The sequence below is a fragment of the Bradyrhizobium sp. SZCCHNS1050 genome, from assembly GCF_032484785.1.
GTDB lineage: Bacteria > Pseudomonadota > Alphaproteobacteria > Rhizobiales > Xanthobacteraceae > Bradyrhizobium.
Map to the genome: position 1 here is coordinate 3,046,263 of NZ_JAUETR010000001.1, position 55,946 is coordinate 3,102,208.

Consider the following 55,946-nt stretch of genomic DNA (forward strand, 5'->3'; position numbering starts at 1 on the left):
GGGGCGACGCTGTCCATGGATGCAACCGGATATCGAACAAGGCCTGTGCTGTCACGAAACTTCCAATGCAACAATCGATCCATGCTGTCATCGGTGCTCACGGGATGATGATCGTTCTGAACGGCGCCGTCGAAAGGAAAAGCAATTCTCGCGCGCCCCTGGCATAACTCATTGAAACAACAGCAATGTTTCTTGAGGGTTGGAGGGGTGACGATGGGTGGATTGTCGAGGCGCGGATTTGCTGCGGTTGCGGCCGTGGTTCTACTGGGATGCGGCGCTGCACGCGCGGCCGAACCGGTGAAGGAGATCCGCTTGGATTGGGCGACCTACAATCCGGTGTCGCTGGTGCTGAAGCAGAAAGGACTTCTGGAGAAGGAGTTCGCCAAGGACGGCATCAGCATCGTCTGGGTGCAGTCGGCCGGCTCCAACAAGGCGCTCGAATTCCTCAACGCCGGCTCGCTCGATTTCGGCTCGACCGCCGGCTCCGCCGCGCTGGTCGCCCGGATCAACGGCAACCCGATCAAGTCGGTCTACGTCTATTCGCGGCCCGAATGGACCGCGCTGGTCAAGGGCAAGGATTCCAAGATTGCCTCCGTGGCCGACCTCAAGGGCAAGCGGGTCGCGGTGACCCGCGGCACCGATCCGCACATCTTCCTGGTGCGCGCGCTGCTGTCGGCGGGCCTCACCGACAAGGACATCACGCCGGTATTGCTGCAGCACGCCGACGGCAAGGCGGCGCTGATCCGCGGCGACGTCGACGCCTGGGCCGGGCTCGATCCGATGATGGCGCAGGCCGAGGTCGAGGAGGGCGCCAGGCTGTTCTACCGCAAGGCCGACGCCAACACCTGGGGCATCCTGAACGTGCGCGAGCAGTTCCTGAAGGATAATCCGGAGATCGTCCGCCGCGTGCTCGCCACCTACGAGGTCGCGCGCAAGGACGCGCTGGCCAACTACGACGACCTCAAGAAGACCTTCATCGCCGTCACGAAGCTGCCTGAGACGGTGGTCGACAAGCAGCTCAAGGAGCGCACCGAGCTGACCCATAGCCGCATCGGCGCACCCCAGCGCGAGTCGATTCTGGCTGCGGGCCTGGCGCTGCAGCAGGCCGGTGTCGTCGATGCCAAGGTGGATGTGAAGGCCACGCTGGACGCCCTGATCGACGACCAGGTCCCGTTGCCGACGAATTAGGACTTGCACGGCTCGGGCAATAGGCCGCTGCGCCAAATCGCCTATGCCAAGAGCCGGCGATCAAAAACCGGTGTCGTCCCGGACAAGCTCGCCAACGCGATGGCGTTGGCGGGCGCAGATCCGGCAGACTTTCCAGACACAGGGACCCATACTCCGTGACGCCTGTTGTTGACCACGCTTGAGCGGCATCTCGCTCCACAACGACCGCCGCGGCGTATGGGTCCCTGTGTCTGGAAAGTCTGCCATGATGATGGTGGGCGGGAAGCCGTTGGGTCCTTGGCGCTAGACGCCGTGAGCCGGCTCGGTCTCCCGCCCGTTCCATTTATCAACCTGAACAGTTGCACGAGGCTGCGCCAACAGACCTCGCATCACAGGGACAGGCACCGTGATCGTACCTTTTCGTTGCGTCGGAATCGACGTTTGCAAACCCTATCTCGATATTTTTGATGAAGCCGTGGGGGCGCCGGAGCGCATCGCCAACGGGCCACAGGCCATCACACAGCTGGTGGCGCGTTGGGGATGCGATGTTCTGGTGGTCTTTGAGGCCACGGGTGTCTACGACCTCGAACTGCGCGAGGCCCTGCGTCGGGCGGGCATCCGCTTTGCGCGGATCAACCCGGCTCGAGCTCGCGATTTCGCCCGCGCCAGCGGCCAACTCGCCAAGACCGATCCGATCGACGCGCGAACGCTGGCAGCCTTTGGGCGCGCCATGCAGCCAGCCACCGAGCAGGCCATGACGCCTGCCCAAAGCGCCCTCGCCAGGCTTGCAAAACGGCGGGATCAACTGGTTGCCATGCGCGCCCAGGAAAAGAACCGCCGCAGCGAGGCCGAGGACCGCGCCATGGCCGAACGCATCAGCCGCCTGATCGAGGTCCTCAATGACGAGATCGTCGAGATCGAGGCCGAGATCAACGCGCTCATCAAAGCCGAGCCGGTGCTTGCGGAGCAGGCACAGCTGATGCGCTCCGTGCCCGGTGTGGGACCCGTCGCCTGCATGCAACTCATCACCCAGATGCCGGAACTCGGCCATCTCGGGCCAAAGGAGGTAGCCGCTCTTGCGGGCCTGGCTCCCTTCAATCGCGATAGCGGGGCGTATCGTGGCAAGCGCAAGATCGGCGGCGGCCGGAAGCGTGTCCGCGACGCCCTCTACATGGCCGCCCTCAACGCCGTCCGCCGCGCCGATCGCTTCAAGATCTTTTACAACCGTCTGCGCCAAGCCGGTAAACCCGCCAAGCTCGCCCTCATCGCCGTCGCCAGGAAGCTTCTAACCATCCTGAATGCCATGATGCGCGACCGAAAACCTTATGCGATCACTCCATCAACATAACAGTTGCCGGCGCAAGGCCGGGACGACAGCGAGTTTTGGGGCGCCGTCCCTGGCCTCCATCGCCATCCGCCCCCACGCCTTGCATTCGCACCCGAGCGCTGTTCTCACTATGACCATGACCGTCGAACTCCAGGCCCCCGCCGCGGCGGCCACACCGCAGACCGCCAGCCAGCCATGGCTCACGCGGCTGATGCGCCCGCTGCTCGGCTTGCTGCTGCCGCTGTCGCTCGCACTCGCCTGGGAGCTTGCCGTCCGGGCCGGCTGGTCCAACGGCCGGCTGGTGCCGCCGCCCTCGAAGGTCTTCACCACCATCGCCGAGCTCGCCCGCTCCGGCGAACTCTCCCGCCACATCACGATGACCTTGACCCGCGTCGGCATCGGCTTCGGCCTCGGCGTCGCCGCCGGCACGCTGCTCGGCGGCATCTGCGGCTATTGGGGTTTCGCGCGCCGGCTGGTCGATCCGACGATCCAGGCGCTGCGTGCGATTCCGTCGATCGCCTGGGTGCCGTTGTTCATCTTGTGGCTCGGCATCTTCGAGACCTCCAAGGTGGCGCTGATCGCAGTCGGCGTGTTCTTCCCGGTCTATCTCGGCCTGACCGGTGCCATTCTTTCGGTCGACCGCAAGATCGTCGAGGTCGGCCGCGTTTTCCGCCTGTCCGGACCGGCCATGATCCGCCGCATCCTGCTGCCCGCGGTGCTGCCGGCCTATGTGGTGGCGCTGCGCGTCGGCCTCGGCCTGGGGTGGATGTTCGTCGTTGCCGCCGAGTTCATGGGCGCCTCCGAAGGGCTTGGCTACCTCCTGATCGACGGCCAGCAGCTCGGCAAGCCGGCACAGATCGTGGCGGCCATCGTCATCTTCGCGATCATCGGCAAGGTCACCGACTGGCTCCTGGAGATATCAACCGCGCCGCTGTTGCGCTGGCAGGACAGTTTCGCGCGCCAGAGCGGGGCGGCCTGATGCTGCAGCTCGCATCCGTCACCAAGGTCTATCCCAACGGTGTCCACGCGCTGGAGCGGTTCTCGGCCGGGATCCAGCTCGGCGAGATCATCGCCATCATCGGCGGCTCCGGCTGCGGCAAGTCGACGTTGTTGCGCACCATCGCCGGGCTCGACCGCGCCAGCGCCGGCACCGTGACGCTCGACGGCGAGGCGATCATTGCGCCGCATCCCAAGGTCGGCATCATCTTCCAGGAGCCGCGGCTGCTGCCGTGGCTCACGGTCGCCGACAACATTGGCTTCGGCCTGTCCGAGCTGCCGGCAGCCGAGCGTCGCGACCGTGTCGCCCGCGCGCTGCAACGTGTGGGCCTCGCCGACAAGGCCAAGGTCTGGCCGCGCGAACTGTCCGGCGGCCAGGCGCAACGCGTCGCGATCGCCCGCGCATTGGTGGCGCAGCCGGAGGTGCTCCTGCTCGACGAGCCGTTCTCTGCGCTCGATGCCTTCACCCGCAAGGATCTGCAGGATCATCTGCTCGATCTCTGGGCCGATACGCGCCCGACGCTGGTGCTCGTGACCCACGACGTCGAGGAGGCCGTGGTGCTGGCCGACCGCGTGCTGGTGATGCGGCCGCATCCGGGCCGGCTGTTCGAGGAGATCACCATCAATCTGTCGCGGCCGCGCGACCGCAACGCGCCCTTGTTCGAGCAGTTCAAGCGGCATGTCTTGACCGCGCTGGACCGCTCGCTCGACCGGACGATGCCGGACACGCAGGGCAGGCGTGAGCCCGGCGGCGGCCTGTGGTGGTGACTTTGGCGGCCCGGCCCGGTACATCTCGTCTGAAATAAATCCGGGAGAGAACGACAAATGGATGCTGCCGAGCTGCGCGCCATGCAGGCGCCGATCAAGGAACGCTACAAGGCCGACCCGTCCGCCGCCGTGATCACCTTGAAGGCCAAGGGCGAGGTCGGGCAGGAGGGGCTGACCTGCAAGCTCGAGACCGGGCGCGCGATGGCGGTGGCCGGCCTGCATCCCGGAACTGGCGGCTCGGGGCTCGAGCTGTGCTCCGGCGACATGTTGCTGGAGGCTCTGGTGGCCTGCGCCGGCGTCACCTTGAAATCGGTCGCGACCGCCGTCGAGGTGCCGCTCAAGAGCGGCCACGTGTTCGCCGAAGGCGATCTCGATTTCCGCGGCACGCTCGGCGTCGACAAGGAGGCGCCGGTCGGCTTCCAGGAAATCCGTCTGCGCTTCGAGGTCGACACCGACGCGCCGCAGGACAAGCTCGACCTCCTGCTCAAGCTCACCGAGCGCTATTGCGTGGTCTATCAGACCATCAAGAACGGCCCGAAGGTGTCTGTCAGCTTGAAGCGGGTGTAGTGCGCGGCGGCGCTGCCTCTGAGGAGACAAGCTGTTGAGGCTCGCTCGGTCTGCGCCTCCCCCGCCTGCGGGGGAGGTCGCCTCGCATCGCCGATGCGAGGCGGGTGGGGGACTTCTCTCCACACGGCACACCCCATCATCGCCGCCCGAGCCGCGCCCCCACCCCAGCCCTCCCCCGCAGGCGGGGGAGGGAGCCCACCGCCTGCGCAGCATGAACTGATGTCCCTCGATCCCTCCTTCCTGCTGCTGCTGGCTCTGCGCATGGCGATCGCGGCGTCGTTCGTGGTGTCGGCGTCGATGATCGCCGAGCGCACCGGGCCCGTGATCGGCGCGCTGGTCGCGACGCTGCCGATCTCGGCGGGTCCGACCTACGTGTTCCTGGCGCTGGATCACGATGCCGCGTTCATCGCGCAGGGCGCGCTGACCAGCCTGCCGATCAATGCCGCCACGATCTTCCTCAGTCTCGCTTACGCCGTGCTGGCGCAGCGCCGCAGCGTGCTGGTGGCAAGCGCCACCGCGGTGGCGGTGTGGCTCGGTCTCGCCGCGCTGATCAAGAGCGTGCAATGGACGCTCTTGATGGGCATCGTCGCCAACATCATCACTTTCGCGATCTGCCTGCCGCTGCTGCAGCGCTATCGCCATGCGAAGATGCCGCTGATCACGCGGCGCTGGTACGACGTGCCGCTGCGCGCTTCGCTGGTGGCAACGCTCGTCGCCACCGTCACCTCGGTCTCCGGCTGGGCCGGTCCCAGCGTGTCCGGCATCCTGGCGCTGTTTCCGATCGTCTTCACCTCGATGATGCTGATCCTGCAGCCGCGCATCGGCGGGCCCGCGACGGCGGCCGTGCTGGCCAACGGCGCCTACGGCCTGATCGGCTTCTCGCTCGCGGTGGTCGTGCTGCATCTCGGCAGCCTGCATCTGGGCGCCGTCGCCGGCCTGAGTGGTGCGCTGGCGACCTGCGTCGGCTGGAATCTCGGACTATGGTGGCTGGGGCGACGGAAGGTCGCTGCGGTCCGATAGGTCGCTCCACGTCATTGCGAGCGAAGCGAAGCAATCCAGGGCTGCGGGCGGGACTCTGGATTGCTTCGGCGCAAAGGCGCCTCGCAATGACGGCGGTTGTTGATCGATTGACCTCGCCACACTCGGTGTCATTCCGGGCTCGCGCTTTGCGCGCCCCGGAATGACGGCCAGCTATGACTTCGGCAATTTCGCCTTCAGCGCATACAGCGCGTCCATCGCCTCGCGCGGCGTCATCTCGTCCGGATGCAGCGCTTTCACGGCGGCGATCAGCTCTTCCGCCTCCTTAGACATCGCAGGCTCGGCTGCGGCGCGCGAGGGCACCGCGAACAGCGGCAGATCATCGACCAGCGCGCGGGCGTTCTGGCCGCGGTCGGCGGCCTCCAGTTTCGCCAGCACCGATTTGGCGCGGCTGATCACGGCCGGCGGCAGGCCGGCGAGCTTCGCCACCTGGATGCCGTAGGAGCGGTCGGCGGAGCCGGGCAGCACCTCGTGCAGGAACACGACGTCGCCCTGCCATTCCTTGACCCGCACCGTGGCGTTGAACAGCCGTGGTAGCTTGGCAGCGAGGGCTGTCAGCTCATGGTAATGCGTCGCGAACAGCGTGCGGCACCGGTTGCTCTCGTGCAGATGCTCGATCGCGGCCCAGGCGATGGAGAGGCCGTCGAAGGTCGCGGTGCCGCGCCCGATCTCGTCGAGGATCACCAGCGCGCGCTCGCCGGCCTGGTTGAGGATCGCCGCAGTCTCGACCATCTCGACCATGAAGGTCGAGCGTCCGCGCGCCAGATCATCGGCGGCGCCGACGCGCGAGAACAGCCGGTCGACGATGCCAATGCGGGCGCGGCTCGCCGGCACGAACGAGCCGATTTGGGCGAGCAGGGCAATCAGCGCGTTCTGGCGCAGGAAAGTCGATTTGCCGGCCATGTTCGGACCGGTGAGCAGCCAGAGCTGGCCGCTCTTGTGCCCCGGCGTCGGCGACAGATCACACGAATTGGCAATGAACGGCTGGCCCTCGCGCTTGAGGGCTTGCTCCACCACGGGATGGCGGCCGCCCTCAATGGCGAAGCCGAGCGAGCCGTCGACCTCCGGGCGCACATAATTGTCGTCGACCGCGAGCTTCGCCAGCGCAGTGGCGACATCGAGCATCGCAAAGCCGTGCGCGGCGGCGCGCAGATCGTCGCCGATCGCGAGCGCCTGTGCGCACAGCCGGTCGAAGATCTCGAGCTCGAGATTGAGCGCGCGCTCGCCGGCATTCGCAATCTTGGCCTCGATCTCGCCGAGCTCTGATGTCGTGAAGCGCACCTGGCCCGCCAGCGTCTGGCGGTGGATGAAGGTCGCGTTCAACGGCGCCGACATCAGCTTGTCGCCGTGCTGCGCGGTGACCTCGACGAAATAGCCGAGCACGTTGTTGTGCCGGATCTTCAGCGCCTTCACGCCGGTCTGGTCGGCATAGCGCGCCTGCATCGAGGCGACGACGAGCCGCGAGGCGTCGCGCAGATTGCGTGTCTCGTCGAGCGTCGCATCATAGCCGGATCGGACGAAGCCGCCGTCGCGCTTGATCAGCGGCAGCTGCTCGTCGAGCGCACGGGCGAACTCCTCGGCGAGCGTGCGCGCCGGCCGCGCCAGCGCGGACATGACCGACGCCACCTCCTGCGGCGGCTGGTCGAGCGCCGACAGCCGCGCCAGCGCCTGGTCGGCCGCAACGATACCGTCGCGCAGAGCGGCGAGATCGCGCGGACCGCCGCGGCCGACGGACAGCCGCGCCATAGCACGGGTCATGTCGGGCGCGCCGCGCAGGATCGAGCGGATGTCCTCGCGCGCGGCGCTGTCGGCGACGAAGACGTTGACGGCATCGAGCCGCCGGCCGATCTGCACCGGCTCCGTCAGCGGCGCGGCGAGCCGCTGCGCCAGCAGGCGCGAGCCGGCCGAGGTCACCGTGCAGTCGATCGCGTCGAGCAGCGAGCCGCGGCGCTCGCCGGCGAGCGTGCGCGTCAGTTCGAGGTTGGCGCGCGTCGCCGGATCGATCGCCATCGTGCTGCCGGTCGCCTCGCGCGCCGGCGGCGCCAGCGGCGGGCGCTGCCCCACTTGCGTACGTTCGACATAGGTGACGCAGGCGGCCGCCGCGGTCGCTTCCAAACGCGACAGCACCGCGAGGCCGTCCATGGTGGCGACGGCGAAATAGTCGCACAGCCGCCGTTCGGCGGTGGCCCCGTCGAACACGTCGCGCGTGAGCGGCGTCACCGCGGCGAGCTCGCGCAGCACCGGCTCGAACGCTTCGTCCGAGTACAGCGCGTCGGAGACGATGACTTCGTTGGGATTGATCCGTGCCAAGGTCGCCGTCAGCTCGGCGAACGCGCATTCGGTGACGATGAAGTCCGACGTCGAGATATCGATCCAGGCAAGCCCGAGCCGGTCGCCGCCGGAGGAGCCGCGGCTGCGCGCGATCGACAGCAGATAGTTGTTGGCGCGCGCATCGAGCAGATTGTCTTCCGTCAGCGTGCCCGGCGTGACCACGCGCACCACGCCGCGCTTGACCACGCTCTTGTTGCCGCGCGCCCGCGCCGCCGCCGGATCCTCCATCTGCTCGCAGACGGCGACGCGGATGCCTTGCGCGATCAAGCGATGCAGATAGTCCTCGGAGCGCTCCACCGGCACGCCGCACATCGGGATGTCCTGGCCCAGGTGCTTGCCGCGCTTGGTCAGCACGATGCCGAGCGCTTTCGAGGCGGCTTCCGCATCCTCGAAGAACAGCTCGTAGAAGTCGCCCATCCGGTAGAACAGCATCAGCCCCGGATGCGCTGCCTTGATGTCGAGATACTGCTCCATCATCGGCGTGAGCTTGGCCGGCGCCTCGGCGGGCGCGGCCGCAGGCACTGATTCTTGCGGAACCGGGGCGGAGATGGGCTGCTGGATCGTCATGGCGCGGAAACTAGCCAATTTGCCCGGACGGTCCTACCGCTTTGCAGGCGATGTCCCGGTTTTCCACGATGAGCGGTGCCTGCTGTTGCACCTCCCCCGCTTGCGGGGGAGGTCGTATCGCATCGGAGATGCGATACGGGTGGGGGAAGTCTCTCCTCACGGGGATTCTCGCTTGGGGCGGCCCCCACCCCAACCCTCCCCCGCAAGCGGGGGAGGGGGCGCACCGCTCGCGTTGAGAGAGCGTCGCATACGACAGCGCCGCGCATGCCACCCCGCGCTCCCGTCATTTGACCTGCCCCGTTCGCACTCCTAAAACCGCCGTCAATTCTGACCAGAAACACGAAAGTTCGGGAGAGAGCGATGCGAGACGTGTTCATTTGTGATGCGGTGCGGACTCCGATCGGCCGGTTCGGCGGCGCGCTGGCCAAGGTGCGCACCGACGATCTCGCGGCCACCCCGCTCAAGGCGCTCAAGGCGAAGCATCCCAATCTCGACTGGGCTGCCGTCGACGAGGTGTTCTTCGGCTGCGCCAACCAGGCCGGCGAGGACAACCGCAACGTCGCGCGCATGGCGCTGCTGCTCGCGGGCCTGCCGGATTCAATTCCGGGCCAGACCTTGAACCGTCTCTGCGCCTCCGGTCTCGACGCGGTCGGCGCGGCGGGACGTGCGATCCGCGCCGGCGAGGTCGATCTCGCGATCGCGGGCGGCGTCGAATCCATGACGCGCGCGCCGTTCGTGCAGGGCAAGGCGACGGAGGCGTTCTCGCGCTCGGCCGAGATCTTCGACACCACGATCGGCTGGCGCTTCATCAATCCGCTGATGAAGCAGCAGTATGGCGTCGATTCGATGCCGGAGACCGGCGAGAACGTCGCCGAGGAATTCCAGGTCTCGCGCGCCGAACAGGACGCGTTCGCGATCCGCTCCCAGCAGCGCGCCGGAAAGGCCATCGCCTCGGGCTATTTCGCCGCCGAGATCACGCCGGTCATGGTGCCCGGCGGCAAGGCCGGCCCTGTGACGGTGGACAAGGACGAGCATCCGCGCCCCGAGACCACGCTAGAAGGTCTGGCCAAGCTGAAGCCGATCGTGCGCAATCCGGGCACGGTCACCGCCGGCAATGCGTCGGGCGTCAATGACGGCGCCGCCGCCATGATCCTCGCCTCGGAAGCCGCCGTGAAGAAGCACGGCCTCACGCCGCGCGCGCGCGTTCTCGGCCTCGCCTCGGCCGGCGTGCCGCCCCGCATCATGGGCATCGGCCCGGTGCCGGCGGTGCGCAAGCTGATGGAGCGGCTCGGCCTCAAGATCACCGATTTCGACCTGATCGAACTGAACGAGGCGTTCGCGTCCCAGGGCATCGCCTGCCTGCGCCAGCTCGGCGTCGCCGAGGACGCCGATTTCGTCAACCCGCATGGCGGCGCCATCGCGCTCGGCCATCCCCTGGGCATGAGCGGCGCGCGCATCGCGATGACCGCGGTGCACGGCCTCGAGGTCCGCGGCGGCAAGCGTGCGCTCGCCACGATGTGCGTCGGCGTCGGCCAGGGCGTCGCGCTGGCGGTCGAGACGATCAACTGACGAAGCGCTGAGCGCTTCGTCATTCCGGGCAGCCCGCAGGCTGAACCCGGAATCTGGAGATGAGTCCTGCAATATCGAGATTCCGGGTTCGACGCTGGCGCGTCGCCCCCGGAGTGACGGAGTCCTGACGATGACCATCTCCCGCGAACAGGACGTCACGCCGGCGGTGCTGGCGGTGATGGATCGCACCGAGAACCCGCGGCTGCGCGAGATCATGGTGTCGCTGATCAAGCACCTGCACGGCTTCGTCCGCGATGTCAGGCTTACCGAGGCCGAATTTCGCGAAGCCGCCGCCATCATCGCCGAACTCGGTCAGCGCACCAACGACAGCCACAATGAGGTCGTGCTGATGGCCGGCTCGCTCGGCGTCTCGCCGCTGGTCTGCCTGCTCAACAATGGCGATGGCGGCAACACCGAGACCGCGCAGTCGCTGCTCGGCCCGTTCTGGCGGTTGAACTCGCCGCGCACTGACAATGGCGGCTCGATCGTGCGCTCGGCGACATCAGGCCCGGCGCTGTTCGTGCACGGTCGCGTGGTCGATCCGAACGGCGCGCCGGTCGCCGGCGCCGAGGTCGACGTCTGGCACGCCTCGCCGGTCGGCTACTACGAGAACCAGGATCCCGATCAGGCCGACATGAACCTGCGCGGCAAGCTCGTGACCGATGCCGATGGCCGCTTCTGGTTTCGCTCGGTGATGATGGTCGGCTATCCCATCCCGACCGACGGGGTCGTCGGCCGGCTGCTGAAGGCGCAGGGCCGTCATCCCTATCGCCCGGCGCATCTGCATGCGCTGATCGTCAAGCCGGGATTCAAGGTCCTGATCTCGCAGGTCTACGACCCCAACGACCCGCACATCGACAGCGACGTCCAGTTCGGCGTCACCAAGGCGCTGCTCGGCAACTTCATTCGCCACGACATGCCGCACCCGACCGAGCCCGGCGTCACCACGCCCTGGTATTCGCTCGATCACGTCTACCGGATGGAGATCGGCGACACCGTGCTGCCGCGCGCGCCGATCAAGTAGCGCTTCGGAATATCCCTGCTAGTATGGGCAAGCTGCAACCCTGAAGGGACGGCGCCCACATGTCCTCCACCGACTTGCCGTCCGTTGCCAAGCCCGCCGCGTTGACGGCGACGATGCGTGAGGCGGGTGTGCTCGAGTCCGGCGCGGTCTCGGACGTCGCCGCAATCAGCGACCGGCCGATGCTGTTGTCGCGCATCATCCGCCTTGGCTTGTCCTATAACGGCGCGGCCCCGGACGCGCCGAAGGCGCTGATCCTGAAAATCCCGATGCCGGCCTTCGCCAAGACGCTGTGGCGGGGCGGGCGCCACGAGGTCAATTTTTATCGCGGGCTGGCGCGGCTCATGCCGACGGGCCTCGTGCCCGGCTCTTACGGCGGCGCGTGGGACGAAGCCGCGCTCACCTGGCACTTGTTGCTCGAGGATCTCACCGACACGCACCAGACGGCGACGCCATGGCCGCTGCCGCCTGCGCTGCCCCAGGCCGAGGGGATCGTGCGGGCGCTGGCGCGGCTGCATGCGGCGTGGTGGGACGATCCGCGGCTTGGCGTGTCCATCGGCAGCTTTGCGACCGCGGACGAGCGCGCCGAGCGCGGCAGCACCTTTGCCGGCCACTATCAGCGCTTCGCCGATCAGTTGGGAGACCGCCTGAGCGCGGACCGGCGCGCGGTCTACGAACGCCTGATGGCGGCGACGCCGCGGCTCTCGGAACGCTATCTGTCGCGGCGAAACCTCAGCATTGCGCATGGCGACGCGCATGTCTGGAATTTTCTGGTGCCGAAGGCCGCCGACAGCGACGACGTGCGCGCGTTTGATTTCGACCAGTGGCGGATCGGCGTGCCCGCGAACGATCTCGCCTACATGATCGCGCTGCAAATCTATCCCGACCGTCGGGCGCGGATCGAGCGGCCGTTGCTCGACAGCTATCATCAGACATTGGTCGCAGGCGGTGTGACCGGCTACGACAGGGCGGCGCTGGATCAGGACTATCGTCTCGCCGTGCTCTGGCACATCGCCCAGCCGGTCTGGCAATGGGCGATCCAGCTCCCTCCGGTGATCTGGTGGAATAATCTCGAGCGCATCTTCCTTGCGTTCGACGATCTCGGCTGCCGCGAATTGCTGGACTGACGGCGCTTCCCTCGCGACAGGGCCGCACGCGCGCGGCGAGGTCTTTGTCGCTACACGTCACTGCGGTGCATTTTGCCGGCGTCGCTACCAGCCCCCTTAACGATCACCAGAGATTGTTCGCCGGCCTTAAACCGCCGGCCAGCATCGGCGCGACATATCGGCATGGGCATGGCGTTCGACATGGTCACGGAAGGGATCGGATCGGGAGCTGGCTTGCTAAAGCACGGATATTGTGCTTTAGTGTTTCCTATGGCCGGAAGCGCCCACGATCAGGCTGTTCGCTACCGTCTGCTCCTCTCCCCCGAGGCGCGGGACGCGATCGAGGCGACCTTCGCCGACTATGCCCGGATGATGGACATGCTCGACGAGATCGCTGCTGGCAAAGGCATCGGCGCCAATCTCGTCACGCTGCACGGCCATGCCTACGACCCGATCCGCAAGGCCACGCGGCTGCCGTCGCGCCTCGTCACGCTCGGCTTGCGCGACCGTGCCGCCTATCGCGCCGCCTCGAATCCGCGGCTGCCGCTCGACGACCGTCTGGTGAATGTCAGGAATGCCGGCATGTTGTCGCTCGGCACCGCGCGCGGTCGCATCGCGATCCCGTTCGAGGTGACCGGCTACGTCGCGGGCTGGCCGCACGCGACGCCGGCGCAGCTCGTGCGAACGGACGAAGATGACTTCGAAGTCCATTTCGGCGTTACCGCAACGTCACACGCTCGTCTCAGCCCAACCGTCAGCCCACGAAAGGACCACGTCATGCTCGCCGAACACGCGCCGGCCCCCGACACGCTCCTGTCACGCGCCGGGCGCCTCATCGCCGGGATCGCCTATGGAGCGATCGAAAAGGCCGAGGACAAGAACCGGGTCGCGCTGGTCAGCCAGGCGATCCGCGAGATCGAGCAGGCCGAGCGCGAATCGCGCGAGAGCCTGTCGCATGCGCGCGCGGAGGAATATCGGCTCAATGCACGCCGCGCCGAGATCGAGCGCGAGACGACCGTGCTGGCCGAGCAGATCCGCGTCGCCATCGCCGAGCACCGCGACGATCTCGCCCGCGCCGGCATCGCCCGGCAGATGGATCTCGAAGCCCAGTTCGAGGTGCTGTCGAAGGCGATCGACGAGAATGCCGAGCGCATCGATGCGGTGCTGACGACCCTGCGTGCGATTCTGTCGAGCCTGCAGGACGCGCAGGCGCGTCTCGCCGAGCTGGAGCACAGCGAGGCGCTCGCCGACCAGCCGAAGGCCGCATCGCGCAAGGGGCCGGATGCCGGCCTCGCCAAGGCCGCGCGCGCCTCCCGCGTCATCGCCCGCGCCACCGGCGTGCCGGAAGGCATCCCGCCGTCGCCCGACATCGACGAATTGTCGAAGCTGAAGCGTGACAAGGACATCGCCGAGCGGCTGGCGCGGCTGAAATCGCAGAATTGAGCGGGCGGGGGCGCGTCGTCCCATGACCATCGTCGACCATTTCATGCAACCCGAGGTGCGGCCGTTCGCGATTGCCGCCGTGATGATCGTTCTGGTCGGCGGCGTCGAGATCGGCTCGATGCTGATCGGCCTGTCGATCAGCGAGTTGCTCGGCCAGACCGTCGATCTCGGTCACGACGGCCACAGCACCAGCGTCGGCCACGTGCTGTCCTGGATCAATGTCGGCGGCGTGCCGCTGATGATCTGCATCCTGCTCGCGCTCGGCATCTTCTCGATCACGGGCTTTCTGATCCAGGATGCCGCGCGGCTGGTGGCGGTGGCGCTGCCGCCAACGGCCGCGGGCGTGCTCGCCGCCGTCGTCACGGTGCCGCTGTTGCGGCGCTCGACGCGCTACGCGGCGCGGCTGGTGCCGCAGGATGAGAGCTATGCGGTCGGGCTGTCCGATCTCGTCGGCCGCATCGGCGAGGTGGCGGTCGGCCCGCTCGATGGCGGGCTGCCCGGCCGCGTCCGCGTCAAGGATGTCCACGGCAACTGGCACATGGTGACGGCCTCGGCCGCGCCGGATTCGCCGTCATTGCCGGTGGGCGCGTCGGTTCTCCTCGTCGACCGCAAGGATGGCCGCTTCATCGCGATCGCCGCAGCCGACGAACTCACGAGCTCCAAGACACCTTAGCTCCAAGACACTTTCCTCAACCCGAAAGTAAATCCCATGTTTGATCTGGTTCTGCCTGCGTCGATCGGCGTTGTGCTGCTGGTCGTTCTCGGCACTGTCTTTGCCGTTCTCTACCATCGGTCCACCCGCGACGAGGCGTTCGTGCGCACCGGCCTGGGCGGCAAGAAGGTGGTGCTCGACGGCGGCGCCGTGGTGCTGCCGATCTTCCACTCCATCGCGCGCGTCAACCTCAAGACCTTGCGGCTCCGCGTCGAGCGCTCGAAGAAGGATTCGCTGATCACCAAGGACCGCATGCGCGTCGACATCGACGCCGAGTTCTACGTGCGCGTGAAGCCCGACGTGGATTCGATCGCACTGGCGGCGCAGACCCTCGGCGCCGTCACCAACAATGCCGAATTGCTGCGCGACCAGGTCGAGGCCAAGTTCGTCGACGGCCTGCGCTCGGTCGCGGCCACGATGGAGCTGTTGGACCTGCAGGAGAAGCGCTCGGATTTCGTCAAGCACGTCCAGGCCGCAGTCGAGGCCGACGTGCAGTCCAACGGCCTGGAGCTGGAATCGGTCTCGCTGACCAAGCTCGACCAGACCGACATCTCGTTCTTTAACGCCGAGAACTTCTTCGACGCCGAAGGCCTGACGCTGTTGAAGACGGTCACCGAGACGCGGCGCCGCGACCGCAACGCGATCGTACGCGACAATGAGGTCGCGATCGCGCAGAAGGACCTCGAGGCGCGCCAGCTCACGCTCCAGATCGAGCGCACCAAGAAGGAGGCCGAGCTCAGCCAGGAGCGCGACATCGCCAACAAGACCGCGAGCACCCGCGCCGAGGTCGCAAGCGCGACGCAGACGGCGTGGCAGACCGAGGAGAATGCGCGCATCGAGGCGCAGCAGAAGATCGCGCAGCGCGAGGCGGAAGCCTTGAAGGTGCGAGAGACCGCGGCGATCGAAAGCAATCTCGCGATCAACCGCCGCAAGACCGACGCCGACCGCGAGATCCAGATCGCGACGCAGGACAACGACATCCAGATCGCGACCAAGAGCAAGGAAACCTCGGAAGCGCGCGCGGTCGCCAAGGCGGCCGAGGCGCTTGCGGTCTCCGCGGAGGAAAAGGTGACGACGGCGCGCGCCATCGAAATCGCCGACCGCGAACGTCAGACCGCGGTCATGGCGGCGCGGAAAGAGGCCGAGCAGCGCTCGACCGGCATTACCGTTGCCGCCGAGGCAGAAAAGCGCGCCGCGGTCGATCGCGGCGAGGCGGCCAAGACCCTGGCCGAGGCGGAGGCCGAGGCCAACAAGATCAAGGCCGTCGGCGTGCGCCAGATCGGCGAGGCGGAAGCCGCGGTCATCCTGATGAAGAACGAAGCCCAGAACAAGCTCGGCAGCAACGTGATCGATTTCGAGCTCGCCAAGCAGCGCATCGCGACCATGCCGGCCGCGCTCGGCGAGATGGTCAAGCCGATCGCCAATCTGAAGGACGTTCGCATCCTGCACACCGGCGGCGCGTTCGGCGGCAATGGCGGTGCCGGCGGCAATGTCGGCTTCGGCGAAGGCCTCGCCGGCGAACTGCTGCGCGTGCACGCGCTGAAGCCGTTGATCGACGAGATCCTGGTGCAGTCCGGCTTCAAGCCCGGCGACGATCCGGTGCAGGCGCTGGCCGGCGTGATCCTGCCGACGGCCGAGGCCAGGCCCGCTGCCGCACCGGCGAAGATCGAGCCGCTGCAGAAGCCGTAGGCCAAAATGTGAAAAGGGAGGCCCCGGGGCTGGGGGCGGCGCTGGAGGAGCCACCGCCCCCGCCCGGCACATCACGAGTGGGGCGCTCATGAGGTGCAGTCCCTGCGCGCAACTCATACGCAGAGAACCGTGTGGGGTGAGCAGAAGATAGCCGGAAACGCGCCGGATTGAAGTTACAAATCCATCACGTCGCGGTCACCTTTTTGCTATCCCGCCCCCACCCTGTCTCGACAGCGCGCGCATTTTCCGTCGCGGGGGAAGCGGTCACTCCATGACGGCGTGGTCGGCCGGGGCGGACTGCGCGCGCAACGCGGTGCGCGTCGAGCCGATCATGACCGCGAGCGGGATCGAGACCAGGATGAACGTCATGACCAGCTGGTAGTCGTGCGAGAATGCCAGGATCTGCGCCTGCACGGTCACCATCGCGTCGGCCATCGCGCGCCCGGCATCGGTGGACAGGTTCAGGAGGCCGGCAACATTGGGCATCTGCAGCGCGTGATTGAACGGGTTGATGTGCTCGACCAGGATCGCGTGGTTGCGCCGTGTTCCCTCGGTGAGCTGCGCGATCGCGATCGAGATGCCGATCGAGCTTGCGACATTTCGCACCAGGGTCAGCATCGAGGTTCCATCAGTCCGCAACTCGCCCGGCAAGGTCAGGAATGCCACGGTCGAAAGCGGCACGAACACGAGGCCGAAGCCGAACCCCTGCATGATGCTGATGGTGATGATCTCGGGCACGCCAGTCTGGTCGGTCCACGCCGTCATCTGGAACAGCGACACTGCGGTCAGCGCCAGGCCGACGATGATCAGCGTGCGCGCCTCGATATAGCGCAAGAGACGCCCGACCAGCATCATCGCGACGAAGGTGCCGCAGCCGCGGGTCGCGAGCAGCACGCCGGCGGTGATGATGGGATAGCCGATGACGTTCTGCAGGAACGGCGACGACAGCGCCATGGTCGAGAAAAGCACGAGGCCCATCACCGTCATGAACACGCAGCCGCCGACGAAATTGCGGTCCTTGAACAGCGCGAACTGGATGAACGGCCGCTGCGTCGTCAGCGAATGCGCCAGGAAATAATAGAAGCCGACGGCGGCGATGATGAACTCGATGATGATCTCGTTGCTCTCCAGCCAGCCCTGGTCCTCGCCGCGGTCGAGCGCGATCTGCAGCGAGCCGATGCCGATGGCGAGCGCCGCGAAACCGAACCAGTCGAAGGTCAGCTCCGCGTTCGGCTTGGTCTCCTCCATGAACGCCATCAGGCCGAGCACGGTCACGGCGCCGAACGGCAGGTTGACGAAGAACACCCAATGCCAGGAATAGGTCTCGGTCAGCCAGGCGCCGAGCGACGGCCCCATGATCGGGCCGAGCATCACGCCCATGCCCCAGATCGCCATCGCCTTGGCGCGCTCATGCAGCGCGTAGGAGTCGAGCATGACCGCCTGCGACAGCGGCACCAGCGAGGCGCCGAACACGCCCTGCAGGAGGCGGAACAGCACCATCTGGGTGATGTCCTGGGCGAGCCCGCACATCACGGAGGCGATGGTGAAGCCGGCCGAGCAGACGATGAAGGTGCGCTTGCGGCCGAAGCGGTTGGCGATCCATCCCACCGGAGCGGTCATGATCGCGGCCGCGACGATGTAGGACGTCAGCACCCAGTTGATCTGGTCCTGCGAGGCCGACAGCGTGCCCTGCATGTAGGGCAGCGCGACGTTGGCGATGGTGGTGTCGAGCGCCTGCATGATCGTCGCCGTCATGGCGCAGATCGTCACCATGTTCCGGCGGAGGCCCGGAACTGCGGATGAGGCCGCAGGCGCGGTCATGACGCTACTCGTCCTTGTCCGCCGCGTGCGCCGATCCGAACAGCCCGGCCAGCGTGCGCTCGTGGCCGGTATCGATCGACACGTTGACGCTCATGCCGGCCTTGAGCTTCGCGACGAATCTGTCGGCCTTGTCGAAATAGATCCGGACCGGCACGCGCTGCACGACCTTGACGAAATTGCCGCTCGCATTTTGCGGCGGCAGGATCGCGAACTGCGCGCCGGTGCCCGGCGACAGCGAGCCGACCGTGCCCTTGAAGCGGTGGTTGGGGAAGGCATCGACGTCGAGCTCGACCGGCTGGCCGACCGCGACATAGGTGAAGTCGCTCTCCTTCGGGTTGGCGTCGACCCAGGGATTGCTGATGTCGATCACCGAGAACACCGGCGTGCCCGCGGCCACGAAGCGGCCGAGCTGGATCTGGTCGACCTGGGTCGCGATGCCCGGCATCGGCGCGCGCAAGGTGGTGTGGTCGAGGTCGCGCTGCGCGTCGTCCAGCTTGGCCTTTGCCTGGACGTAAGGCGGGAACTGCTCCAGCGGCAGATCGGGATTGCCGAGCAGCTGCGTTTTCGCGTTCGACAGCTGCTGCTTGATGTACTGCGCCTGTGCGCCGGCGGTCACCAGCGCATTCGCGGCATTGTCGAGGTCGAGCTGCGAGCCGAAATTGCTCTTGGCGAGCGTCTGCTTGCGCTCGACGTCCTTCTGCTTCAGGTCGATGCCCTGCTGCGCGAGATCGAGCATCTGGCCGTAGATCTTGATGTTGGCGGTGAGGTTGTCATAGCTGATGCGCGCCTGCTCCAGGGCCGCCTTGGCCTGGTCGACCGCCAGGCGATAGGGCACGGGGTCGATCTCGAACAGCTCGTCGCCCTTCTGCACCTGCTGGCCTTCCTTGACGACGACCTTGACGATCTTGCCGGAGATGTCGGGCGTGATCAGCACCTTCTGGGCGCCGACATAGGCGTCGTCGGTCGTCACGTAGCGGCCGCCATTGAGATACAGCACGAGGCCGCCGATGGCGGCGACGAGCGGCAGCACCACCAGCAGCAGCGTGCGACGGTAGCGGCGCAGCAATCCGGGGCGCGCCGGCTTCGCGTCGGCGGCCGCGGGCGGCGCCGCATCCGGGCTGGCCTTCTGGTCGGGGGCGAGTTTCAGGGCGGGCTCAGCCATAGCGCTGCTCCTTTCGCTGCTCGTCGCACAGCGACTGCAGGGCGTTTCTCACGTTTTCCTTGATGGCTTCGAGATGGGTCATCAGCCGCTCGGCATCACCGGCGCTGATGCCCTGGAGGGCGGTGTCGGTCAGATCGCTGCGCAGCACCGCAAGCTTCGCGAGCAGCGGGCGCGCGGCCTTCTTCAGATAGAGCCGGTTGACGCGGCGGTCGCTGTCGTCGCCGCGCCGCTCGATCAGCCCGGCCTCGGCGAGCTTGTCGATCAGCCGTGTCAGCGTGATCGGCTGCATCTCCATCTGCTCGGCGAGCTCGGACTGCTTCATCCCCTCGTAGCGCTCGACCTTCGCCAGCACGGCCCATTGCGCGCGGGTCATGCCGAAGCGCGCCGCCTCCTTGTCGGCATAGGCGCGCACCAGGCGCTGCAGCTCGCCGAGCGTAAACAGGAAGTTCACGTCCACCGACGTGCGGGTCATGGCTGATCTCGATTCCAAGAGGGGGAACTAAGCTTTGGCTGTAATAAGCCTCGGATATGATAAGCAAGCTTATGAATATTTGATGGCTCTGCCGAGCGCACCCGCCCCGCCGCAGATGCATGGCTCGGCCGCGGCCTTTGGCGAGACCGGCCCGAGATGCTAGATTGTCGGCAATGACCCTCGCAAAGCCCACCTTCCCGGCGCCGGACCACGACCATGGCCGCTGCGCGGCCGATGCCCTGGACCATGCCGAGCGCATCTGCGCCCAGCGCGGCCAGAAGTTCACGCCGCAGCGCCGCCAGGTGTTGGAGGCGCTGCTGTCGAGCCACCGGCCGCTCGGCGCCTACGAGATCATCGAGGAACTTGCCAAGGTCGCCGCGCGGCCGGCGCCGATCACCGTCTATCGCGCGCTCGAGTTCCTGATGGCGAACGGCCTGGTGCACCGCATCGAGAGCCGCAATGCCTTCCTCGCCTGCGCCCATGACCACGAGCAGACCGCGCTGGTGGCGTTCCTGATCTGCGAGAGCTGCGGCGCCGTCGGCGAGGTTCCGGCGGCTCCGATCGCGGAAAGCCTGAAGCTGGCCGCCGCGGCATCGGGCTTCACGCCGAAACTGTCGGTCGTCGAGATCACCGGGCTGTGTGCCCATTGCCAGAAGGCGGCGTGAGAACGCTCACTGCGGCGCAAGCTGTACACGTGTGAATGACCGTCGTATTCGAGTTTCTGCGCGAGTCCGGTGCGCGCAGGGAGAGGCCAGCACCGCCGCTCTACGTCCGCATCATCTCCGACTGACCAAGACAAAGCTGACCACACCTTGATGGCGGTCCAAAAAACGAAACGCGCCAGGGAGCCAACGTCCTCGTGTCCGCAACGCCAACCTCATCCGCCGCGACCCGGCCGCTCGGCCTGGGCGCGATCGCCGTCATCCTCGTGCTGTGCCTGTCCTGGGCGTTCAACCAGATCGCCGTGAAGCTCGCGCTGCCTGAAATTCCGCCGCTGCTGCAGGCCACCTTCCGTTCGCTCGGTGCGCTGCCGGTGCTGCTGGTGTTCGCGCGGGTGCGCGGCGTGAAGATGTTCGAGCGCGACGGCACGCTGGGGCTCGGCCTGGTGGCAGGCCTGCTGTTCGGCTTGGAATTCGTGCTGATCTATCAGGGCCTGCTGCTGACCTCGGCGTCGCGCGCCATCGTGTTCCTGTATACCGCGCCGTTCTTCGTCGCGCTCGGCTCGTTCCGCTTCCTCGGCGAACGGATGGGCCCGGCGCAATGGGGCGGGCTGGCGCTCAGCTTCACCGGTGTGGCGCTCGCGATCGGCATTCCCCAGGCCGATGTCGACGGCCGCGTGCTGCTCGGCGATCTCCTGGTGGTCGGCGGCGGCCTGCTCTGGGGCGTGACCACGGTGTTCGTCAAAGGCACCCGGCTGCGCTTCATCGCGCCCGAGCGGGCACTGGGGTACCAGGTGGCGGTCTCCGTCCCGATCATGGCCGTGGCGGCCCTCATTGCCGGGGAGCGGTTGACCCAGGTTCCCAGCCCGTTCGTGATCGGCCTGATGGCCTACCAGTCGATCTGGGTGGTCGGGACCACGTTCACGGTCTGGTTCGCCCTGATCAAGGCCTACTCGGCCAGCAAATTGTCGGCATTTACCTTCATCACCCCTTTATTCGGGGTGCTGGCGAGCTATTTCATCCTGCATGACGCCCTGACGCTGGCCTTTGGCCTGGCTGCCGTGCTTGTGATCGTTGGGCTTTTTCTCGTAAACCGCCCGAACCGCGTGGTCCTGGCCGTGACTGATCCATTGCTGAATGTCACCAAAACCTGATATCCGAGCGCCCATGAACAAGCCCGAGATCCTGACCGAGAACACCTCAGCGTCCGATGTCGCCGGACCCGCTCCCCGGCATCGGACCACCCGCGTCATGGTCGGCAACGTCGCCGTCGGCGGCGGCGCCCCGATCGTGGTGCAGTCGATGACCAACACCGACACCGCCGACGTCGACCAGACGGTGGCCCAGGTTGCAGCGCTGGCGCGCGCCGGGTCCGAGATGGTCCGCATCACGGTCGACCGCGAGGAGGCCGCCGCGGCCGTCCCGCAGATCCGCGAGCAGCTCGACAAGCGCGGCATCACCACGCCCTTGATCGGCGACTTCCACTATATCGGCCACAAGCTGCTGACCGACTATCCGGCCTGCGCCGAGGCGCTGGCGAAATACCGCATCAATCCCGGCAATGTCGGCTTCAAGGACAAGCGGGACACGCAATTCTCGACCATCATCGAGCTCGCCAACAAATACGGCAAGCCGGTCCGCATCGGCGCCAATTGGGGCTCGCTCGATCAGGAGCTGCTCAGCAAGCTGATGGACGAGAACGCGGCTTCCGCGAACCCGCGCGATGCGCGCGCGGTGATGCGCGAAGCCATGGTGCAGTCGGCATTGCTGTCGGCCGCCCGGGCCCAGGAGCTCGGCATGCCGAAGGACCGCATCATCCTGTCGGCCAAGGTCTCGGCCGTGCAGGACCTGATCGCGGTCTATCAGGACCTCGCCGCACGCTCCGACTACGCCATCCATCTCGGCCTCACCGAGGCCGGCATGGGCTCGAAGGGCATCGTCGCCTCCGCGGCGGCGCTCGGCATCCTGCTGCAGCAGGGCATCGGCGACACCATCCGCATCTCGCTGACCCCCGAGCCCGGCGGCGACCGCACCCTCGAAGTTCAGGTCGCGCAGGAGCTGTTGCAGACCATGGGCTTCCGCACCTTCGTGCCGCTGGTTGCGGCGTGCCCCGGCTGCGGCCGCACCACCTCGACCACGTTCCAGGAGCTGGCGCGCTCGATCCAGGACTTCATCCGCGAGGAGATGCCGGCCTGGAAGACGCAATATCCCGGCGTCGAGGCGCTCAACGTCGCCGTCATGGGCTGCATCGTCAACGGCCCCGGCGAATCCAAGCATGCCAATATCGGCATCTCCCTGCCCGGCACCGGCGAGGCCCCGGCCGCGCCGGTCTTCGTCGACGGCAAGAAGTTCCGCACCCTGCGCGGGCCCACCATCGCCGCCGACTTCAAGGCGCTCGTCATCGACTACATCGACCAGCGCTACGGCAGCGGCGCCAAGGCGCCGGAGAGCGTGACCGCGGCGGAGTAGGGCGGGCACGCTGGTCCCGGCTCAGCCAGCGGCGCCTCCTGTGCCGCTGGGTTGATCGCGCGGTTGCTTGCGGCGAGAAGGTCTGACCATTCGTTACTCCGTCACGCCCGGGCTTGTCCCGGGCATCCATGTCGTTCCGAGGATGCCGAGCGGCGTGGATGGCCGGGACGAGCCCGGCCATGACGATGTGGCAGCAGACGGGCGCACAACTCCGATCGTCATATGCGATCGCTCTGTCGCAGGCGAGGAGCTTGAGAAAGAGTCCTCGGCTAGATTTCATGTCCAATCGGCCTGCCGTGAGAGCGACAGCCGACCTGCAACCGACGGCTGCTTGTGCCGCGCGCCGCGGTCTGAAATTTTTGCATGCGGATCGGCTGCAACGCACGCCGTGATGTCGCGGTTGCCCCCATCAGAACGGCGCCGCCCCACTGCCGCCCGCATGATCAGCACCTTGAGGCCTGCTGAAGAGGACGCCTCGATGAATCTCGACATCCGCGAAATGGAACTTGCCGAGACCTCGCTGGTCATCGACTACTTCTATTCGTCGAGCATCGAGCAACTCGACCTGATGGGCATCGACCCGACGCGGATGCCGACCAGGCCGGTGTGGGCCGGACTCTTCCAGACCCTGTACGAGACGCCGTTGGCCGAGCGCGCGGCGCTGCTGGTGATCTGGCGGCTCGACGGCCGCGCCATCGGCTTTTCCAGCTGCGACCGCATCGTCTACGGCAACCGCGCCCACATGCATCTGCATATCACCGAGCCCGAGCTGCGCAGCCGCGGCCTCGGCACCGCATGCGTCCGCCGCAGCATCGATTTCTATTTCGAGAGGTTGCGGCTCAAGCAGCTGTTCTGCGAGCCGCACGCCTACAACACCGCCCCCAACCGCGCGCTGCAGAAGGCCGGCTTCCGTTACTTGAAGACCTACAAGACGGTGCCGGGTCCGATGAACTACCACCAGGCCGTGACGCGCTGGATGATCGAGCGGTGACGTGAGGCTCCCCTCCACGTCATTGCGAGCGCAGCGAAGCAATCCAGGGCCGCGCAAGGATTTCTGGATTGCTTCGCTGCGCTCGCAATGACGGCGTTTGCCGCAACATCGCGTCCTACAACCGCGTGACCAGCTCTCAGCTCCTACAGCGGCAACTCACCATACGAGCGATTGGCGAGGCTCGCTTCCTCCAGATCGAGATCGCGCTCGATGCGGCGGCGGGTCTCGTCGGTGATCTTGCCGTCGCGCAGCATCACGTGGATGAATTTGCGTTCTGCCGTGATCAGCTCGCGGGTCAGCTCGATGCCGAGCGCGGATGCGTCGTTGTCCTCGGGCTTCAGACCTTCCGGGAGCTGGTTGGTCCGGACCTCGTGGCGCGCCCGTAGCAGCCGCACCACCTCGTCCGACAGCTCGCGATCGCTGGTCATCGTCTCCAGCGACCGCAAGGCGCTGTCGAGCGCCTCGCGCCGGGCCGCGATCTCCTGCTCATGCTCGCGCTGACGCTCGGCGCGACCCTGGTTGCCGACCCTGAGCCAGCGCACGACGGCCGGCAGGGTCAGGCCGAGGCCGATCAGGGTGAAGAAGATCACGCCGAAGGCGATGAACAGGATCTGGTCGCGATAGGGAAACGCGTCGCCGGTCGACAGCGTCAGCGGAAGCGCCAGCGCGGTGGCGAGCGAGACCGTGCCGCGCACGCCGGTGAAGCCGATGATGAAGGTCTGCCGCCAGGGCGGCAAGGGATCGCGGGCTCGCAGCGACGAGCTCAGCAAACGCGGCAGGATGGTCGCCGGGAAGGTCCAGGCGAAGCGCGCGATAACGACGATGGCGAGCACCAGCGCGGTCGCGATCATGATGTCGTCGAGCGGAAAGACCTTCGACTTCTCGTAGATCAGCCGCATCTGGAAGCCGGTCAGCAGGAACAGCATGCCCTCGATGAGGTAGATCATCAGGTCCCAGAAGAAGATGCCCTGCAGGCGGGTCGCCGAGGAGATCCACAGCGGTCCGTTCCAGCTCATGTAGAGGCCGCAGGCCACCGTCGCGATCACGCCGGAGCCGCCGACATGCTCGGGGATCCAGAACGCCAGATACGGCGTCAGCACCGACAGGGTGATCTCGACCTGCGGGTCGCGGGCATAGTGACGGGCGCGCAGCATCAGCCAGCCGACGCCGATGCCGAACGCGATCTCGCCGACCACGATCAGGCCGAACTCGCCGGCCGCGACCGGAAAGGAGAAGGCGCCGGTGGTGATGGCGGCCACCGCGAAGCGATAGAGGATCAGCGCGGTCGCGTCATTGGCGAGGCCCTCGCCTTCGAGAATGACCATGACCCGGCGCGGCAGGTGCAGCCGGCGGGCGATGGCGAGCGGCGCCACCACGTCTGGCGGCGCAACGATGGCGCCGAGCAGGAAGCCGAGGCTCCAGGGCAGGCCGAGAAGATAGTGGGTCGCGGTGGCCACCATGGAGGCGGTGAAGATCACGCAGCCGACCGCGAGCAGCACGATCGGCCGCAGATTGCGCTTGAACTCGCGCCAGCTCATCGCGACGCTCGACGAATAGATCAGCGGCGGCAGCACCACCAGCAGCACGAGCTCGGGGGGCAGCGCGAACGCCGGCATCGTCGGCACGAAGGCGAGCGCGATGCCGGCGAGCATCAGGAGGATCGCCGGCGCCAGGTTGGCCCGCCGTGCAAGAAGTGCGGTTCCCGCCAACACGGCCAGCAGGATCAGGAATATCTGAAAGTGAGCTTCCATGGCTGGTGGCTTGGCGTCGTCGCGCCGGCGTCAATCCCGGAGGTCGTAGCGGTAGGACTTCGACACGATCTGCCAGCCGTCCTTCAGTTTCATCGCCACGAGATAATCGGTGAAATAGCGCGGCGGCAGCTGGCAGCGCACCTTGATGAAGGCCGTCTTGTCGTCCGAACGATCGATGGTGACGATGAAGTCCTCGCGCGGCTTGCCCTCAGCCTTGGCCGATGGGCGCTTGCGCACCCAGGCCAGCCAGTCCGGCACGGTCAGGATCTTGAGCTCGCCATTCTCGACCCAGCGCAGGTCAGCGGTGGGGTGGAACACGGCACCGAGCTTGTCGGCGTCGCCCTCGTAGAGCGCATCGAAATAGCCCTGAACGACGGCCTCGACGGTGGAACGGTCTGTGCTCACGGCCAACTCCCTGGGAACCTGGACAAACAAGGATCGCATTTTCGATGCAAAACGGCGCTTGGCAAGGCATGAACTGGCGCCATAGCGCCAGCGACAGACTATAATGGCCGAGGCCAGGTCGATCGGGAATAAATCTGCGTGATCCCGGTCACAAGCCTAATGGGCTGCACTCTGATAGGCAGGTCCCAGCAGGTCTCCCAGCGGTATGGGGTAGGTACGATGTCTTGGTCACTTCGATTAGGCGGTTACATCCTGGCGGGAGCGCTGCTGCTGGTCGGCCACCCCGCGCTCGCCGACAAGCGAGTGGCGCTCGTCATCGGCAATTCCGCCTATCAGAACGTGCCGCAACTGACGAACCCCGCCAATGACGGCGCGGTGATGACGGCGACCTTCAAGAGCGCGGGCTTCGATGTCGTCGATTACCGGCGCGATCTGACCGCGCGGGAGACCAGGCGGGCCTTGCGCGATTTCGCCGACGCCGCCCGCGATGCCGATATTGCGGTGGTCTACTACGCCGGCCACGGCATGGAGGTCGAAGGGGCGAACTATCTGATCCCGATCGACGCCCGGCTCGAGCGTGACACCGACGTCTATGACGAGACGCTGTCGCTCGACCGTATTCTGGTCGCCGTCGAGCCGGCGAAGAAGCTGCGCCTGGTCATTCTCGACGCCTGCCGCGACAACCCGTTCACCCGCAACATGCAGCGGACGGTGGCGACCCGCAGCCTCGGCCGCGGCCTCGCCAAGGTCGAGCCGACCAGCCCAAATACGCTGATCGCCTATTCCGCCAAGGCCGGCTCGACCGCGCAGGACGGCGACGGCAAGAACTCGCCATTCACGCTGGCGCTGTCGCGGCATATCGCGACCCCCGGCCTCGACGTCCGCAAGGCGTTCGGCTTCGTCCGCGACGAGGTGCTGAAAGCGACCGCCAACCGCCAGGAGCCGTTCGTGTACGGCTCGCTCGGCGGCGAGGACGTGCCGCTGGTCCCTGGCGTGCCGCGCGTCGTGACACAGATGCCGGTGACGCCGCCGCCGAGCCCGCAGGCCGACATCCGGCGCGATTACGAGCTCGCGATGCAGGTCGGCAACAAGGGCGCGCTGAACGCCTTCCTGGCGCAATATCCCGACGGGTTCTACGCCAGCCTCGCCAAGTTGCAGCTCGACAAGCTCGCCGCCGAGGAGAATCGCGCCGCCGCTTCCGAGAAGGCCCGCGCCACCGAGGCCGAGCGGGCGCGGCTCGCCGCCGAGGGCGCGCGCAAGGAGACCCTCGCCAAGGCGGAGGCCGAGGCCAGGGCGGCGGAGCAGGCTCGGATTGTCGCTGAGAAGGCTAATCAGGTGGCGCAGCAGCAGGCGGCCGACGCCGAGAAGAAGCGCGGTGAGCAGCAGCTCGCGGCGGTCGACAATCCGCGCGCGGCGACCTCGCCCGGCGCGCCCACGCCCGCAGCACCGCAGCAGGGCCAGGTCGCCTCGCTCACCCCGGCCGCGCAGCCCGCCGATCTCGCCAAGTCGGTGCAGCTCGAGCTGCGCCGCGTCGGCTGCCTCACCGAGGATGCCGATGGCGACTGGGGCTCGGCCTCGCGCCGCTCGCTGTCGCAGTTCAACCGCTATGCCGGCACCAAGCTCGATACCCAGGCCGCCTCGGCCGATGCGCTCCAGGCGATCAAGCTCAAGCAGGCGCGCGTCTGCCCGCTGGTCTGCCAGCATGGCACCAAGCCGGACGGCGACCGCTGCACCCGCATCGTTTGCGCCGAGGGTTCGTTCGTCAACGACGACAATGAATGCGAGAAGCGGCGCGACAGGAAGCCGGTCGCCAAGCGCGATGGCAGCGACGAAGATGTGCCGTCGCGCCGCCGCGCCCGTGCGGCACCGGAGGCCGGGCTGCCGATGCCGGCTCCCGGTGCGGGCGTCGGGGTTGGGATCGGAGGTGGTGGCGGTCTCGGCGTCGGGGCGGCTCCGGGCTACACCAGGCCGCAGACGCAAGCCGCCCGGCCGAAGTCGGGCGGGCAGATCTATTGCGACGCTTATCTGTGCCGCGCCGTCAGGCCCGGTTGCCGGCTGGAATATCGCGGCGGCGGCGGCCCGGCCAACAATGCCAGCGTCGAGGTGTGCAACTGATCAGGACGAGATTACGCTGGCGGCGATGTTGACCATCAGGGCGACCAGCGCGGTGTTGTAGACGAACGAGATGATGCCGTGCACGGTCGCGGTGCGGCGGATGATCTTGTCGGTGATGCCGACGTCGGAGACCTGGGCGGTCATGCCGATGATGAAGGAGAAGTAGACGAAGTCCCAGTAATCGGCGTGCTCGTCCTTGTCGCCGCTCGGGAATTGCAGGCCGCCGGGCTTGGCGCCGCGGTAGTAGTCATGGGCGTAGTGCAGGGCGAAGGTCGCATGCACCGCGGCCCAGGACAGCGAGACGGTGAGCAGCGCCAGCGTCAGCGCCGGAGCGTCGCGCTTGGAAGCGCCGAGCTCGAGCACGATCGCGGCGATGCTGGCGAAGGCGCCGAGCGCCGTGACCAGCAGGATCACGAAACGGCCGTCGTCCTGCATGACCGCCTTGCGGCGGATGTGATGATGCTCGCTGCGCAGCATCATCGCCGCGACCAGCACGAGGTAGAGCGCGGTGAAGATGTCCCAGCTGATCAGGAGCCGCGTGATCAGGCGGAGTGCCGGCGGCAGCAGGAAGAACGCAACGATCGCGAGGCCCAGCGATATGAAGGTGCGCGGCCGCGCATAGATGACGCGCAGCGCAGCCGGCAGCCGCGTGAAGCGGGCGAGGTCCGGATCGTCGGGATGGACTCCGCCCAATGCCTCGCCTCAGCTCTTGCGTTCGGCGACGAAGTGCGCGGCGGCCCGCAGCACGTCGCCCTTGGCGCCGAAGACCGATAGCGCGGCATCGCCGCGGGCGAGCAGGTCGCGGACGCGCTGCTTGGCGCCCTCGACGCCGAGCTGGGTGACGAAGGTGGTCTTGCCGAGCTCGGCGTCGGCACCGGCTGGCTTGCCGAGGGTGGCGGCATCGCCCTCGACGTCGAGCAGGTCGTCGGCGATCTGGAAGGCTTCGCCGAGCGCGCGGCCGTAGTCGTCGAGCGCCTGGTACTCGGCCGCCGAGGCCTGGCCGAGCAGGGCGCCGGCGATGCAGCCGAAGCGGAGCAGGGCGCCGGTCTTCATCTGCTGGACGCGGGCGACGTCGACCGGGCCACTGTCGCCGAACCGGCCCTCGCCGGCGAGGTCGAGGATCTGGCCGCCGGCCATGCCGCCGACACCGGCGCAGCGGGCCAGCGCCCGGGTCAAAGCGAGGCGGACGCCGGCATCGGGATGGATCTCGTCGCGGGTGATGATGTCGAAGGCGATGGTCAGCAGCGCGTCGCCGGCCAGGATCGCGGTGGCGTCGTCATAGACCTTGTGCAGGGTCGGACGCCCGCGCCGCAGGTCGGAATTGTCCATCGCCGGCAGATCGTCGTGGATGAGCGAGTAGCAGTGGATGCATTCGAGCGCCGCGCCGGTCAGCAGCGCGCCCTTGCGCGGGACGCCGAACACGGCGGCGCTCTCGACCACCAGGAACGGGCGTAGCCGCTTGCCGCCGTTCAGGCTCGAATAGCGCATCGACTCGATCAGCCGCTTCGGCCTGATGATCTCGTCCGCCAGCGGCGCATCGCCGAGGAGCTCGCCGAGCAGGGCTTCGGTCTCTTCCGCGGTCTTGTCCAGGCGTTGGGTGAAGTCGGTGAGGGCCGTCGCAGTCATTTAACAAGAGCTCCAGGGGCAAAATTCGCCGGACAATCGTTGATGGCGGCGACTTCGTCAATTGCCGGAGCGGTGGCGGCTTTCGGCCGCGACGGCGGAAAAAAGCAGGAAACCACATCGAGATGTCGGATAATCCCCTCCAATTGTCCGCCCCCGCGGTGGTCCCAACCGAGCGGCGCCTGCCCTTGCGTACCGTCAGAACCATCCTCGTGATCGCCGTGCTGGTGCTGCTCGTGCCCTATGCGCTGACGCCGTTCTATGCCGTGGGTCACCCCGCCTCGACCCTGATGCTGTGGCGGTCGGTGACGGGGCAGCCGGTGACGCGGCACTGGATCGACCTCTCGGCCATGTCGCCGTATTTGCCGCGCTCGGTGGTGGCCGCGGAGGATGCCAAATTCTGCAGCCATCACGGCATCGACTGGGGCGCGCTGCGCGAGGTCATGGACGATGCCGAGGACGGCGAGGTCTCGCGGGGCGGCTCGACCATCACCCAGCAGGTCGCCAAGAACCTGTTCCTGTGGCAGGGCCGCAGCTATGTTCGCAAGGCGCTGGAACTGCCGCTGGCGCTGTGGATCGACCTCGTCCTCGGCAAGCGGCGCATCCTCGAAATCTACCTCAACATCGCCGAGCTCGGTCCCAGCGGCCAGTTCGGGGTGGAGGCGGGCGCCAATTACGCGTTCAACCGCTCGGCAGCTGGCTTAGGGCCGCGCGAGGCGGCGCTGATGGCCTCGATCCTGCCGAACCCCGTCCGGCGCAGCGCCCGGGCCCCGGGGCCGGGTGTGCGGCGGCTGTCGGCGACCTACATGGTGCGGGCCCAGGCCTCCAGCCTGCAGGCCTGCTGGGGGGAGCGGCGGTGAGGTCCGAGCGGGCGCAATTTTGGCCAAAAATGCCTCGGAGAGCCCTAGCCATGCCGCACCCCTTCCTCTATAAGCGCGGCCTTGATCGGCATCCGGGCTCGCCAGCTTCATGGCTGCAGCCGTCCTTTGCGGACGATGCCTTGCAAAAATACCCTAGAGGATACCGATATGGCCGTCCCCAGAAGAAAAACTTCGCCGTCGCGCCGCGGCATGCGCCGCTCGGCTGACGCCATCAAGAAGCCGACCTATGTCGAGGACAAGGATTCCGGCGAGCTGCGTCGTCCGCACCACCTGGACCTGAAGACCGGCATGTACAAGGGCCGCCAGGTCCTGAAGAAGAAAGACGCCTGATTGTCCGCGCGGGCCGCTTTCCAAGCTGCCCGAATTCGGCCATCGATGGGGTTGAAAGCGGTCCCGTGCGACGTGATTCGCCGGGACCGTTGCGTATCTGTGCCGCGTGATCCCGTCTCGCTGTCTCATCTTCGCACCGATTGACTTTGCGCCGGGCCGCCGCCCGCGCCATCCAAGGCTTCAACCGATGTCCATGGTCGGTTTCCCGCTGCTGCTGATCCCGCTGGCGATCTACAACATGATCGTCTTCCTGATGCCGGGGGTCGCGTTCAGCGAGACGCTGCTGCGCCTTCAGCTTCCGTCCGGCGAGGTCTGGACGATCTCGCTCGGCGACATGCTGCTGGCCCTGGGCGTGCTGCTGCTGCTGCTCGAAATCATCAAGGCGGCGAAGCCGAACGGGAAATATCTGACCGATCATCTGCTGTCGCTGCTGGTCTTCGGCGGCGCCGCGGCGGAATTCGCGATGTGGCAGAAGTTCGGGAATTCGACCTTCCTGCTGCTGACCCTGCTGGCGATGGTCGATTTCTTCGGCGGAGTCTCGCTGCGCACCAAGCGCGCCGCCCGCTCAGTCGTCGCAGCTCCCGCTTCCATGCCCGCGCCGGCCGAAGCGACCGTGCCTGATCCGGAACCTCAGCCGATCGAGGAGCCGGCCAGAGAATCGGTCAAAGAACCGGCCAAGGCGGAGGTTGAGCAGGCGGAGGTTCAGAAGGCGGATGCTGCCGCGCCCGTCGTTGAAGAGCCGATCGATGCCGTGCCGGCTGCTGCTTCGGTCGCCGAGTCCGTGCTGCTCGACCGCTCGGTCCCCCGGCCGGCTCCCGCTCCGACGACCGGCTGGGTCGCGGAGGCAAAGGAGACCGAGACCGCCTCTCCGGGCGCTCCAGAGCCGCCCAAACCCGACGCGCCGAAGCCCTGAGGCGCAGGAGCGCGCCGCTCAGATCATTTCTCGGGTCCGGCCGCCGGCACGCGTGACCGGCTGAAGCCTCGCCGCATAGGCACTGTGGACGTCGGCAACCGCCGCGCGCCTGAGCGTGCGGGTTTGCGGCAGCTGCTCGGCGGTCGCGATCAGATGGGTCACGAAGCCGGCGTCGGGGCGTGCTGCGCGAACGATCCGCGCGCGAAGGTCATGGCTCGCATCGCTCGGCAGCAGCGTCACGGAGCGGGAGGTCTGCTCCGACCCATCCAGGCGATCGCCGTCCTGATCAATCGTTAACATTGTCCAACCACCGCCGGCGCGATTGTCACGTTCTGGGACGCCGGAGCCTTTCGCTCCTCGATCTCGCAAGAGCAATGCCGTTCCAAGCGCTCTGGAGCGCTGCATGTTCCAAACATGGTTGACGCGTCTCGGACACGCGCTCGTCGCCTCGGCATGCTCTCCGTTAACCAGAGATGCGTAGTCTGATTCGCGAACTCGGCCGCCGCCGCTCGCGCGGATGCGCGCTGGCCGTTCCCAAATCAGCGCCGGTGCTGCCGGCCTGTGCCGAAACGAGGCGACCTTGACATCCGAATTGCCACAGACCGCGATGATCCTGGCATCCCTGGGCCAAGCCGCCTTCGTCTGGGATCTGGCGAGCGACGTGATCGTCTGGAGCGATCACGTCGGGGCGGTGTTTGCCGACGTTCCGCTGCCGCAACTCTGCAACGGCGCCGAATTCAGCAAGCTGATCGAGCCGGACCGCAGCATCCGCTCCGAGATCATGCACCAGGGGGCGCCGCTGCATGGCGCCGCCGGCACGCCGTACCGGATCGAATATGGCGTGCGCACCCACGCCGGTGCGCCATTGATCTGGGTCGAGGAGACCGGCTGCTGGTTCGCCGGCCCCGATGGGCGGCCCTTGCGTGCCCAGGGCATCGTGCGGATCAACAACGAGCGCCACGCCCGCGAGGAGCAGCTGCTCAAGCTGTCACGGCACGATCCGCTGACCGGCGAGCTGAACCGAACGCATCTGCTGGCGACGCTTGCCGAGGTGATCGAGGAGTCGCAGCGGTTCCGCTTCTCCTGCGCCTTCATGCTGGTCGGCATCGATCATCTCGCGCGCATCAACGACGCCTTCGGCTTCGACGTCGCCGACGGCGTCGTGCTGGAGATCGCCCAGCGCATCCGGGGCCGGCTCCGCGGTGGCGACACGCTCGGGCGGTTCTCGGGCAACAAGTTCGGGTTGATCCTGAAGAACTGCACGATGGACGACATGACCACCGCGGCCGAGCGCTTTCTCGCGACCGTGCGCGACGAGGTGGTGCCGACCAAGTCAGGTCCGGTCGCCGTCACCGCGACGATCGGCGCCGTGAGCGTTCCCCGTCACGCCCGCTCGGTCGAGGAAGCGGTCAACCGCGCCCATGAGACGCTCGACGCCGCCAAGCGTCGCCGCATCGGATCGTTCTCGACCTGGCGGCCGAACGTGGAGCGCGACGCACAGCGCAAGGTCAACATCCGCGTCACCGACGAGATCGTGACCGCGCTCAATGAGCGGCGCATCGTCACAGCGTTCGAGCCGGTGGTGAATGCCAACACGCTTGCGCCCGCCTTCTATGAATGCCTGGTGCGGATGCGCCAGGATGACGGCCGGGCCTTGCTGGCGCCGGACGTCGTCCCAGTCGCCGAACGGCTCGGTTTGATCCGTCTGGTCGATCACCGCATTCTGGAGCTGGTGGTGGCGGAGCTCGCGAGCACGCCCGACGTCACCCTGAGCCTCAACATCTCGCCTGAGACCACCATGGATCCGGACTGGTGGGCCTCGATCGAGTCCATGATGCGCGCCCATCCTGGGGTCGCCGAACGGCTGATCGTCGAGATCACCGAGACGGTCGAGATCCAGGACGTCGACGATCTCCGCGGCTTCGTGACGCGGCTGAAAGATCTCGGCAGCCGAATCGCCATCGATGATTTCGGCGCCGGACACACCTCGTTCCGCAATCTGCGCAAGCTCGGCGTCGACATCGTCAAGATCGACGGCGCCTTCGTGCAGAATCTCGTGCGCTCGGCTGACGACCGCGCCTTTGTGCAGACGCTGGTCGAGCTGGCGCGACGGCTGCAGATCAAGACGGTCGCGGAATGGGTGCAGGACGAGGCGTCGGTCGCGCTGCTGCGCGACTGGGGCTGCGATTACATCCAGGGCCGGGTGATTGGCCTCGCCTCGGTCGATCGGCCGTGGATCGGTAACGGCAGGGTGGAGCTGCCGGCGGCGGGTTGATCAGCCGCCGGCCCTTCGGCGTCAGCCTTGCTGCTCGTCCTTCTTCGGCTCCGACATGCGATCGAGCCGGTCCTGCATTTCCTTCATCTGACGGCGCAGCTCGTCGATGTTGTCGTCGGCGGCCGGGGCCGGCTCGGCGGCCTTCTCGTCGGTGCGCACCGGCGGCGTGAACGGCTTGAACATCGAGAAGGTCTGCTGGAACAGCTCCATGTTGCGGCGCACCTGCTCCTCGAGCGGCGCGAACGGCGTCCCGCTGAAGGTGTCGGCGATCTGCTTGCGGAACTTCTCCTGCTCCCGGGTCAGGGTATCGATCGACTGCTCAAGGTACTTTGGCACCACCATCTGCATGCTGTCGCCGTAGAAGCGGATCAGCTGGCGCAGGAACGTGGTCGGCAGCAGGTTCTGACCGGCCTTGTTCTCCTGCTCGAAGATGATCTGCGCGAGGACCGACCGCGTGATGTCGTCGCCGGTCTTGGCGTCGTAGACTAGGAAATCCTCCCCGTTCTTAACCATCGAGGCCAGATCTTCGAGGGTCACGTAGGTACTCGTCCCGGTATTGTAGAGCCGCCGGTTCGCGTATTTCTTGATTGTGGTGGGTTGGTCAGATTTCGCCATGAGCTCACACATGCAAACCGAGAACAGGGAACCCGGCGGCGTCGCCGCAGGGCGAAGAGCTACGCAATGCAATAACGTAATCACTTTCGAGCGAGTTCGGCTACGGTTTTGTGCGGAACGGTTAATCCCGCAGCAGAAATCTTGCTCACGAAACGGCCAAGCATCCCAATTTGAATGCGCTGCAGCAGGAATTGCTGATGCCGCCAATTGACATGTCGCAACGACGTTAACAGGATGAAGGACGAAGGTTGCGCACTCGCCAATCCGGGGCTTGCGGAGGGCCGGCACGACCGTGAACTGAAAAGATCATTTTCATTTCAAATACCCTCGAGTCTCAAGCCCTCGCTTTCACGTCCAAGATCAAGAACCCCAGGAGATGCTCATGTCAGACGATGTCGTCATCGTCAGCGCCGCCCGCACCGCGGTTGGAAGTTTCAACGGTGCCTTCGCCAGTGTCCCGGCCCACGAATTGGGGGCGGTGGCCATCAAGGCCGCGCTGGAGCGCGCCGGCGTCGAGCCGGGCCGCGTCTCGGAGGTCATTATGGGCCAGATCCTGACTGCGGCGCAGGGCCAGAACCCGGCGCGCCAGGCTTCGATCGCCGCCGGCATTCCAGTCGAGAGCCCGGCCTGGGGCATCAACCAACTGTGCGGCTCCGGCCTGCGGTCCGTTGCGCTCGGCTACCAGGCGCTCGTCAATGGTGACTCCGACATCGTGGTCGCCGGCGGCCAGGAGTCGATGAGCATGGCGGCGCATGCGCAATATCTGCGCGCCGGCGTGAAGATGGGCTCGCTCGATCTGGTCGACACGATGATCAAGGACGGCCTGTGGGACGCCTTCAACGGCTATCACATGGGCAACACCGCCGAGAACGTTGCGAAGCAATATCAGATCACGCGTGCGCAGCAGGACGAGTTCGCGGTTGCATCGCAGAACAAGGCCGAGGCGGCTCAGAAGGCCGGCAGGTTCAAGGACGAGATCGCGCCCGTGACGGTCAAGAGCCGCAAGGGTGACACCGTAGTCGACACCGACGAATATCCGCGTCATGGCGCGACGATCGAGGCCATGGCCAAGCTGCGTGCGGCGTTCGAGAAGGACGGCACGGTCACGGCCGGCAACGCGTCGGGCATCAATGACGGCGCGGCTGCCGTGGTGCTGATGACCGCCAAGCAGGCGGCCAAGGAGGGCAAGACGCCGCTTGCGCGGATCGTGTCCTGGGGCCAGGCCGGCGTCGACCCGAAGATCATGGGCACCGGTCCGATCCCGGCGTCGCGTTCGGCGCTGAAGAAGGCAGGCTGGAACATCGCCGACCTCGACCTGATCGAAGCCAACGAGGCGTTCGCCGCGCAAGCTTGCGCGGTGAACAAGGATCTCGGCTGGGATCCGGCCAAGGTCAACGTCAACGGCGGCGCGATCGCGATCGGCCATCCGATCGGTGCGTCCGGCGCGCGCGTGCTCGTGACTCTGCTGCACGAGATGCAGAAGCGCGACGCGAAGAAGGGTCTTGCCACGCTGTGCATCGGCGGCGGCATGGGCATCGCGCTGTGCGTTGCACGCGACTAAAAAGCCGGCAGTGACTGCGAACCGTTCAGCCTTCGCAATCGCGTCCAGCTCAACTAAAGATCAACGCCCGGCGATCTCGCCGGGCGTTTTGTTCTTGATGTCCGTCAAACACGTCGCATAATCGACCACTAAAAAATGGAGTTGAGCGAGCATGGGTTGTCGTGCGGCAAGTTGATCGTCGCGCGGAGGTTCATGATCCAATAACAACGGCAAGCGCGGCGACAGCCAGAGGTTGTCCTGTGCGATCAGTCATCGAGGGAAGGATTCGACATGGCACGTGTGGCGTTGGTGACGGGGGGAACGCGCGGTATCGGAGCGGCGATCAGCAAGGCGCTGAAGGCGGCGGGATACAAGGTCGCGGCGAATTACGGCGGCAACGATGCCGCGGCGGAGAAGTTCAAGAGCGAGACCGAGATCCCCGTCTACAAATGGGACGTCAGCTCGTTCGAGGCCTGCGGCGAAGGCATCAAGAAGGTCGAAGCCGATCTCGGTCCGATCGATGTGCTGATCAACAATGCCGGCATCACCCGTGATACGGCCTTCCACAAGATGACGCTCGAGCAGTGGAGCGCGGTGATCAACACCAATCTCGGCTCGCTGTTCAACATGACCCGCCCGGTCATCGAGGGCATGCGCGCGCGCAAGTTCGGCCGCATCATCAACATCTCCTCGATCAACGGCCAGAAGGGCCAGTTCGGCCAGGTCAACTACTCCGCGGCGAAGGCCGGCGACATCGGCTTCACCAAGGCGCTCGCGCTGGAGACGGCCAAGGCCGGCATCACCGTCAACGCGATCTGCCCGGGCTACATCAACACCGAGATGGTGCAGGCGGTGCCGAAGGACGTGCTCGAGAAAGCCATCCTGCCGCTGATTCCGGTGGGGCGCCTCGGCGAGCCCGAGGAGATCGCGCGCGCCGTGGTGTTCCTCGCCGCTGATGAGGCCGGAGCCATCACCGGTTCGACGCTGTCGGTCAATGGCGGCCAGTACATGGTGTGAGCCTCGCCGGCGGCGTTGCCTCCGGCCACCATCTGCGGTTAAGGAAAACCTGATGCCCGCGCTCGCCGCGGGCATTCACGTCTTGGACGCTTCCCGCACGGACGCAGGCGTGGGTGGCCGGCATGAGCCGGCCGTGACGGAGCCTGCCGCCTGATGTCCCAGCGCAATGCGACCCTGATCGGTCTGACCGCGATCCTGATGTGGTCGCTGCTCGCCTTGTTGACGGTGGCAACTGGCACGATCCCCGCCTTCCAGCTTGCGGCGATGACCTTCGCGATCGGCGGCGCGGTCGGCCTGCTCAGTCTGGTCCGCCGACCGGACGGGCTACGGGTGCTGCGGCAGCCGCTGACGGCGTGGGCCGTGGGCGTCGGCGGGCTGTTCGGTTATCACGCGCTGTACTTCCTGGCGCTGCGCTTCGCGCCGCCGGCAGAAGCCGGGCTGCTGAACTATCTTTGGCCGCTGCTGATCGTGCTATTTTCGGCCTTTCTGCCGGGGGAGCGGCTCGCGGTTCATCACGTGACCGGCGCCGTGATCGGGCTTGTCGGCACCGCGCTGCTGTTGCTCGGCAACGGTGCGAGCTTCGCTGCGAGCCAGTTGCCGGGGCTCGCGGCCGCCTTCGTCGCGGCGTTCGTGTGGGCGATCTATTCGGTGCTCTCGCGCCGTCTGAAGGCGGTGCCGACCGATGCCGTCGCCGGCTTCTGCATGGCGACGTCCGCGCTCGCGGCCCTGGTCCATGTTGCGGTCGAGCGGACGGTCTGGCCCGACAGCCCGACGCAGTGGCTCGCTGTTGCCGGTCTCGGCATTGGCCCGGTTGGCGCCGCGTTCTATGCCTGGGACATCGGGATGAAGCGCGGAGACATTCGCGTGCTCGGTGCCGCATCCTATGCGACGCCGCTGCTGTCGACGGCTTTCCTGATCGTTGCCGGCTATGCCCGGCCGAGCGCCACCCTGGCGGTGGCCGCACTGCTGATTGCCGGCGGCGGTCTGGTCGCGGCCAAGGACATGTTCCTCCTGCGCAAGCGCTGACCGCATCAGGTCGAGCGACGTCAGGCGGGGCCGGCTCGCATGCGGACTCGGCACGGCGGTCCGAATCCGCCGGTTATCCTTGATGCGCACTTAACCGTGCGCAAAACCGGCGCGCCGGCCGGTAGCTCACAACCGCCGATTACAGTTTGCCGCGGTCTGCACCTAACCCGCCCTTTACCCGTGCTGAGCGATAGTCCCTGCGAAATGGTGCTGACAACGGGGCGGCAATGCCGGACGTGAGACGTTACATGGCCCGCGCAGGGGAGTTGTTTCGCGTTCCCGCCGACAGTCCCGAGCTGACGCGCGCGCAGTTCCAGGCGTTCTCCAAGCAGGTGCCGCTGCTCTATTTCATTCTCATCACCAACAGCCTGGCGCTCGCCTACACGTTCCTGCCGCTGGCGCCGACGTGGCTCACGATTTCCGTGCCGGCGTTGCTATCGACGATTACCGGCGCGCGCATGCTGTGGTGGCTGCGGCAGGGCGAGGCCGCCAGCAGCGACGCCGAGGTGCTGCGCAACCTGCGTGTCACCAACCGGATTGCCGGCCCGATCGGGGCGCTGTTCGTCGTCTGGTCCTTCGCGTTGTTTCCCTACGGCGACCCATTCGCCAAGGGGCAGGTCGCGTTCTACATGGCGGTCACGGTCATCGGCATCATCTTCTGCCTGATGCACCTGCGCTCCGCAGCCCTGATCGTGACCCTCGTGGTCATCGTGCCCTATGTCATCTTCTTCATGTCCACGGGCGTTCACGCGCTGCGGGCGATCGCGGTCAATCAGCTGCTCGTGTCCGGCGCGATGGTCACGGTGCTGTTCATCTATTATCGGGATTTCGCCGCGCTCGTCGCCAGCCGCAAATCGCTGCTCGCGGAGCAGGCGGCGACGCAAGCGCTGTCGGATGAAAACTTCCGCCTCGCCAATCTGGATTCGCTGACCGATCTGCCCAATCGCCGTCGCTTCTTCTCGGAGCTCACGCAAGCTTTCGCCGAGGCCGACCGGGACGGCACGCGGCTCGCCGTCGGCATCATCGATCTCGACGGCTTCAAGCCGATCAACGACACCTATGGGCACACGGTCGGCGACCGCGTGCTGATCGAGGCCGCGCGCCGCATCCGCGACGCCTGTGCCGGCCATGGCGGCCAGGTCCATCTCGCCCGGCTCGGCGGCGACGAGTTCGGACTGGTGGTCGCCGGCAATCCCACGGACGACGATCTGCTCAACCTCGGACGGCAGATCACCGACCTCATCAAGCTGCCCTATCAGTTCGACACGACCCATACCGGCCTGTCGTGCTCGACCGGCTTTGCGTTGTATCCGCGCTCGGCCATGGTTGCGGATGCGCTGTACGAATGCGCCGACTATGCGCTCTACCACGCCAAGCGCCGCGCCCGCGGCCAGGCCATCATCTTCTCGACCGAGCTCGAGGCGGAGATCCGCAGCCGCAGCGTGATCGAGCACCTGTTGCGCACGGCCGATTTCGACGCCGAGATGGACCTGGCGTTTCAGCCGATCATGGACGCGACGAATTCGCGCACCACCGGATTCGAGGTCCTGGCGCGCTGGCACAGCCCCAAGCTGGGTACGGTGTCGCCCGCAAGCTTCATCCCGGCCGCCGAGCGGATCGGCGTCATCCGCAGCCTGACGCGTTGTCTGCTGGTCAAGGCGCTCGCCGCCGCGCGGACCTGGCCGGACGACATTCGCGTGTCGTTCAATCTCTCCGCGCACGACATCTGTTCGCCGGATGGCGTCCTGCCGCTGCTGGCGGTCATCCATGCCAGCGGCGTGCCGCCGCGCCGCATCGAGTTCGAGATCACCGAGACCGCCGTCACCTTCGACTTCGCCCGCGCCGAGCAGTCGATCGCGGCATTGAAGGCGATCGGTTGCGGCATCTCGCTGGACGATTTCGGCACCGGCTACTCGTCGCTCAGTCACGTCCACCGGCTGCCGCTCGACAAGCTCAAGGTCGACCGCAGTTTCGTGAGCGACGTCAACGCCAACCCGATCAGCCACAAGATCATCAAGTCGCTGACCGGCCTCTGCGCCGACATGGAAATTTCGTGCGTCGTCGAGGGTGTCGAGACCAAGGAGCAGCTCGACAGCCTGCGGCGTCTGGGCGCGGACTACATCCAGGGCTACTACTTCGCGAAGCCGATGCCGGCCGACGCGATTTCCGGCTTCCTCGCCCAGGAGCGCCAGCGCTTCGCCGAGCCAGCCGCGAAGGTCGCCGGCGCGAGCGCCTGACTCAGACCTCCGGCTCCCAGCCGGGCGGCGCAAGCTCGAATCCTTCGAACATGAAGCCCGGCGCCACCGTGCAGCCGACGAGCGTCCAATCGCCGGCGCTCTCGGCGGCCTGCCAGGCATGGGCGGGCACCACCGCCTGCGGCGGCTGGCCGGCTGCGAGGTCGATGCCCAGCGTCGTCGTTTGCGGCGCCTGGCCTTCGGCGGCGATCCGCAAGGTCAGCGGCGCACCGGCATAGAAGTGCCAGGTCTCGACCGCGTCGACCCTGTGCCAATGCGAACGCTCGCCGCGCGCGAGCAGGAAATAGATCAAGGTCGATGCGGCGCGGCCGGAGGCGTCGACGGCCGGATCGCGGAAGGTCTCGCGAAAATGTCCGCCCTCCGGATGAGGCTGCAGGCCGAGACGCGCGATGATGTCGGCAGCCGAGAGCGTGGCCATCGTCGTCCTCGCCGTTACGACTTGTTCTTGCGCTCGCGCAGCTCGCCGAATACCTGCTCGGCGCTGGCGCCCTTCATGCGCAGCCGCACTGCGACGGCCGGATCGTCGGCGCGCAGGAACACGTTGGCGGTCTTCTCGTCGCCCAGCAGCGACGGAATGGTCGGCCGGTTGGCGGCACGCAGCCGCGTGACCTCCTCGGCGCGAGCCTTCAGCGCCGCGTTGTCGCCGTCGACGGTGAGGGCGAATTTGACGTTCGAGGCTGTGTATTCGTGGCCGCAATAGAGCCGGAAGTCGTCCGGCAGCGCGCGCAGCTTGAGAAGCGAGTCCCACATCATCGGATAGGTGCCCTCGAACACGCGGCCGCAGCCGACCGAGAACAGCGTGTCGGCCGCAAACAGCGCCTTGTCGGCATCGAACACGTAGGAGACGTGGTCGAGCGTATGGCCCGGCGTTTCCAGCACGCGCGCGAGCAACTCGCCGATCTTCACGACATCGCCATGGGCGACTCGCAGATCGACGTTGGCGATCGCCGTCGTCTTGTCGTGGGGCGCGACCACCCGGCAGCCATATTTCTGCTTGAGCTCGGCGACGCCGCCGACATGGTCGTGATGATGATGCGTGATCAGGATGTCGGTGAGCCTCCAGCCTTCGGCGTCCAATTGCCGGACGATCGGTCCGGCCTCGGGGGCGTCGATCGAGGCAGTCGCACCGGTCGCGGGGTCATGGATCAGATAGCCGAAATTGTCGGACAGGCAGGTGAAGGCGCGGATGTCGGCGGCCATGATGTCTCCGTCGGCGGGACCGGGCGAGGCACGATGGTCGCGCTCGCGATGCCAGAAGGTCGTGGAAGCGGAGCCCGGGCGCAGCGCTGCGGGGCGGCCTCCGATGTCCCGCGCAGAGATATGGCGTTAACGCTGGAGGCGCAACGCAATATTCGGCGCGCGGCAGCGCGCGCTCGCATGATACATTGACGTCATGGACGTGATCGATCTGCGAAATTTCTATTCGAGTCGCCTCGGGATCGTCGCGCGGCTCTTGATCAACCGCGGTATCCGCGCGCGCTGGCCGAGCGCGGCCGGGCAGCGGGTGCTCGGCGTCGGCTATCCCACGCCTTATCTGGGCCTGTTCCGCGAGGATTCCGAACGCTGCATCGCCTTCATGCCGGCGGCGCAGGGGGTGCTGAAATGGCCGACGGCGCGGCCGACGCTGGCCTCGCTGGTGGACGAGTTCTCGCTGCCGCTGCCCGATGCGGCGATCGACCGCATCCTGATCGTGCATGCGCTGGAGATGTCGGACGACCCGGCCGGGCTGCTGCGCGAGATGTGGCGGGTGCTGGCGCCGGCGGGACGCATGATCATCGTGATCCCGAACCGGCGCGGCGTCTGGACGCGGACCGACAACACGCCGTTCGGCCATGGCCGGCCCTATTCGCGCTCGCAGATCACGCAACTGCTGCGGCAGACCTGGTTCACGCCGACCGGCTGGGGCGAGGCGCTGTTCATGCCTCCGGTCGGCGGCTGGTTCCTGAAATCGGCGATGGCCTGGGAGCGCGTCGGCGCGGCGCTGTCGCTGCCGTTCGCCGGTGTCCACATCGTGGAGGCGACCAAGCAGGTCTACCGGGTGATCCCGGCGCGCCGCGAGCGCATTCGGCTGATCCCGCGGCTCGAACCGGTGCTGGCGCCGTCACCGTCGGCCCCCGGATCCGGTGGCGCCGGTCGCCGCGAGGTCGGTCCGCCGTCGCGCGAAGCATGATCCCGGGCCGTTTTCCTGCGCGCTTCCCGCGCAAAAAAACGGGTGGGCTCAGAGCCCACCCGTTTCGTCATGATGGAGGGTAATCGCTATTCGCCCGGATTGAGGTCCTCGCTCGGCGCCGGTGCAGCAGCGGCTGCTTCAGCGCGCGGACCATGCGGACGCCGGCGGCGCCGCGGATAGCGCTCGGCAGCGCCCTCGAAGGCGGCCGGGGGATTGGCGATCTGCGGCTGCGGACCGGTGATGAAGGACGGCAGCCGATCGACGCCGCTGTCGGCGATGACGGGCTGGGGTTGCGGTTGCGGCTGGTACTGGACCGGCTGCGGCCGCTCCCGGTGCTCGCGCGGCTCCCGCTCGCGATGTTCGCGGGGTTCACGGTGTTCCCGCGGCTCGCGGTGTTCGCGCGGCTCGCGATGCTCACGCGCTTCGCGGTGCTCGCGCGGCTGCTGCTCGCGCTGATAGGGCTGGTTGTCGCCGCGCTCGCGCTGGCCGCCTTCGCGGTCGCGCATGAAGGGTTGGGGCTGAGGCTGCGGCTGGGCCGGAACAAAGCCGGGCTCCTGGCCGAAATGCGAGAAGCTCTCACCGTCATCGTCGAGGTCGTCGACGGTCAGGTCCTCGGTGTTGCGCGGCTGCTGCGGCTGATTCTGGCGGAACTGCTCCTGCGCGGCGGCAATCAGGCGGAAATAGTGCTCGGCGTGCTGGTAGTAGTTCTCGGCGGCTACGGGGTCACCCGAAGAGCGGGCGTCGCGGGCAAGCTGGACATATTTCTCGGCGACATGAGAGGCAGTGCCGCGGATCTTGATGTCCGGTCCATTGGACTCGAACACCCGGGTCAGCGGATTCTGGCCGCGCCGGTTATTGTTGTTGTTACCGCCGCTGTTCCGGTTGCGCATCCGCTTGTTGTTCTGACCGTTTCTCATGTCCTGCCTTTATTCCAACCCTGCGTTAGGAGCACCGATTGTCTGAGCACTGATTGTTATCGGAATACCGAGAGTGTATTGAAATACCTTCGCCGGGCTCGGACGCCTCGCGCGCGGTCCAAATGGTCCCATCCGACCCATGTCGGTTCCGACATGCCGGTTTGACCCATGCGGATGTGATCGACAGCCGATTCTCTCGACAAAAGCGCGTTCAAAACGCGTTCCCCACCCGCCAGCCCCTGGGACCGGCGAACCACGTCATTCAGCCAGCCAAGGCGACATGCGCCACGACCGACCCAGTTTGCTTAGCGTAAGACCTCAAGTGCAAAGTCAGGCTTTCGTTCGCTTTGCAGTCGCGGGCTGCGCAGCCATCCGGGCTCTCGCGCTCAGCAGATCTGCGTTCTGGAACCTATCGCCCGGCGCGGCTCTCTGGCATCTGACCGCGGCGGTGTTCCGTGAATACCGCTCGTCGTGGCCTGCACCGGTGCTATGGATGGAACGTAGTCGCTCCCGGGGGATATTCCAAGAGCTTTTTCTGCATTCCCCGACCTTTACCGGAGCTTTTTTAGGCCCATGACGGTTCGGGGAATACCGGCCAGATCGGCCCGGATCGTCGAGGAATCGGCCGTCAGGCCAGCCCTCACCATCAATGCAGCGACCTCGTCACTCTGGCCAAGCCCGACCTCCACGATGACAGCGCCGTCCGGCCGCAGCAGGGCCGCCGCCTGCGGGATCAGCGCGCGGTAGGCGTCGAGCCCGTCCTTGCCCCCGTCCAGGGCGCGCAGCGGATCATGAGTGCGCACCTCGACGTCGAGCTCGCTGATCTCGGACGATGGGATGTAGGGCGGGTTCGACACGATCAGGTCGAAACCCGCAGACAGCGCTGCGGCGTAGGAGCAGGCGACGAAGCCGGCGCGGTCGGCTAATCCGAGCGCGCGCGCATTATCCCGCGCGGTGGTCAGCGCGGCCAAGCTGATGTCGGTACCGAGTCCAAAGGCCCGCGGCAGCTCGGACAGCAGCGCCAGCAGGATCGCGCCGGAGCCCGTGCCGAGATCGGCGATGCGCAAGCGACGCTTCAGGTCGCCGCCGGCCGCGAGATGTTCCAGTGCCAGCTCGACGACAGTCTCTGTGTCCGGCCGCGGCACCAGCGTGTCGGCCGACAATCGCAGGTCCAGGCCCCAGAACTCTTTGGTGCCGAGGATGCGGGCGACCGGTTCGCCGGCCAGCCGGCGCTGCACCAGCGTTTCCAGGCGCTGCGCGTCGTCATGGGAGAGCTGTCGTCTCCCGTGCATCACGAGCCCGGTGAGGTCGAGCTGCAGCGCATGGCCGACCAGCAGCCGCGCATCGAGCTCGGGCGAGTCGAGGCCCGCATCTGCAAAGCGCGCGGCCAGGGCACGGCGGGCGGCATCGATCGTCACGCCGGCGATGAGGCCGGTCATCGCGCAAACTCCCTCCACGCGTCATCCCCGCGAACGCGGGGAGCCATACGCCGTGCCGTGGCGGGACGGGCGGTCGGAGTTGCCTTCTGTGACAGCCACGAAGGCCGGTGGTTAGGGGTCCCTGCGTTCGCCGGGACGACACCGTTTGTGTCGGGGCAGCGTCGCATCGCCTCCTGCAATGCGCCGGTGCGCATCACGCCGCAGCACCTTGCGCGGCGAGCTGCGCGGCCTGGTGCTCGGTCGTCAGCGCGTCGATGAGTTCGCCCAGCGCTTCGCCGGCGATCACCTGCGGCAGCTTGTAGAGCGTCAGGTTGATGCGGTGGTCGGTGACGCGCCCTTGCGGAAAATTATAGGTGCGGATGCGCTCCGAGCGGTCGCCCGAGCCGACTTTCTCCTTGCGCTCGGCCGAGCGGGCCGCGTCGACCTTCTGCCGCTCGGCGTCGTAGATGCGCGAGCGCAGGATGTTCATCGCGGAGGCGCGGTTCTTGTGCTGCGAGCGGCTGTCCTGCATCATCACGACGATCCCGGTCGGGATATGGGTGATGCGGATCGCCGATTCCGTCTTGTTGACGTGCTGGCCGCCGGCGCCTTGCGCGCGCATGGTCTCGATGCGCAGGTCGTCCGGCTTGATGTCGACGTCGACATCCTCGACCTCGGGCAGCACGGCGACCGTCGCCGCGGAGGTGTGGATGCGGCCCTGCGTCTCGGTATCGGGCACGCGCTGCACGCGGTGCACGCCGGATTCGAATTTCAGCTTGGCGAACGCGCCGCGGCCCTGCACCTCGGCGATGATCTCCTTGTAGCCGCCGACGGTGCCTTCGGAGGCTGAGACCACCTCGACCTTCCAGCCCTGCAGGGCGGCGAAGCGCTCATACATCCGGAACAGGTCGCCGGCGAACAACGAGGCCTCGTCGCCGCCGGTGCCGGCGCGGATTTCGAGCACGACGTTGCGGTCGTCCATCGCATCCTTCGGCAGCAGCGCGACGCGGATCTTCTGCTCAAGCTCGCCGCGGCGCGCGATCAGCTCGTCGCGCTCGGCCTCGGCCATCGCGCGCATTTCGGCATCGGTGGCGGGATCGGCGATCAGCGCCTCAGTGTCGGCGAGCTCCTTGACGCCGGCGCGATAGGCCTTGACCGCGTCGATCAGCGGATTGAGCTCGGCCAGCTCACGGGTGATCTGCACGTAGCGGTCGGAATTGACCTGGCCGAGCAGCTCCGCCTCGAGCGAGGCGTGATGCGCGAGCAGGATATCCAGTTTGGCTTGGGGAAGCGACGACATGATGCAATCTGTTCTAGGAGCAAACGATACGAACGGAAGACGCGCAGGCCGCGACAGAGCCGCTACAGCGCGAGGCCTTCGCTCTCGGCGAACTCGGTCAGCTTCTGCCGCATCGAGAAGCTGCCGGCCGGCGCGGCCAGCCATTCGGCCATCTTCGTCGCCGCCTTGCCGGCGTCGAGTTCGAGGATCATCGCCTTCACAGGGCCGTGCGCGGTGGCCGACAACGACAGCGAGCGGTAGCCGAGCGCGATCAGTGCCAATGCGCCGATCGGCTTGGAGGCCATCTCGCCGCACAGTGACACCGACCGCTTGGCCGCCTTGGCCTTGTGCACGATCTGCTGCAACGCCCGCAGGATCGGCGTCGACAGCGTGTCGAAGCGCTCGGAGACCTTGGCGTTGCCGCGATCGACCGCGAACAGGAACTGGAACAGGTCGTTCGAGCCGACCGAGATGAAATCGACCTTCGAAAGCAGCTCGTCGAGCTGATACAGCAGCGCCGGGACCTCGAGCATGGTACCGACGTCGACGCGCTCCGGCAGCGTGTGGCCGTGCTGGCGCAGATAGGTCAGCTCGCGCTCGACGATCGCTTTCGCCGTGTCGAACTCGGCGACTTCCGAGATCATCGGGAACATGATGCGCAGCGAGCGGCCGCCGCCGGCGCGCAGCAGCGCCCGGATCTGGCCGCGCAGCAGGCCCGGACGGTCGAGGCCAAGGCGGATCGCGCGCCAGCCGAGCGCAGGATTCTCCTCGATGACGGTCTCCATGTACGGCAGCGCCTTGTCGCCGCCGATGTCCAAGGTGCGGAACGTGACCGGCTTGTGGCCGGCGGCGTCGAGAACCGTGCGATACAGCGCCAGCTGGTCGCTCGAGCGCGGCAGGCTGGCGGACACCATGAATTGCAGTTCGGTGCGGAACAGGCCGATGCCGGCGCTGCCGGTGTCCTCGATATGCGGCAGGTCGATGACCAGGCCGGCATTGATCATCAGCTCGACCGGCTGGCCGTCCTTGGTCACGCAGGGCTTGTTGCGCAGCTCGCCATATTGCGCCTGACGGCGGGCGCGGAAGCGCACCCGCTCGGCATAGGCGGATTCGATCTCCGACGACGGGCGCACATAGATCGAGCCTGAGGTGCCATCGACGATGATGGCGTCGCCGGGATCGGCGATGCCCGGCGCGTTCGGCACCTCGCCGACGGCGGGAATGCCGAGTGCACGCGCCACGATCGCGACGTGCGAATTGGCGGTGCCTTCCTCGAGCACGAGGCCGCGCAGCCGCTTGCGGTCGTAGTCGAGCAGCGCCGCCGGACCCATCGCGCGTGCAATCAGGATGGCGTTGTCCGGCAGGTGCTCGCGCCGCGGCGCGTGGTCCTGGCCGACGAGCTGACGCAGCAGCCGGTAGCCGAGATCCTCGAGGTCGTGCAGCCGCTCGCGCAGATACGGATCGGTCGAGCGCAGCATGCGGGCGCGGGTGTCGGACTGCACGCGCTCGACGGCGGCTTCCGCCGTGAGGCCGGTCGCCACCGCCTCGTGCAGCTTGTGCGACCAGCCCTGGTCGTTGGCGAACATGCGATAGGCTTCGAGCACCTCGCGGTGCTCGCCGCCATCGGCGACGTCGCCACGCTCCAGCATGCGGTCGAGGTCGGCGCGGAGCTTGAGCAGCGCGGCGTCGAGCCGCTTGATCTCCTTGGGCAGGTCCTCGGCAATGTAATTGTTGATGACGACGCGCGGCTCGTGCAGCACGACATGGCCGAGCGCGATGCCATCGGACAGCACCGTGCCGGTCTTGTGGATCGAGTGCCGCGCCGCCGGCTCGGCGCCGGGCTGCGCCAGTGCCGCGAGCTCGCCGGAGGCGATCATCTCGGCGAGCACCATCGCGGTGGTCTGCAGCGCCTCGACCTCTTCCTCGACATAGGTGCGCTTGGCGCGGTTCTGCACCACCAGCACGCCGAGCGTGTTGCCGGCGCGCAGGATCGGCACGCCAAGGAAGGAGTGGTAGATCTCTTCGCCGGTCTCCGGCCGATACGAAAAGGCGGGATGGCTCTGGGCGTCGTTCAGGTTGAGCGGCGTCGCTTCGCTGGCGACGAGGCCGACGAGGCCTTCATGCGCGCTCAGCACGGTCATGTGCACGGCGTCGCGGTTCAGACCTTCGGTCGCGTAGAGCTCGAGCGTGTTGTCGACACGCAGCACATAGACCGAGCAGACCTCCGCGACCATGTTGGCCGCGATCAGCACCACGATCTTGTCGAGCCGCTCCTGTGCCGAGACCTGCTCCGCCATGGTCTCGCGAAGCCGTCTGAGCAGGACGCGGGGGCCTCCCGACGCGCTTCGCATGTGGCACAATCCCCCTTCCTGGGGCCAGCCCGGCACGCGGCCGGATCTGGCGCTAAACTCGCGGCATCGAACAGCTTTCTCGATTCGGCACTATCGCACGCTCAGAGTGCCGGCCCGAACCAGAACAACCATCACTGGAGCACAGTTTGCGGCTGCCATCCTGCGATGGCGTATAGCGAATTAGGGCTTGTTTTGCCAAGCAAAACGCCTGCCACCGCGGGCGGCGTCAACGGCTTTCGAGCGATCTCCGGCCCGTCCCGCTGTCACAGAACGGGACAGGTGTGGTCGCGGAGGAGGATTTTCTAGGCCTGGTCCAGTCCGTAGAGCGTATGCAGGGTGCGGACGGCGAGCTCGGTGTAGGCGGCGTCGATCAGCACCGAGAACTTGATCTCGGAGGTCGTGATCGCGCGGATGTTGATGTTGCGGGCGGCGAGCGCGGCAAATCCCTTGGCGGCGACGCCGGCATGGCTGCGCATGCCCGATCCGATCACCGAGACCTTGGCGACGTCGGTCGCGGTATCCAGGCGCTGATAGCCGATCCTGTCCTTGGCCGCGGTGATGGTCTCGCGCGCGCGATTGTAATCGGTGGCCGGCACCGTGAAGGTGAGATCGGTGGTCTTGCCGTCTTCGGAGACGTTCTGGACGATCATGTCGACGTTGATATTGGCATCCGCCAGTGGTCCGAAGATCGAGGCGGCGACGCCCGGCTTGTCCTCGATCTGGCGCACCGAGATCTGGGCCTCGTCCTTGGAGAAGGCGATGCCGGTCACGACGTGATTTTCCATGATTTGTTCCTCGCTGCAGATCAGCGTCCCCGGCGGCTGGTTGGCGTGCGGGTCGATATCCTCGGGCTTGTCGAATGAGGAGCGGACAAAGATCGGCATGTTGTGCACCATGCCCAGTTCCACCGAACGGACCTGCAGCACCTTGGCGCCCTGCGACGCCAGCTCCAGCATGTCCTCGAAGGCGATCTTGTCGAGCCGCTTGGCCTTCGGCACCACCCGGGGGTCGGTGGTATAGACGCCGTCGACGTCGGTATAGATGTCGCAGCGGTCGGCCTTGATGGCGGCCGCGATCGCCACCGCCGAGGTGTCCGAGCCGCCGCGGCCGAGCGTGGTGATTCGCCCGGTCTCGGCGTTGATGCCCTGGAAGCCGGCGATGACCGCGACCTCCTTGCGGTCGCGAAAGCGCTGGATCAGCTCGGAGCCGTCGATATCGACGATTCGCGCCGAGGCATGGGCATCGCTGGTCTTGATCGGGATCTGCCAGCCCTGCCACGAGCGGGCCTGGATGCCCATGCTCTGCAGCACGATCGCCAGCAGGCCGGACGTGACCTGCTCGCCCGAGGCCACGACGGCATCGTATTCACGCGCATCGTGCATCGGCGACGCCTCGGTGCACCAGGCGACCAGTTCGTTGGTCTTGCCGGACATGGCCGAGACCACGACGGCGACCTCATGACCGGCGTCGACCTCGCGCTTGACGTGGCGCGCGACGTTGCGGATGCGGTCGATGTTGGCGACGGATGTGCCGCCGAATTTCAGCACGAGGCGACCCATGACGACGCGCTCATTCCCATCAGGAGGATAAGTTGACCGGCTGGGCGCGAAACCGGAGGCGCGCCAGCCGAAACGCGCGTATACATAGCGCCGCGGCTGGGGGCAAGACGGTTCCTTGTGGTGACAGGGTCAGGTAGAGGCTTTGGAATGGCGCGTTACATCGACGAAATCCTGCAACCCGGCGAGAAGGTGCTGTATTCGACCAATGCACATTGGATGTTCTACCTGCCGGCGATCGGGGCCTGGATCGTCGTGTTTGGATTGCTCGTCCTCTCCCGCATGACCGTGAACGACAATCTGGTCATGCTGTGCCTGGCCACCGCCGCCGTCATCGCCATTGTTGCCCTGTATTGGACGGTTCGGGCCTGGTTCCATCGCCTCACCACCGAGACGGACGTCACCAATCGCCGTGTCGTGCACAAAACCGGTTTCATCAAGCGCCGTACCTTCGAGATGGCTCTCGACAAGGTCGAGAGCGTCGACGTCAACCAGACCATCATGGGACGGGTTCTCAATTACGGCGATGTCACCATCTTGGGTGTGGGCGAGGGCAAGGAAACCATTTCGACCATCGCGGAGCCGCTGGCGTTCCGGAACGCCATCACGGCGCGTTAGCCCGGTACGGCGCCGCAGCTTCGATCATTGAGTATTCAGCGATGACAATGCCTCAGGATTCCCGCAGCACTTCTGTTCCCTCCGGCTCGACCGTCGATCCGGCCGAGATCGCGAAGTTCTCGAAACTGTCCGAGACGTGGTGGGACCCCAAGGGCAAGATGGCGCCCCTGCACAAGATCAACCCGCTGCGCCTGACCTACATCCGCGATGCCGCCTGCCGGAAATTCGAGCGCAACGCCAAGAGCCTCAACTGCCTGTCGGGGCTGCGCATGCTCGACATCGGCTGCGGCGCGGGACTGCTGTGCGAGCCATTCACGCGGCTGGGCGCGCAGGTCGTCGGCGTCGACCCCTCGGCCAGCAACATTGCCGCCGCCAGGCTGCATGCCGAGAAGGGTCATCTGTCGATCGACTATCGCTGCACCACGATCGAGGAGATGGATCCGCGCGAGCGCTTCGACATCGTGCTGGCGATGGAGGTCGTCGAGCACGTCACCGACGTCAGCGCCTTCCTCGGCCGCTGTGCCGCGGTGCTGAAGCCGGGCGGCATGATGGTGGTCTCGACCCTCAACCGCAACTGGAAGAGCTTTGCGCTCGCCATCGTCGGCGCCGAATACGTGCTGCGCTGGCTGCCGCGCGGCACGCATGAGTGGAGCAAGTTCGTCACGCCGGACGAGCTGACCAAATACCTGCTCGACAACCGCCTGGTCATCACCGAGCAGAGCGGCGTGGTCTACAGCCCGTTCGCCGACCGCTGGAGTCTGTCGACCGACATGGACGTGAACTACATGATGGTCGCCGAGCAGATGGTTTAGCGCGGCGCGGCCATTCATCGGCTTGACCCGTCTGCCGCTCCATAACCGGTGTCGTCCCTGCGAACGCAGGGACCCATAACCCCAGGGAGGGGTTTGAGGCACGCTAGGAGATCAGGTCGCTGAGATCGCGCCATTCAAGATTGTCGCGCTCGATCAGTTCGATTTTCCAATCACGCTTCCAGCGCTTGAGCTGCTTCTCGCGGGTGATCGCTTCCGCAGCAACAGTGTAGATTTCGACATAGACCAGCCGAAACACCCCGTACTTCTTCACGAACTCCGAGCCTTCGCCCTTGCGATGCTGCTCGAGCCGCGTCCGTAACGAGTTGGTCACACCGATGTACAGCGTACCGTGACGGCCGCTGGCGAGAATGTAGACATAGTACATCGCCGCACCATCGCGTGGATGGATCGCCTAACCCAATTGAAGCCGGTGGTTATGGGTCCCTGCGTTCGCAGGGACGACACCGGATGTGTGGCGCGAGCTTACCACAAGACGCAATCCGTCCTGGCCCTTCCGGCGAGAGCTGCAATCCTGACATGCGGCTGAACCGCCTCACCGCTGTTGACCCAGCGCCCCGTGGTCGTCACGGTGCCAATCTCACTACTGCATTGTGCCGCATGCTCTCCATCACCTCGCTCTGGATTCCCTTCACGCTGGTCGCCGCCGCTGGCCAGGTCGCGCGCAATGCGATGCAGCGGTCGCTGACGGCGAAGCTCGGCACCTGGGGTGCGACCAATATCCGCTTCCTGTTCGGCTTTCCGTTCTCGCTGGTGTTCCTGACCGCGGTGCTGCTGGCCACCGGCGACCACCTGCCGTGGCCGCCGGCCGTGTTCTGGCCGTGGCTGCTGCTCGGTGCGCTCAGCCAGATCATCGCCACCGGGCTGATGCTGCTGGCGATGACCGACCGCTCCTTTGTCGTCACCACGGCCTATCTGAAGACCGAGGCGATCCAGACCGCGATCTTCGGCTTCATCTTTCTCGGTGATCCGCTGTCGGTGCCGAAGGTGATCGCGATCCTGATCGCCACCATCGGCGTCGTCATCACCGCGCTCAGGCCCGGCGGTGAGAAGAGCTTTGCCGAGTTGAGGCCGACCGTAACCGGCCTGGTTGCCGCGGCGTCGTTCGCCTTGTCGGCCGTCGGCTTCCGCGGCGCCATCATCACCGTCGACGGCGTGTCCTTCGTCACCGCCGCGTCGTACACGCTGGTCTGGGGCCTATTCTTGCAGACGGCGCTCCTCACCGTCTATCTGCTGGCGCGCGCGCCCGACATCCTGCGCGGAATCCTGTGGCTGTGGCGGCCATCGATGATGGCCGGCTTCGTCGGCGCCTTCGCATCGCAATTCTGGTTCCTGGCGTTCGCGCTGACCGCGGCCGCCAACGTCCGCACGCTCGCGCTGATCGAGGTACTGTTCGCGCAGGGCGTGTCGTACTATTCGTTCAAGCAGCCGGTTTCGCTGCGCGAGATCGGCGGCATCACGCTGATCGTCGCCGGCGTGGCGCTGCTGGTCGCCGTGTAGTCAGCCCTTGATCGCGATCAGCACGGCGCCGGCCGCGATCAGGGCGATGCCGATCCAGCCCTGCAGGCTCGGTCGTTCGCCGAGAAACACGGCGCCGAACAAGGCGACCAGCACGACGCTGAGCTTGTCGATCGGCGCGACCAGCGTCGCGGGTCCGAGCTTCAGGGCGCGGAAGTAGCACAGCCACGAGGCGCCGGTGCCGAGCGCCGACAGCGTCAGGAACACCCAGCTCTTGGTCGAGATCGGTCCCGGGCTGGTGAGCTGGCCCGTCGCAAACAGGATCAGCGCCAGCGTCACCAGCACGATCGCGGTGCGGATCAGCGTGGCAAGATCGGAGTTGAGACCTTCGACGCCAACCTTGGCGAAGATGGCGGTGAGGGCCGCGAACAGCGCGGAGAGGAGGGCCCAGAGCTGCCAGGACGAGGAGAGGGGGGACATGTCGTCACACCGGCGAAAGAGAGAGTGCAGGCCGAGATCTCTCCCCCGTCATTGCGAGCGAAGCGAAGCAATCCAGAATCTTTGCTCGGCGCTGGATTGCTTCGCTTCGCTCGCAATGACGGAGAGGGCGTCTCTATTGCTCAATTCCGGTCGTCCGGCAGCACCGGGATCGGCGCGACCTCGATGCCTTCCTCGATCAGTTCGCGGGCCTCGTCGAGCGAGGCCTCGCCATAGATCGGCCGGTGCTCGGTCTCGCCGTAATGCATCTTGCGCGCTTCCGTCGGGAAACGCTCGCCGACGTCGTCGGCGTTCTTGACGATGTGGTCGCGCAGCTCCTTGAGCTTGGCGCGCAGCTCGCGCTCCTGCGCCATCATCAGCGCGGTCGATCCCGGCGGAATCACTTCCTGCGCCGGCGGCGGTGAGGCCGGCACCGGCACGGCCTCGCGGCCCTTCTTGCTGACGATGCGCGGCGCCATGATCGCCTTCTCGACCTTGGTCGAGCCGCAGGTCGGGCATTCCACCAGCTTGCGCTTCACCTGCGAATCGTAGGCCGAGGAGCTCTGGAACCAGCTTTCGAACGTATGGTCACGCTCGCAGCGCAGCGCATAGCGGATCATGCCGAGCCCCGCACCAGGTGCAGATAGTCCGGACCCGCGTTGGGGTCGGCGATGCCGAACCGGCGGCCGTGTTGCAGCGAAGGAATGGTCTGGCGCACGCTCTCGACCCGCGACGGATCGATGCGCGCCATGATCACGCCGGGCTCGACGCCGCCCTCGGCGAGAATCTCGCCCCAGGGATCGATGATCAGCGAGTGGCCGAAGGTCTCGCGCTTGTTCTCGTGCAGGCCGCACTGGGCGGCGGCGAACACGAAGCATCCGGTCTCGATGGCGCGGGCGCGCAGCAGCGTGTGCCAGTGCGCCTCGCCGGTCTTGCGGGTGAAGGCGGAGGGCACGCTGATGAAGGAGGCGCCGCTCTCGGCCAGCGCGCGATACAGCGCCGGGAAGCGCACGTCGTAGCAGATCGTCAGCCCCAGACGACCCCAGGGCAGATCCGAGATCACGGCCGTCTCGCCCGGCTGATAGTTGGCCGACTCGCGATAGCTCTCACCGCCCGGCAGGTCGATGTCGAACATGTGGATCTTGTCGTAGCTCGCCAGCACGTTGCCCTGGGGCCCGATCAGGAACGAGCGGTTCACGGCCTTGTCTGCCGAGAAGCGCAGCGCCAGCGACCCGATGTGCAAATGGATGCCTAGCTCCTTGGCGAGCGCCTGATAGACCTTCAGCGAGGGATCGTCCGCCTCGCTCTTGAGCTGCTCGAACAGCGCCGTCCGATTGAGCTGCATCATGTTGCTCACTTCCGGCGTCTGGACGTACTCCGCGCCCTGCGCGACCGCTTCCCGGATCAGCCTGGTGCCCTGCTCGAGGCTCGGCTCGGGCAGGAGCGAGGTGCGCATCTGCACCATAGCGGCGGTAAAGCTGCGGTCGTTGCTCATGATGTCGCCTTGTCTCCCGCCAGCATGGCGTCGAGCCGGCCCTCGCGATCGAGCGCGTAGAGGTCGTCGCAGCCGCCGACATGGGTGTGGCCGATGAAGATCTGCGGAAAGGTCGAGCCCGGGCCGACACGATCATACATCTTCTGCCGAATCGTCGGATCCTTGCCCGCGTCATGCTCGGTGAAGGGGACGTTCTTGCGGCTCAGAAGCGATTTGGCGGCCGTGCAGTAGCCGCACCCCGGACGGGTATAGATTTCGATCGCAGCGGTCATGTCGCGCTCAGCTGTTACGGAACGACAGATTATATGGGAGCGCGGGGGGCATCGACAACCCGGGCGAAAACCAGCACGCTGACCTCTGCCGCCTTGGCGCGCAGCAGAGCGCGGGCGCAGGCATCCACCGTCGCGCCGGTGGTCAGCACGTCGTCGACGATCACGATGCGGCGCCCCTGCACGTCATGCAGGCGGTCTGAAGATACCTGGAATGCGCCCTGCACATTGCTGGTGCGCTGGGCGCGCGACAGTCCGACCTGCTGCTCGGTTGCCCGCACGCGGCGCAGCGCATCGCCGTGCATTCGGACGCCGCTGGACCGGGCGATCACCCGCGCCAGCGCGCCGGACTGGTTGTAGCGGCGGCTGAAGCCGCGCCGCCAGTGCAACGGCACGGGCACCACGAGGTCGGCCTCGGCCAGCAGCTCGCGGCCGGCGCGCGCCATCCAGCGGCCCATGATCGGCGCCAGATCGGTGCGGTCCTGAT

The 55,946-nt window shown here is 66.6% G+C and carries 53 protein-coding genes (2 of these 53 cut by a window edge); 29 read left to right on the plus strand and 24 right to left on the minus strand.

Annotated features, from left to right (window positions below):
* A protein-coding gene (locus QX094_RS13805; protein ID WP_316174428.1) for a [protein-PII] uridylyltransferase crosses the window boundary here: on the minus strand, positions 1–17 show its 5' portion. 2,779 nt of this gene lie to the left of the window's left edge; only the first 17 of its 2,796 coding nucleotides appear in the window; the start codon lies at positions 15–17; the stop codon falls past the left edge of the window.
* A gap of 196 nt (positions 18–213) precedes the next feature.
* Here QX094_RS13805 and QX094_RS13810 point away from each other — a divergent pair, with 196 nt between their 5' ends.
* From QX094_RS13810 to QX094_RS13835, 6 genes are all read left to right on the plus strand, one after another.
* The gene (locus QX094_RS13810; protein WP_316174430.1) at positions 214–1,188 is read left to right on the plus strand and encodes an aliphatic sulfonate ABC transporter substrate-binding protein; all 975 of its coding nucleotides are present in this window, start codon (positions 214–216) and stop codon (positions 1,186–1,188) included.
* A gap of 385 nt (positions 1,189–1,573) precedes the next feature.
* The gene (locus tag QX094_RS13815) at positions 1,574–2,515 is read left to right on the plus strand and encodes a transposase (protein ID WP_315751903.1); all 942 of its coding nucleotides are present in this window, start codon (positions 1,574–1,576) and stop codon (positions 2,513–2,515) included.
* Between the two features lie 109 nt (positions 2,516–2,624).
* The gene (locus QX094_RS13820; protein WP_316174431.1) at positions 2,625–3,473 is read left to right on the plus strand and encodes an ABC transporter permease; all 849 of its coding nucleotides are present in this window, start codon (positions 2,625–2,627) and stop codon (positions 3,471–3,473) included.
* Positions 3,473–4,258, plus strand: a complete 786-nt coding sequence (locus QX094_RS13825) for an ABC transporter ATP-binding protein (RefSeq protein WP_315715154.1) — start codon at positions 3,473–3,475, stop codon at positions 4,256–4,258. The genes QX094_RS13820 and QX094_RS13825 overlap by 1 nt, the downstream gene beginning before the upstream one ends.
* A gap of 57 nt (positions 4,259–4,315) precedes the next feature.
* A complete protein-coding gene (locus tag QX094_RS13830; protein ID WP_315715155.1) occupies positions 4,316–4,825 on the plus strand; it encodes an OsmC family protein in 510 nt (169 codons plus the stop codon).
* 219 nt (positions 4,826–5,044) lie between these two features.
* The gene (locus tag QX094_RS13835; RefSeq protein WP_316174433.1) at positions 5,045–5,845 is read left to right on the plus strand and encodes a hypothetical protein; all 801 of its coding nucleotides are present in this window, start codon (positions 5,045–5,047) and stop codon (positions 5,843–5,845) included.
* Between the two features lie 171 nt (positions 5,846–6,016).
* On the opposite strand, the gene mutS is transcribed toward QX094_RS13835, so the two are convergent.
* Positions 6,017–8,761 (minus strand): DNA mismatch repair protein MutS, encoded by a 2,745-nt coding sequence (gene mutS / locus QX094_RS13840; RefSeq protein ID WP_316174435.1) that lies wholly within the window; start codon positions 8,759–8,761, stop codon positions 6,017–6,019.
* 360 nt (positions 8,762–9,121) lie between these two features.
* On the opposite strand from mutS, the gene pcaF reads away from it, so the two are divergent.
* The 6 genes from pcaF (at position 9,122) to QX094_RS13870 (ending at position 16,301) form a co-directional block, all read left to right on the plus strand.
* Positions 9,122–10,330 (plus strand): 3-oxoadipyl-CoA thiolase, encoded by a 1,209-nt coding sequence (gene pcaF, locus QX094_RS13845; RefSeq protein WP_316174437.1) that lies wholly within the window; start codon positions 9,122–9,124, stop codon positions 10,328–10,330.
* A 130-nt stretch (positions 10,331–10,460) separates the two neighbouring features.
* On the plus strand, positions 10,461–11,354 hold the full coding sequence (locus tag QX094_RS13850) for a dioxygenase (RefSeq protein WP_316174440.1): 894 nt from the start codon (positions 10,461–10,463) through the stop codon (positions 11,352–11,354).
* A 59-nt stretch (positions 11,355–11,413) separates the two neighbouring features.
* Positions 11,414–12,478, plus strand: a complete 1,065-nt coding sequence (locus QX094_RS13855; protein WP_316183736.1) for a phosphotransferase — start codon at positions 11,414–11,416, stop codon at positions 12,476–12,478.
* Positions 12,479–12,727: 249 nt separating this feature from the next.
* Positions 12,728–13,900: a PspA/IM30 family protein gene (locus tag QX094_RS13860; protein ID WP_315715421.1), complete on the plus strand. Its 1,173-nt coding sequence runs from the start codon at positions 12,728–12,730 to the stop codon at positions 13,898–13,900.
* Positions 13,901–13,922: 22 nt separating this feature from the next.
* Positions 13,923–14,573: an OB-fold-containig protein gene (locus QX094_RS13865; RefSeq protein ID WP_316174442.1), complete on the plus strand. Its 651-nt coding sequence runs from the start codon at positions 13,923–13,925 to the stop codon at positions 14,571–14,573.
* Between the two features lie 36 nt (positions 14,574–14,609).
* Complete coding sequence (locus QX094_RS13870) at positions 14,610–16,301, plus strand: flotillin family protein (protein ID WP_316171006.1); 1,692 nt, start codon at positions 14,610–14,612, stop codon at positions 16,299–16,301.
* Between the two features lie 264 nt (positions 16,302–16,565).
* On the opposite strand, the gene QX094_RS13875 is transcribed toward QX094_RS13870, so the two are convergent.
* The 3 genes from QX094_RS13875 to QX094_RS13885 are packed head-to-tail and all read right to left on the minus strand — an operon-like array spanning position 16,566 to position 19,756.
* Positions 16,566–18,122 (minus strand): MDR family MFS transporter, encoded by a 1,557-nt coding sequence (locus QX094_RS13875; RefSeq protein ID WP_315751914.1) that lies wholly within the window; start codon positions 18,120–18,122, stop codon positions 16,566–16,568.
* 4 nt (positions 18,123–18,126) lie between these two features.
* Entirely contained in the window at positions 18,127–19,284 is a 1,158-nt protein-coding gene (locus QX094_RS13880) for an HlyD family secretion protein (protein WP_315715163.1), read from the minus strand.
* Complete coding sequence (locus QX094_RS13885) at positions 19,277–19,756, minus strand: MarR family transcriptional regulator (RefSeq protein WP_315751915.1); 480 nt, start codon at positions 19,754–19,756, stop codon at positions 19,277–19,279. Before QX094_RS13885 ends, QX094_RS13880 begins: the two co-directional genes overlap by 8 nt.
* A 173-nt stretch (positions 19,757–19,929) precedes the next feature.
* On the opposite strand from QX094_RS13885, the gene QX094_RS13890 reads away from it, so the two are divergent.
* From QX094_RS13890 to QX094_RS13905, 4 genes are all read left to right on the plus strand, one after another.
* Positions 19,930–20,421 carry a Fur family transcriptional regulator gene (locus tag QX094_RS13890; RefSeq protein ID WP_315751916.1) on the plus strand — a complete coding sequence of 164 codons (492 nt, stop codon included), beginning with the start codon at positions 19,930–19,932 and terminating at the stop codon, positions 20,419–20,421.
* A gap of 194 nt (positions 20,422–20,615) precedes the next feature.
* Complete coding sequence (locus QX094_RS13895) at positions 20,616–21,569, plus strand: DMT family transporter (RefSeq protein ID WP_316174444.1); 954 nt, start codon at positions 20,616–20,618, stop codon at positions 21,567–21,569.
* 13 nt (positions 21,570–21,582) lie between these two features.
* Positions 21,583–22,884 carry a flavodoxin-dependent (E)-4-hydroxy-3-methylbut-2-enyl-diphosphate synthase gene (ispG, locus tag QX094_RS13900; RefSeq protein ID WP_316174445.1) on the plus strand — a complete coding sequence of 434 codons (1,302 nt, stop codon included), beginning with the start codon at positions 21,583–21,585 and terminating at the stop codon, positions 22,882–22,884.
* A 478-nt stretch (positions 22,885–23,362) separates the two neighbouring features.
* Positions 23,363–23,875 carry a GNAT family protein gene (locus QX094_RS13905; RefSeq protein WP_316166276.1) on the plus strand — a complete coding sequence of 171 codons (513 nt, stop codon included), beginning with the start codon at positions 23,363–23,365 and terminating at the stop codon, positions 23,873–23,875.
* Positions 23,876–24,018: 143 nt separating this feature from the next.
* On the opposite strand, the gene QX094_RS13910 is transcribed toward QX094_RS13905, so the two are convergent.
* Both QX094_RS13910 and QX094_RS13915 read right to left on the minus strand, forming a co-directional pair.
* Positions 24,019–25,626 carry a Na+/H+ antiporter gene (locus QX094_RS13910; protein WP_316174447.1) on the minus strand — a complete coding sequence of 536 codons (1,608 nt, stop codon included), beginning with the start codon at positions 25,624–25,626 and terminating at the stop codon, positions 24,019–24,021.
* Positions 25,627–25,656: 30 nt separating this feature from the next.
* Complete coding sequence (locus QX094_RS13915) at positions 25,657–26,031, minus strand: nuclear transport factor 2 family protein (RefSeq protein WP_315756871.1); 375 nt, start codon at positions 26,029–26,031, stop codon at positions 25,657–25,659.
* Positions 26,032–26,250: 219 nt separating this feature from the next.
* Between QX094_RS13915 and QX094_RS13920 the strand changes: the two genes are divergently transcribed.
* Positions 26,251–28,146 carry a caspase domain-containing protein gene (locus QX094_RS13920; protein ID WP_315825546.1) on the plus strand — a complete coding sequence of 632 codons (1,896 nt, stop codon included), beginning with the start codon at positions 26,251–26,253 and terminating at the stop codon, positions 28,144–28,146.
* Here the strand turns inward: QX094_RS13920 and QX094_RS13925 are convergent, their stop codons facing one another.
* Both QX094_RS13925 and QX094_RS13930 read right to left on the minus strand, forming a co-directional pair.
* Positions 28,147–28,839, minus strand: coding sequence for a DUF1345 domain-containing protein (locus QX094_RS13925; RefSeq protein WP_316171004.1), 693 nt, complete (start codon positions 28,837–28,839; stop codon positions 28,147–28,149).
* Between the two features lie 9 nt (positions 28,840–28,848).
* Positions 28,849–29,772, minus strand: coding sequence for a farnesyl diphosphate synthase (locus tag QX094_RS13930; RefSeq protein ID WP_315715173.1), 924 nt, complete (start codon positions 29,770–29,772; stop codon positions 28,849–28,851).
* 185 nt (positions 29,773–29,957) lie between these two features.
* Between QX094_RS13930 and QX094_RS13935 the strand changes: the two genes are divergently transcribed.
* The 3 genes from QX094_RS13935 (at position 29,958) to QX094_RS13945 (ending at position 31,893) form a co-directional block, all read left to right on the plus strand.
* Positions 29,958–30,629, plus strand: coding sequence for a transglycosylase domain-containing protein (locus QX094_RS13935; RefSeq protein WP_315715422.1), 672 nt, complete (start codon positions 29,958–29,960; stop codon positions 30,627–30,629).
* Positions 30,630–30,797: 168 nt separating this feature from the next.
* A complete protein-coding gene (gene rpmF, locus QX094_RS13940; protein WP_006610266.1) occupies positions 30,798–30,980 on the plus strand; it encodes a 50S ribosomal protein L32 in 183 nt (60 codons plus the stop codon).
* A 187-nt stretch (positions 30,981–31,167) separates the two neighbouring features.
* Positions 31,168–31,893: a hypothetical protein gene (locus QX094_RS13945; protein ID WP_315715174.1), complete on the plus strand. Its 726-nt coding sequence runs from the start codon at positions 31,168–31,170 to the stop codon at positions 31,891–31,893.
* An 18-nt stretch (positions 31,894–31,911) separates the two neighbouring features.
* On the opposite strand, the gene QX094_RS13950 is transcribed toward QX094_RS13945, so the two are convergent.
* Positions 31,912–32,133: a hypothetical protein gene (locus QX094_RS13950; protein ID WP_315715175.1), complete on the minus strand. Its 222-nt coding sequence runs from the start codon at positions 32,131–32,133 to the stop codon at positions 31,912–31,914.
* A gap of 367 nt (positions 32,134–32,500) precedes the next feature.
* Between QX094_RS13950 and QX094_RS13955 the strand changes: the two genes are divergently transcribed.
* Positions 32,501–34,168 carry an EAL domain-containing protein gene (locus tag QX094_RS13955; RefSeq protein ID WP_316171117.1) on the plus strand — a complete coding sequence of 556 codons (1,668 nt, stop codon included), beginning with the start codon at positions 32,501–32,503 and terminating at the stop codon, positions 34,166–34,168.
* Between the two features lie 21 nt (positions 34,169–34,189).
* On the opposite strand, the gene phaR is transcribed toward QX094_RS13955, so the two are convergent.
* Entirely contained in the window at positions 34,190–34,783 is a 594-nt protein-coding gene (phaR, locus tag QX094_RS13960; protein ID WP_315751926.1) for a polyhydroxyalkanoate synthesis repressor PhaR, read from the minus strand.
* Positions 34,784–35,165: 382 nt separating this feature from the next.
* Here phaR and QX094_RS13965 point away from each other — a divergent pair, with 382 nt between their 5' ends.
* From QX094_RS13965 to QX094_RS13980, 4 genes are all read left to right on the plus strand, one after another.
* A complete protein-coding gene (locus tag QX094_RS13965) occupies positions 35,166–36,344 on the plus strand; it encodes an acetyl-CoA C-acetyltransferase (RefSeq protein WP_315715177.1) in 1,179 nt (392 codons plus the stop codon).
* Positions 36,345–36,614: 270 nt separating this feature from the next.
* Positions 36,615–37,340: a beta-ketoacyl-ACP reductase gene (locus QX094_RS13970; protein ID WP_315751927.1), complete on the plus strand. Its 726-nt coding sequence runs from the start codon at positions 36,615–36,617 to the stop codon at positions 37,338–37,340.
* Between the two features lie 153 nt (positions 37,341–37,493).
* Positions 37,494–38,366, plus strand: a complete 873-nt coding sequence (locus tag QX094_RS13975; protein ID WP_315751928.1) for a DMT family transporter — start codon at positions 37,494–37,496, stop codon at positions 38,364–38,366.
* A gap of 227 nt (positions 38,367–38,593) precedes the next feature.
* Complete coding sequence (locus QX094_RS13980; RefSeq protein ID WP_315715180.1) at positions 38,594–40,603, plus strand: putative bifunctional diguanylate cyclase/phosphodiesterase; 2,010 nt, start codon at positions 38,594–38,596, stop codon at positions 40,601–40,603.
* A 1-nt stretch (position 40,604) separates the two neighbouring features.
* Here the strand turns inward: QX094_RS13980 and QX094_RS13985 are convergent, their stop codons facing one another.
* Entirely contained in the window at positions 40,605–41,039 is a 435-nt protein-coding gene (locus tag QX094_RS13985; RefSeq protein ID WP_316187947.1) for a cupin domain-containing protein, read from the minus strand.
* A 14-nt stretch (positions 41,040–41,053) separates the two neighbouring features.
* On the minus strand, positions 41,054–41,821 hold the full coding sequence (gene gloB, locus QX094_RS13990; protein WP_316166271.1) for a hydroxyacylglutathione hydrolase: 768 nt from the start codon (positions 41,819–41,821) through the stop codon (positions 41,054–41,056).
* 193 nt (positions 41,822–42,014) lie between these two features.
* Here gloB and QX094_RS13995 point away from each other — a divergent pair, with 193 nt between their 5' ends.
* Positions 42,015–42,791: a class I SAM-dependent methyltransferase gene (locus QX094_RS13995; protein WP_316187948.1), complete on the plus strand. Its 777-nt coding sequence runs from the start codon at positions 42,015–42,017 to the stop codon at positions 42,789–42,791.
* 86 nt (positions 42,792–42,877) lie between these two features.
* On the opposite strand, the gene QX094_RS14000 is transcribed toward QX094_RS13995, so the two are convergent.
* The 5 genes from QX094_RS14000 to QX094_RS14020 form a co-directional block, all read right to left on the minus strand.
* The gene (locus tag QX094_RS14000) at positions 42,878–43,708 is read right to left on the minus strand and encodes a DUF4167 domain-containing protein (RefSeq protein ID WP_315751931.1); all 831 of its coding nucleotides are present in this window, start codon (positions 43,706–43,708) and stop codon (positions 42,878–42,880) included.
* A gap of 551 nt (positions 43,709–44,259) precedes the next feature.
* On the minus strand, positions 44,260–45,147 hold the full coding sequence (prmC, locus tag QX094_RS14005) for a peptide chain release factor N(5)-glutamine methyltransferase (protein ID WP_315751932.1): 888 nt from the start codon (positions 45,145–45,147) through the stop codon (positions 44,260–44,262).
* A 193-nt stretch (positions 45,148–45,340) separates the two neighbouring features.
* Positions 45,341–46,426 (minus strand): peptide chain release factor 1, encoded by a 1,086-nt coding sequence (prfA, locus tag QX094_RS14010; protein WP_315751933.1) that lies wholly within the window; start codon positions 46,424–46,426, stop codon positions 45,341–45,343.
* Between the two features lie 62 nt (positions 46,427–46,488).
* Positions 46,489–48,756 carry a phosphoenolpyruvate--protein phosphotransferase gene (ptsP, locus tag QX094_RS14015; RefSeq protein ID WP_315715187.1) on the minus strand — a complete coding sequence of 756 codons (2,268 nt, stop codon included), beginning with the start codon at positions 48,754–48,756 and terminating at the stop codon, positions 46,489–46,491.
* 302 nt (positions 48,757–49,058) lie between these two features.
* Positions 49,059–50,315 carry an aspartate kinase gene (locus QX094_RS14020; protein WP_315715188.1) on the minus strand — a complete coding sequence of 419 codons (1,257 nt, stop codon included), beginning with the start codon at positions 50,313–50,315 and terminating at the stop codon, positions 49,059–49,061.
* Between the two features lie 147 nt (positions 50,316–50,462).
* On the opposite strand from QX094_RS14020, the gene QX094_RS14025 reads away from it, so the two are divergent.
* Together QX094_RS14025 and ubiG are read left to right on the plus strand one after the other, a co-directional pair.
* Complete coding sequence (locus QX094_RS14025; protein WP_316166266.1) at positions 50,463–50,930, plus strand: PH domain-containing protein; 468 nt, start codon at positions 50,463–50,465, stop codon at positions 50,928–50,930.
* Positions 50,931–50,977: 47 nt separating this feature from the next.
* Positions 50,978–51,742 carry a bifunctional 2-polyprenyl-6-hydroxyphenol methylase/3-demethylubiquinol 3-O-methyltransferase UbiG gene (ubiG, locus tag QX094_RS14030; protein WP_409977941.1) on the plus strand — a complete coding sequence of 255 codons (765 nt, stop codon included), beginning with the start codon at positions 50,978–50,980 and terminating at the stop codon, positions 51,740–51,742.
* A gap of 103 nt (positions 51,743–51,845) precedes the next feature.
* On the opposite strand, the gene QX094_RS14035 is transcribed toward ubiG, so the two are convergent.
* Positions 51,846–52,127, minus strand: coding sequence for a GIY-YIG nuclease family protein (locus tag QX094_RS14035; RefSeq protein WP_315715191.1), 282 nt, complete (start codon positions 52,125–52,127; stop codon positions 51,846–51,848).
* Positions 52,128–52,360: 233 nt separating this feature from the next.
* On the opposite strand from QX094_RS14035, the gene QX094_RS14040 reads away from it, so the two are divergent.
* A complete protein-coding gene (locus QX094_RS14040) occupies positions 52,361–53,260 on the plus strand; it encodes a DMT family transporter (protein ID WP_316174452.1) in 900 nt (299 codons plus the stop codon).
* Here QX094_RS14040 and QX094_RS14045 read toward each other — a convergent pair whose 3' ends face one another.
* From QX094_RS14045 to QX094_RS14065, 5 genes are all read right to left on the minus strand, one after another.
* Positions 53,261–53,698, minus strand: a complete 438-nt coding sequence (locus QX094_RS14045; protein ID WP_316174453.1) for an EamA family transporter — start codon at positions 53,696–53,698, stop codon at positions 53,261–53,263.
* Between the two features lie 140 nt (positions 53,699–53,838).
* Positions 53,839–54,315: a DUF1178 family protein gene (locus tag QX094_RS14050; protein WP_316174454.1), complete on the minus strand. Its 477-nt coding sequence runs from the start codon at positions 54,313–54,315 to the stop codon at positions 53,839–53,841.
* Entirely contained in the window at positions 54,312–55,190 is an 879-nt protein-coding gene (locus tag QX094_RS14055; RefSeq protein WP_315751937.1) for a carbon-nitrogen hydrolase family protein, read from the minus strand. The genes QX094_RS14050 and QX094_RS14055 overlap by 4 nt, the downstream gene beginning before the upstream one ends.
* Complete coding sequence (gene grxC, locus QX094_RS14060) at positions 55,187–55,462, minus strand: glutaredoxin 3 (RefSeq protein ID WP_315751938.1); 276 nt, start codon at positions 55,460–55,462, stop codon at positions 55,187–55,189. Before grxC ends, QX094_RS14055 begins: the two co-directional genes overlap by 4 nt.
* A 29-nt stretch (positions 55,463–55,491) precedes the next feature.
* Positions 55,492–55,946 carry the 3' portion of a ComF family protein gene (locus tag QX094_RS14065; RefSeq protein ID WP_316174456.1) on the minus strand. It continues 349 nt past the right edge of the window, so the window shows 455 of its 804 coding nt (coding positions 350–804); its start codon lies beyond the right edge, outside the window; its stop codon occupies positions 55,492–55,494.

What these genes read in the sequence shown, in the direction of transcription:
- QX094_RS13810 (WP_316174430.1), top strand. Translation starts at nt 214, where the DNA reads ATGGGTGGATTGTCGAGGCGCGGATTTGCTGCGGTTGCGGCCGTGGTT.
- QX094_RS13820 (WP_316174431.1), top strand. Translation starts at nt 2,625, where the DNA reads ATGACCATGACCGTCGAACTCCAGGCCCCCGCCGCGGCGGCCACACCG.
- QX094_RS13825 (WP_315715154.1), top strand. Translation starts at nt 3,473, where the DNA reads ATGCTGCAGCTCGCATCCGTCACCAAGGTCTATCCCAACGGTGTCCAC.
- QX094_RS13830 (WP_315715155.1), top strand. Translation starts at nt 4,316, where the DNA reads ATGGATGCTGCCGAGCTGCGCGCCATGCAGGCGCCGATCAAGGAACGC.
- QX094_RS13835 (WP_316174433.1), top strand. Translation starts at nt 5,045, where the DNA reads ATGTCCCTCGATCCCTCCTTCCTGCTGCTGCTGGCTCTGCGCATGGCG.
- mutS (WP_316174435.1), bottom strand. Translation starts at nt 8,761, where the DNA reads ATGACGATCCAGCAGCCCATCTCCGCCCCGGTTCCGCAAGAATCAGTG.
- pcaF (WP_316174437.1), top strand. Translation starts at nt 9,122, where the DNA reads ATGCGAGACGTGTTCATTTGTGATGCGGTGCGGACTCCGATCGGCCGG.
- QX094_RS13850 (WP_316174440.1), top strand. Translation starts at nt 10,461, where the DNA reads ATGACCATCTCCCGCGAACAGGACGTCACGCCGGCGGTGCTGGCGGTG.
- QX094_RS13855 (WP_316183736.1), top strand. Translation starts at nt 11,414, where the DNA reads ATGTCCTCCACCGACTTGCCGTCCGTTGCCAAGCCCGCCGCGTTGACG.
- QX094_RS13860 (WP_315715421.1), top strand. Translation starts at nt 12,728, where the DNA reads ATGGCCGGAAGCGCCCACGATCAGGCTGTTCGCTACCGTCTGCTCCTC.
- QX094_RS13865 (WP_316174442.1), top strand. Translation starts at nt 13,923, where the DNA reads ATGACCATCGTCGACCATTTCATGCAACCCGAGGTGCGGCCGTTCGCG.
- QX094_RS13870 (WP_316171006.1), top strand. Translation starts at nt 14,610, where the DNA reads ATGTTTGATCTGGTTCTGCCTGCGTCGATCGGCGTTGTGCTGCTGGTC.
- QX094_RS13875 (WP_315751914.1), bottom strand. Translation starts at nt 18,122, where the DNA reads ATGACCGCGCCTGCGGCCTCATCCGCAGTTCCGGGCCTCCGCCGGAAC.
- QX094_RS13880 (WP_315715163.1), bottom strand. Translation starts at nt 19,284, where the DNA reads ATGGCTGAGCCCGCCCTGAAACTCGCCCCCGACCAGAAGGCCAGCCCG.
- QX094_RS13885 (WP_315751915.1), bottom strand. Translation starts at nt 19,756, where the DNA reads ATGACCCGCACGTCGGTGGACGTGAACTTCCTGTTTACGCTCGGCGAG.
- QX094_RS13890 (WP_315751916.1), top strand. Translation starts at nt 19,930, where the DNA reads ATGACCCTCGCAAAGCCCACCTTCCCGGCGCCGGACCACGACCATGGC.
- ispG (WP_316174445.1), top strand. Translation starts at nt 21,583, where the DNA reads ATGAACAAGCCCGAGATCCTGACCGAGAACACCTCAGCGTCCGATGTC.
- QX094_RS13905 (WP_316166276.1), top strand. Translation starts at nt 23,363, where the DNA reads ATGAATCTCGACATCCGCGAAATGGAACTTGCCGAGACCTCGCTGGTC.
- QX094_RS13910 (WP_316174447.1), bottom strand. Translation starts at nt 25,626, where the DNA reads ATGGAAGCTCACTTTCAGATATTCCTGATCCTGCTGGCCGTGTTGGCG.
- QX094_RS13920 (WP_315825546.1), top strand. Translation starts at nt 26,251, where the DNA reads ATGTCTTGGTCACTTCGATTAGGCGGTTACATCCTGGCGGGAGCGCTG.
- QX094_RS13930 (WP_315715173.1), bottom strand. Translation starts at nt 29,772, where the DNA reads ATGACTGCGACGGCCCTCACCGACTTCACCCAACGCCTGGACAAGACC.
- rpmF (WP_006610266.1), top strand. Translation starts at nt 30,798, where the DNA reads ATGGCCGTCCCCAGAAGAAAAACTTCGCCGTCGCGCCGCGGCATGCGC.
- QX094_RS13945 (WP_315715174.1), top strand. Translation starts at nt 31,168, where the DNA reads ATGTCCATGGTCGGTTTCCCGCTGCTGCTGATCCCGCTGGCGATCTAC.
- QX094_RS13955 (WP_316171117.1), top strand. Translation starts at nt 32,501, where the DNA reads ATGATCCTGGCATCCCTGGGCCAAGCCGCCTTCGTCTGGGATCTGGCG.
- phaR (WP_315751926.1), bottom strand. Translation starts at nt 34,783, where the DNA reads ATGGCGAAATCTGACCAACCCACCACAATCAAGAAATACGCGAACCGG.
- QX094_RS13965 (WP_315715177.1), top strand. Translation starts at nt 35,166, where the DNA reads ATGTCAGACGATGTCGTCATCGTCAGCGCCGCCCGCACCGCGGTTGGA.
- QX094_RS13970 (WP_315751927.1), top strand. Translation starts at nt 36,615, where the DNA reads ATGGCACGTGTGGCGTTGGTGACGGGGGGAACGCGCGGTATCGGAGCG.
- QX094_RS13975 (WP_315751928.1), top strand. Translation starts at nt 37,494, where the DNA reads ATGTCCCAGCGCAATGCGACCCTGATCGGTCTGACCGCGATCCTGATG.
- QX094_RS13980 (WP_315715180.1), top strand. Translation starts at nt 38,594, where the DNA reads ATGCCGGACGTGAGACGTTACATGGCCCGCGCAGGGGAGTTGTTTCGC.
- QX094_RS13985 (WP_316187947.1), bottom strand. Translation starts at nt 41,039, where the DNA reads ATGGCCACGCTCTCGGCTGCCGACATCATCGCGCGTCTCGGCCTGCAG.
- gloB (WP_316166271.1), bottom strand. Translation starts at nt 41,821, where the DNA reads ATGGCCGCCGACATCCGCGCCTTCACCTGCCTGTCCGACAATTTCGGC.
- QX094_RS13995 (WP_316187948.1), top strand. Translation starts at nt 42,015, where the DNA reads ATGGACGTGATCGATCTGCGAAATTTCTATTCGAGTCGCCTCGGGATC.
- QX094_RS14000 (WP_315751931.1), bottom strand. Translation starts at nt 43,708, where the DNA reads ATGAGAAACGGTCAGAACAACAAGCGGATGCGCAACCGGAACAGCGGC.
- prmC (WP_315751932.1), bottom strand. Translation starts at nt 45,147, where the DNA reads ATGACCGGCCTCATCGCCGGCGTGACGATCGATGCCGCCCGCCGTGCC.
- prfA (WP_315751933.1), bottom strand. Translation starts at nt 46,426, where the DNA reads ATGTCGTCGCTTCCCCAAGCCAAACTGGATATCCTGCTCGCGCATCAC.
- ptsP (WP_315715187.1), bottom strand. Translation starts at nt 48,756, where the DNA reads ATGCGAAGCGCGTCGGGAGGCCCCCGCGTCCTGCTCAGACGGCTTCGC.
- QX094_RS14020 (WP_315715188.1), bottom strand. Translation starts at nt 50,315, where the DNA reads ATGGGTCGCCTCGTGCTGAAATTCGGCGGCACATCCGTCGCCAACATC.
- QX094_RS14025 (WP_316166266.1), top strand. Translation starts at nt 50,463, where the DNA reads ATGGCGCGTTACATCGACGAAATCCTGCAACCCGGCGAGAAGGTGCTG.
- ubiG (WP_409977941.1), top strand. Translation starts at nt 50,978, where the DNA reads ATGCCTCAGGATTCCCGCAGCACTTCTGTTCCCTCCGGCTCGACCGTC.
- QX094_RS14035 (WP_315715191.1), bottom strand. Translation starts at nt 52,127, where the DNA reads ATGTACTATGTCTACATTCTCGCCAGCGGCCGTCACGGTACGCTGTAC.
- QX094_RS14040 (WP_316174452.1), top strand. Translation starts at nt 52,361, where the DNA reads ATGCTCTCCATCACCTCGCTCTGGATTCCCTTCACGCTGGTCGCCGCC.
- QX094_RS14045 (WP_316174453.1), bottom strand. Translation starts at nt 53,698, where the DNA reads ATGTCCCCCCTCTCCTCGTCCTGGCAGCTCTGGGCCCTCCTCTCCGCG.
- QX094_RS14050 (WP_316174454.1), bottom strand. Translation starts at nt 54,315, where the DNA reads ATGATCCGCTATGCGCTGCGCTGCGAGCGTGACCATACGTTCGAAAGC.
- QX094_RS14055 (WP_315751937.1), bottom strand. Translation starts at nt 55,190, where the DNA reads ATGAGCAACGACCGCAGCTTTACCGCCGCTATGGTGCAGATGCGCACC.
- grxC (WP_315751938.1), bottom strand. Translation starts at nt 55,462, where the DNA reads ATGACCGCTGCGATCGAAATCTATACCCGTCCGGGGTGCGGCTACTGC.